The following is a 57671-nucleotide window of genomic DNA, read 5'->3' as shown; positions in this document are numbered from 1 at the left end:
TTATCACAAATTAGATTGCGCTATTATATATAATAATAAGGACTTTTTTATCTTTCTGTTGCAAAGATCATTCTCTGTTTAATCTTATCAATTCTCTTTTTGTGTGATGAATTGAATAAACGAGATAAAGAGCGTGATGAATTAAAGTTGTACAGTGATCATGATTATTATTAAATTGAAGTTATTACACACTTTTGTAAATAAAAATGTTTCTGCTTTTGAAGGAGCATGCCGACATAATCATTCACTTTGCTAGCCCCTAATGTTGCGACAGCCCTTGGCTTTTAAGACGGTTCATAAGAGGCATTTTTTTAGTCTTTTCTTTGATGTTTTGCCCTACGCGGCTCTCTCTGTTTTTGAGGTGCAAGCAAGTGATTTTGATTGATTCAATATACACAGATTTGAAATGAGAGAATCTTACGGTATTCAGGGTTCTTATTCAAGTTGAACAACCGCAAATTATCATTATAAATCAATGTGTTATATCTTTCCAGTTTAAGAGAAGAGAGATCGGTAATAATACTGCTTTGGTCTTTCGTTCTATTGAAATTAGTGGTTTTATTTATCCTGTTATGCTATAATATACTGTCATTTGAGGGGTGGTGAAGGTATCCTGTTTGATACATTAAGTATTTTAAGAAGTACATGGTGAATATTCTTAAGTCTTGCTTATCGCGTCTTTAGTTTAAGTGAATCGCATGTGTGGAAAGCGAGAGAAACCTACTCGGTAGGATACTAGACTGTTTACAGAGCAGATTGTATTAAAAGACTTTGTTCTTTGAGGGTGGCATAAAAATCAAAATAGCCATTATGTTCATTTTTTTCTGATATTTTAAATACGAGCTTCAAAAAAATAATGCTTAAACTAAACAACGAGCATTTTTGTAAAAGTGTTTTTAGAGAGCAAGCAATACACGACTGAATTTACAGAATGTAACCATATTTGATCTTTTACAACAAGATAGCGTGGAAAGGCATAAAAATTACGACTCTTTACTGAGGGCAGTGTACTCCTAGGGTTGGCAATAAACAACAGATGACTTTGATAAGGCTACAAAGCCAATCGGCATTTTTATTGTTTTTTGCGGGTTTATAAAATGCCTTGTTGTATACTTATTCTGTTTATTTTTGCCTTATCGTTAGAAGATTAAAGACATAAAGGAGAAAACGAGTTTTCCTCTTTCCGGTTGTTTTTTATTCGGCTTTAAAGCATCCACTGTAATATCTTTTAAAACATGGTGATTACGCATTTTCACATTTTGTTTCTTTTAGTCTTTAATGGAAGGCATTTTTCATGCAAAATAGGATACCCAGAATGCATTTGTGTTATAAATTCACGCGGCTTGTTTTAATGAAATTCCTCTCAAGATTTGTCGTACCCATTTCATGATAAGGACTATAATGGAGATTAATAGTAACTTTTCTTGGAAAAGTCTATTATGCATTCAATAAATATGACGGTGTACACTATGTACAATAGGGTGGATGAAGTTTAATTTTGGCGTATTGCACTAAAGTGTGCTGCTTGTTGGAGGGGGAGTGCTTTAGCGCCAAAAGGATGTAAGAATGCTTCTGCTTTACTGATGAGTATATCTCGCTTTTTTTGGGTTTCTTTAATGCCGTAAAGATGAACAAAAGTGGCTTTTTGTGCCGTTTCATCTTTCCTAGCCGTTTTTCCTAGGGTTTGCGTGTTGGCGGTGACATCAAGAAGGTCATCGGTTAATTGAAAGGCTAAACCAAGATAGGTACCAAAATCAGTAAGCTTTTCGGTTAATTCTTTAGATGCATTGCCAATGATGGCACCTGCTTGGCAAGCAAAGCTTATCAGGGCTGCTGTTTTCATGTGTTGTAGAGTGATGATGTCAGTACTTTCTTGCGGTCTTTTTTCAGCTTCAAGGTCCAGCATTTGTCCACCTAACATACCGCCAAGTCCTGCCGATTGTGCAAGAGACGTGATCAGCTTGATTCTAATATCTGTAGATAGATTACTAGCTTTATCGGCAATGATTTCAAAGGCAAATGTTAAGAGGGCATTGCCTGCTAGAATTGCTGTTGCTTCATCAAATGCTACATGGACAGTGGGTTTTCCACGCCGGAGTATATCGTTATCCATAGCGGGAAGATCATCATGAATGAGCGAATAACAATGGATACATTCTAAGGCACATGCAACATCAAGAGAATGTTCTACAGGGACGTCAAAAAGTGCAGCACTTTGAATTACAAGAAAAGGACGCAAGCGTTTTCCACCGTTCAGCACACCATAGCGCATGGCTTTGATTAAGTTTTTAGGGCGTGAAATTTCACCATTTTGGATTTGATCACTTAACAGGGTATCAAGCCGTTTTTCAACGGTGTCTCTATGTTTTGCAAGAAGGGTGGTAAATTCGTGCATTCTTGCTTCCTTTGTTTTTACAAAAATGAAATTATGAAGTTTAAAGAGAAAGGTTGTCGCTTTTTCTTGTTTTCATAAATTGGCGTCGTTTTTTATTAAAAATCAACTTCTCTTTTTATCCGTATCTCTACTGTATGCGCAAATCCCTTTTTAAACCAAATAAAAATTGAATGAAGGGCTTATAAAAAAGCTTTCATTGGTGTATAAAATTCTTAAATTTTGCAGTGTTTTTGATATTCATTTGATTATTGTGACACCATTTTTGATAACAGGAAGGTCATTTTTGGTAAGAGGAGGATCATTTTGACATTGCCTCTTCTTTTTTATCAGTGTATAATATCCTCAAATTTTATGGTGTTTTAAATGAAGCATTGTCATTTTTGACATTGCTTTTTCTGTTTTAATGGATTTGGAGTGTCTTTTTATGGCTGTACCTAAACGAAAAACCTCTCCAGCGAAGAGGGGCATGCGCCGTTCGGCTGATGCTCTGAAGGCGCCGACTTATATCGAAGATAAAAATTCTGGTGAATTACGTCGTCCTCATCACATTGATTTGAAAACGGGAATGTATCGTGGGCGTTCCGTTTTAGTGGTTAAAGACTGAGCGTTTTCTTTCTTTTCCAGTGGTGAACTTCTTTTATTGCATCGATCAATGCACGCTTGGGGCGTGCATTTTCGCTTTAAGATGAATGTTGAGGTTCTCTTGCATCGTCTTCTATCGATGTGGAACAGGGAATGTATCGTGGACGTTCTGTTTTAGTGGTTAAAACTTTAGCGTTTTCTTTCTTTTCTAGTGGTGAACTTCTTTTGTTTCATTAATGAATGCATTGGGTAAGATGCGTTTTTCACTTTTTCTTGAGAACATGTGTGGGATAAAGTTGTGCTGTAGAGAAATGATTCTATTGTGGGAGATGATTTTCTTGTTTTCTTGAGAGGCTATAAAGGGCTACTTGTATCAGTGTCTTTTATGATGACTTCGTTAAGAGCTTGGGTATTGATATAAGTTAGCTCAGTAATAGAATCATTTTGTATCGCACTTAATCTTTATTGACTATAGAGAGAATCCTATTAGACCGTAAAATATCATCGTTTAAGGCGGTTGATCTATGTAAGGATTTAAGCATATCGGTGTTTTCCGGTGTTTTTTATGAGAATATTTAAGGCAATGGTTTGTCTATAGGCTTATATTGTGACATGTGATTCTCCTTAAAAAAAAATAGAGATCGACATCACATTGATTTATAAAGATCATTTGTTGTTTTGCGCCTTGAATGGAAGGTCTATCGTAGGATTTTCTCATTTCAAATTTTTCCCTATGTTGAATCAATGATAATCACTTGCTTTTCGGTCACAAGTGGGGCTGGCATGTGGGTGAAAACTCTATAAAAAAGGAAAAATGTTTATAATGAATATTTTCAAATGTAAGAATTGTTGTAACATTGGGGTTAAGTGTATGCTGATGCCAGCGCGCTTTCTTATGAGCAGAAAAGAGAAAACCGTTACAAGACAGAAGGTGTACACATTCAATAATCTTTAGTACTTTTTATGATAAAAGTGCATGAGACTTTTCTATGAATATCACGCTGTATTTTCATGTTTTTGAACTAAGAATTGTCTATATATTTTTCTTATTTTTGTGAATATAAGGGATTTGTTGCGAACAGCTTGTAAAAATAAGTAAACTTAAAACCAGATATGTTATGTGTGGGGGTGAGCAAAGTATTTTATCAAAGCCGGTACGATTCTCCAGTTCATAGCTGGTTTATGAATGATTTTATAGTGTTGCTTACCTAAGTTTATGATTTTTTTTGTTATCTGTTCATCACTAGACAACATATTGATTTATATATATAATTCATTGTTTTTCATATTGAATTAGAACCCCGAATAACGTAAGATTCACTCATTTCAAATCTCTCTATCTAGAATCAATCCAAACCACTCGTTTGCACGTCACAAGTGGGATGAGTGTGTGGATAAAATTTGTATAAGAAAGAACTAAAAATGGTTCTTATGAAGAGTCTTAAGAGCCAAGGGTTGTCACAACATTGGGGGCTAGCAAATATAATGATGGTGCCGGCTTGCTTCTTCACAAACGTAAAGATGGTGGTGCTCAATGGCTTTATCGTTATACCATTCATGGTCGGCGCCGTGAAATGGGCTTGGGTGCCTTGCGAGATGTTTTTTTTAAACAAGCCCGTGAATTGGCAACTGGGTGGTGGGCTGTTTTACGTGAGGGGCGTGATCCCATTAAAGAACGTGAGAAACAAAAGCGTGAGGCAATGCGCAATCTCCATTATTTAAAAGATATCGTGTTGGATGCTTTTGAAAGCCGTAAAGCTGAATTAAAAAATGATGGTGAGGCTTGTGATTGGTTTTCACCCTTACACCTTTATATTCTCCCCAAATTAGGCTGTCTGCCTGTTTCAGAGATTACGCAAACAGAGATACGCAATACCCTTGCCTCTATTTGGCATGCAAAAGCTGGAACAGCTCAGACAGCACTGAAGCGTCTTAATCTTTGTCTTAAACATGCGGTTGCATTGGGTGTGGATGTTGATTTACAAGCAGTGCAAAAGTACGCGCGCTCTTAGGCAAACAACGTCATAAAACCACTCATAGACCAGCAATGGATTGGAGAGATGTTTTTGCCTTTTATCAGTTACTCTGTAAAACATAACATAACTGGCTTTGCGTTTGCTTGTCCTGATAGGCGTTCGTACTAATCCTTTGCGTCATATTCGTGAAGATCAGATTGAAGATGATAACTGGACAATTCCTGCTGAGAATATCCAATCTTTAGCAGTCTGTTTGAAACAGAGATTAAGACTTTTAAGAGTTCTATGAATCATTCTAGATTTTTTGTGTTCGATTGGAGTAAGAATATTGCGTATATCTCCTCTGAAATAAGAAACCTCATTTGGGAAAAATATGAAATTGGAAGGGCAATGCCAACGTTCATTTTTATTGTGATTTTTTAAGTTAGTTTTACAGCTTTCAAAAGTATTTGGAATGCCTTTTACAGAATGGAGATGATGGTTTTAGTTCATGCTTTTTTTATCGCGTTCTTTAATGGGGAATGCTTCTCATGCAAAATAGAGCGCCCAAGACAAAATATCTTATGTTGTACCGTCACGCATTTTTTTTAAGCAATATTTTTCAATATTTGTGGCATCCATTTTATGACGGTGTTTTTGAATGTTACAATGGTTTTGTAGAAGGGAATAAATGGTAAAGTTTCGGTGTAGTGTATAAACGGCACTATGATCTTTACGCTTAAATAAAAAAGCAAGCCCCGCCCTTACACATCTTGCCAGATTCCAATGTTGGTATATCCTTTGGTGCTTGAGACAGTGTCTCGCTCTTTTTGTACAGTTTTTACCCACAGATCAGCTCCGCTTGTGATTGACAAGCAAGTGATTTGATTAATTCAACATGAGAGAAATTTGAAATGAGAAATCTTACCATATTCAAGATTCTAATTTAATATGAATAATGCTAGATTATGATGATTAATCAGTTTGTTATCTATGAAGAAAGAAAATAAGGAGGAGGAATTTGTCGAAAAGTTAGATTGTTTATAGATTGGCGCTGGTTAAGAAACTTTGTCCTTAAGGGTAGAGAGGATGTTAAAAAATAAAACCAGCTTTTCGCTGGTTTTATCGAAATATCATCATTATGATGAAAGAGTGTATTATGCAGCGTAGACAGCTTTACTGTTTTCATCTGTTTCTTCTCTCTCAGTTTTAAACTCGCGTTCCGGCTTGTTGGAGAGATGCATCTCTATGAGATTGATAGCTTCTGTTTCAGAAAGACTATTAATAACCGCAATTTCGCGGGCCATTCTTTCAAGAGCAGCTGTATAAAGTTGGCGCTCAGAGTAAGATTGTTCAGGCTGTAGATTAGAGCGGAAAAGATCACGGACTACTTCGGCGATACAAATAAGATCTCCTGAGTTGATTTTAGCATCATATTCTTGTGCACGACGTGACCACATGGTCCGTTTAACGCGTGCTTTTCCGCGTAAAACTTTTAAGGCACGTTCGACAGAATCACTAGCAGATAATTTACGCATTCCAACGGAAAGGGCTTTTGCAATGGGGACTTTGACATCCATCTTATCTTTCGCGAAATGAATGACAAAAAGTTTTAATTTATGTCCTGCAACTTCTTGATCTTCAATCGCTATAATTTGTCCTACTCCATGCGTAGGGTAGACGATATATTCAGAGGTTGCAAATTCTTTGGTCTTGGAAGACGTTCCATGTTGGGATGCCATATTTTAGTTTACTCCCTTATGATCAACAAATGTATCGGAAAACAGGTTATAAACCTGAGGGTTGAGTTTTCTTTAACCAAGTATATTGTACCAATTAAGTGAGCATAAAAGCCGAGTACTTTTAAATCAAAAAAAAATACACCGCTTTACTATAACAAGCAAAGAAAAATACTTAGAAAGATGATCATGTTAAAATAACATTAACATCAAAATTTAAAAGAATCAATCATTTCGCTTAAGGATTTTTTATTTTTACAAGAGAAGTCTTTCAATCGTTGAAGGAGGAGAGTGTACACTTTATCATTACTCTTCGCCACTTCCTGGATTTTCTGAAAAATACTTTTCTAATTTATTTGGAACGCCATCCATTTCTTTTGCTTGAGGAAGAGGATCTTTTCGGGTGGTTAGATTAGGCCATTTGTTTGCATAATGAAGATTGAGTTCTAACCACTTTTCTAACCCTGGTTCTGTATCAGGTAAAATCGCTTCTGCTGGGCATTCTGGCACGCAAACACCACAATCGATGCATTCATCGGGGTGAATAACAAGCATATTTTCCCCTTCATAAAAACAATCAACTGGGCAGACTTCAACGCAATCCGTATATTTGCAGTGAATGCAGTTGTCGGTTACTACGTGGGTCAAGATCGAACTCCATTTGTTACTTTAATTCTCTTTAGAGGAAAGTGTGTGCGTGTTTTTATGATTGGTGAGTTGATCGCGTAGTACAGCTAGTTTCGCAAAAGGTGAATCAGGATTAAGGCGCTTTTCTTTTTGAAAGGGCTTATGATTTGCATGTTTTCCTTGGGATTTGTGGAACTTATGAGAGCGTTTTGCTTGTGATGGTGCTTTTTGAGGGGAATTTTCATTTTTGTATTCCGCTTTTTTTACAGCGTTCTTCGATTTATTTTGCCATTTATTTCCTAATTTATCACGTTTTTTTTGTGCATGGTGGGGAAATTGATGCTTATAATGCCATAATAAAATAACTTTATCTTCTTCTGTAGAGCGAGGGGATTTGGCAAAATTCCCAATAGGTTCAGCTTCTGGTAAACGATTGGTTTTATGGAGATGTTTTTCAATACCAGAGGATGAAATGTTTGGGTATGAGATATTTTTTTCTTCTCGTGTTGTTTCTAAATCGCTTATTGTTTGCCATTGACTTCCAACGCATTCTGCTGCGGGAACATCTTGCATTGTCTCATTGACAGGGGAAGAGGCTTGGTGTGCAAGGAGATTTTGTTCAAAAACAGTATTGCTTATGCTGTACGATTGATAACCAAGTCCTTTGAGGATTTCTTCCATATCATTTCCATTGGCCCCAAGAATGGACATCATGGCTGGTGTAACAAAAAAACTTTTTCCATCATAGGCGCCATCTGGTTTGGGATCACTTCCTTGTTTCCAATGAAGTGCGGGACGGATGAGATTGGCAAGACGTTCTAAAATATCAATCCGTACAGCACGTTGTCCTAAGATTCGGTAGCCGGCTAATTGATAAAATTGGCGGTTATAGGTAGAGTCAACCATCAAAGAGGTTCGACCAGCAGATAATGCTGAAAAAATTTCACCCAAACCAGTTTGATCTTGTCCCGCATTTTGAAGATTCCACAGGAGAGTAATGGCTTGAACCGGAGCAGGTTTAAGCATTCCGGCAACATAGATATGAAAAGCGCCAAAACGCACGCCTAGACGCCGAAGAACGGCACGTGATTCTTGCGCAAGGTTTTTGACAATGTCTAAGACTTCGCGGCGTGGTAAAATCCCTAAAGAGTTAAAAAGTTGTAAAGCAAGACTGTTTGTTGAATCTGTTAAATTATCAGCATTGCGCAAATCAAACAGGGGTTTTAAAGTCGTTTCAAAATGAAAGGTGACAAAGCGTTCTAATCGTTTCACAACGTTATTGCGGGATTCTTCCGTGAGTTGTTCATCTGCTAAAACAATCAGTTTTGGTTTGAAAAAATCTTCTGTTGCTACAAGTTGTCCTACGGGTTGACCAATCCAGCGCACAATTCCATCAGAACTGAGGGTAAAATCTCCATTTGCACAAGCACAAAAACGTGTCGCGCGTTTGGAAAAAGCAAGAATCAAATTCTCATTCTCTGTTGAAATTTGCTTCTCAGCTATTTGATCGGTACTGTTTTTGTTGGCATAAAAACGAAAACCTTCAAATTTACCCCTTCCGTGTTTTTCAATGAGAATATCATCTTGAAGAATCTCATTCTGTTGAACAATCTTGCTATCCATGATCATTTTCTTTCTCAGTGTGACACTGGTCAAAAGCTTTTTGCGACAATTTCATAATGGTGCTCTTTCTTTAACACGTTTGTTGTGTTTGCTTCAATCACTCTTGTCATTTTTTGCTGTTTCTTTGCGCCTTTAAAACTTGAATGATTCTTTTTTCATTCAGTTTTCATTCAGTTTGGATGCTTTATATTTGCAAATTACACTTATTAGTTGTATTGTAAAGCTAAAAGCATAAATAAATTCTTCGATTTAAAAGGAAACGGAACCGATTATCAAAAAACGGCATTTCTTTTGCATGATCACTTTAATTTTTTTGCTGTTTTGTCATGAAAAGTGAAGAGAAAGTTTTTTCAAATATTTCATAGGCTAAAAGGCATATTGTAAAGGCATTTTGCAGGTGAAATTGTGTCTTATGACAAGAAGTTTTACCATGACAGTAAAAAAAACAATTGCGATTATAAAATTACACGTTAAAGTAGTGGCCACAGAAGTTAACAACTTTTGCGTTCTTTTTAAGCGAAGAACAATGATGTCGTTGCCAAATCAATTTTGATAATTTTAATCGCAAGGGGTTATTATGGGTAATCTTTCAAATGCTGTTTATAAAAGCAGCAAAAATTATAGCGATGCAGACAAAAGCTTAGGACGTAATATGATGCGTTCTGCTATGCAAGCACCTTATCTTGAACGACAAAAAGAGCATGATTTGGCTCTGCGGTGGAAAGACAAACGTGATGATGACGCCATGCATCAAATTGCAGCGGCTCATATGCGTTTAGTGATTGCTATTGCTAATCGCTTTAAACGTTTCAAAATGCCATTGGGGGATTTGGTACAAGAAGGGTATGTGGGACTATTGGAAGCAGCTGCACGTTTTGAACCTGATCGGGAAGTGCGTTTTTCAACATATGCAACGTGGTGGATACGCGCTTCTATTCAAGATTATATTTTGCGAAATTGGTCAATCGTTCGAGGGGGAACGAGTTCTTCGCAAAAAGCACTTTTCTTTAATCTTCGGCGTTTGCGTGCAAAACTGATACAAGATGATAGTGCTTTGTCAAAACAGGATATTTTTCGCACAATCGCTGAAAAACTCGGTGTTTCCGTGCGCGATGTTGAAACGATGGATTTTCGTTTTTCCAGTTCTGATAATTCCTTGAGTGTTTCTGTTTCTGAGAACAGTGATAATCCCATTGCTAAGATGGATGTTTTGGTGGATGATAGTCCTCTTCCTGATGCTTTAATTGAGCAAGTCATTGATGGTCAACGGCGTACACAATGGCTTTACGATGCGTTGCAAATTCTCAACGAACGGGAGTTGGAAATTATTCGCTTTCGTCGCTTAAATGAAGAGGGTGCGACTCTCGAAGTTTTGGGTGAAAAGTTAGGAATCTCGAAAGAGCGCGTGCGTCAAATTGAAGCTAGGGCTTTGCAAAAATTGCGTTCTGCTCTCCTTACGATTCATTCAGAAGATGCTTACGATATATAAGCAGTGAAAGGCTTTTTGGGGGGGAAAGAGAATATATTAAGTGGGGGCATATGAGAATATGATAAAGTCAGTTTTAGGGGATGTCCGGATTTGTTTAGAAATATGCCTCCTTGGGAGCGCTACTACAGAGGAAGATAGGGGGCTGTTAGTTGGAGGAAATATATATCGAACGGAGACCTATAAAGGTATGATGAAGTTGGATTTTAAAGTGTTCCTCTTTATTTTCGAATATGCTTTAAGGGGGAGGGCGTGATACAGACAGAAAAGAATCAAAACTGTAACAGATGAGAAGAAAGGCTTATTCTGTAATAATTTTCACTTTTGTACCTGCCGGTAAAGTTTGCGTTGGTGAGAGGGCGTTGAGGATGCGAAAGAGTTTTTCTTTATATGGTGTGTATTGCATTTTATCTGCAAGATTTGCAACGGTTTCTCCTTGTTTAACACGGACAACACGGATTTTTAAGGGCTGCAATTTTTTTAACTGTGAAGATGAAAGAGAATGAAAGCTTTGTAGCGTTTTTTGGGCAACCTCTGCAAAATTTCGAGAATTATGTGGAGCGGCCGTCAAAAAACGAAAGATGTGGTTGTTGAATGGAATGACAACCACATCAAATTGCCATTGATCATTGGTAGCATGGGCCCTTGCTCCAAGTAAATTTTGGCTTTGGGATTCTTGACGCATAAATTCTTGATTGGGGAGCCCTTGAATTGTGATGGGGCGGATAGATGATTGGTCTAGACCGATAATCCAGCCACTTTTCAAATAATCACTCGCAGATATTTCAGCAGGATGTGGAATAGCGTCAAAACGAATCGCAATTTTATCTGGTCCACTGGCCCAAACAGTATGTGCTGAATGTTCTATTGTAAAATTGTTTGGAACAGAAAAAGCTATGCGCAATTGTGGGTGAATAAATTGGTTGCCTCGTACAAAACCTGTATAAAAGCCTCCTCCAAAAATTATGCCATCAATGCTTTTGAGAAAAGAATCGTGATCAGATATTTTACTATTCCCTTTACTGATTTTACCCGCTTTTTTTATCGCAAGCCGAATGCGTTGAGGGGTAGTTTGGTGAGAGGCTAGAAAATCTAGAGAGGCATTTTGGGAGCCAGAGATATTACGAAAAGCACTATAGGCTTCCATTGTTTGAAGAAAGCGTGGTGAAGCAAAAGGATCATATCCTGATTGTTGGAGCATTTCGAGCGCAATGGAATCAGCTTCCAGCTCTTGATTGCGGGAAAATTGCGCGAGTTGTTGCTTGTTTTGCATAGGGTTATGAAGTTTTTTGCCAATAGAAGAAAGAAGACGTGAAGACATGTGATTTGTCATCTTTAATTGGGCTTCTTTTTGCAGGCGTAAAATGCCATGATTGGCTCTGATATGTGCTATCTCATGGGCTAAAATGGCTGCAACTTCTGAAGAATCATTGGCTAATGCCAGCATACCACGAGTGATGTAGATCGAGCCGTTGGGGAGCGCAAAAGCGTTGATAGTTTCTGAGTTTAAAATTGTTACAGAATAGCTTTGATGAGAACTATGTGATGCAACTGCCAGTTTACGGACAATCTTTGCTAAAAGGTGTTCAAGTTTTGCATCATGATAAGCGCCACCATACATTTGCAAAATACGTGGGTGTTGCAGAGCGCTTAATGTGACATAGATATTGTGGTTGTTGGTACGTTTGATCGTTTTAGAAGAAGTGGAAGAAAACCTATCATTTTGAGAAAAGGGTGTATGACAAGCTGAAAGGAGAAACGTTAAACTTATGAAAGTTGCTTTATACAGGCAAGAGCGAAAAAGAAAATTGCGGTGAAAAATGGGGTGCGTTGGACCATGGTGCACATTATTTCTGCGGAGTAATTTGGCAAATTGCATTTGTATCTTTATATCGTATGTTTCTTTAAGAAAGGCATTAGGGATAAGGATTCGTTTGGCTATATCACGCTTTTTGTTTATAAAAAATGACTCTCACTTATAAAAAGATGCACTGTAAAGAAAATTTTGTGAAAGGCAAAGTATGGCATGACAACATTTACGATATTATTAAATGGGGATGTTCATATCACTGATCGTTTGCTTAATCAAATTCAAAACAGTCGGGTAATTGCTGCTGATGGTGGTATGCGTCATGCGGCAGCGCTTAATGTGACGCCTGAGTTGTGGTTAGGGGACTTTGATTCATCAGATGAGAACTTAATACGTCAATATAGTCATGTTCCGCGTGAAGTTTTTCCCTCTGATAAAGATATGACAGATAGTGCTCTGGCATGTGAAAGAGCGTTGCAAAATGGCGCTAAAAAGCTTATTTTGTGCGGTGCTTTGGGAGGGGAGCGAAGTGATCATAGCCTTTCTCATATGACGCAAGCGTTGATGATGGCTGAAAGGGGTATTTCAGTGTTGTTGACAAGCGGTTTGGAAGAAGGTTGGCCGGTTTTGTCAAAACCTTGTTCGTATGATTTGCCTAAGGGATGTTTGTTTAGTATTATCGGTTTTTCTGATTTAAAAGGTTTAACTCTTAAAGGGGTAAAATGGCCAGTTTGTGACAAAAATGTGTCATTTGGCTCTTCTTTAACACTTTCTAACCGTATTTGTGGAACCTTTTCTTGCCATTTAGGTTCTGGAAAAGCTATATTGTTAGCGTCTGTGCCTATTCCATAAAGCTCTTCCAATATATTTTGAATAAGGCAGGGGGAGGACTAGTGATTATAAGTGCCGACATAAACGATATATTATGTATTGATCTTGAGAAGGAAAGGTTTTGATATGTTAAAATCAATTTTTAAAGTGGCAGTTGTTTCAGCCATTGGTTTCAGTTCAGTTGCTTGTACCACAAACGATGAACGCGTTGCACGTTACGGCGTAGGAGGAGCAGCAATCGGTGCTTTGGCTGGAACTGCTATTGCTGGAAGTACGCCTGGAGCAGCACTTACCGGTGCAGCATTTGGTGCTTTGGCTGGAACAGTAACAGGTGCAGCTGCAAATCAAAGAAAACAACAAAGACAGGCATCACAATTGTGCACGTATCGCGGTCGTAGAGGGCATGTTTACCAAGCACCTTGTGGACAGAGAGTTCCTGTACGGCAATTGTGTGCTTACCGTGATGCAAGAGGGGTGATGTATAAAGCACCTTGTCCGCACCGCGTTCGTTAATGGCGGTGCCGCTTCTGCGGCTTGACCGCATTTTCTTAAATTTTGGAAAAACGCCTTTGCTCAATCAAGCTTCTTTATCGGTTGAGCAAGGGGCGCGTATTGCGCTGGTCGGCCGTAATGGTTGTGGAAAATCAACTCTGTTAAAAATTGCCGCGGGAATATTAGAGCCTCATGGTGGCGAAATTTTTCGCCACCCGCGAGTGACGCTCCGTTATGTTTCACAAAATCCGGATTGTTCAGGATTTGAAGATATTAACGCTTATATGGAAGCGGGGCTGGACGATATATCTGATGTCCAGTGGATCAATACGCTTCGCACAAATTTAGGGTTTTCGGGGGCGGAAAAATTGGAAACGCTTTCGGGAGGCGAAAAGCGGCGTGTTTCATTGTTACAGGCCATTGCTGCAAAACCCGATATTTTGTTCTTAGATGAACCAACCAATCATCTTGATTTACCAACCATTGAATGGCTGGAAGCTGTTTTATCTTCTTTGCGTTCAGCGATTGTGGTGATTTCCCATGATCGGCGATTTTTAGAAAATGTTACGCGGTCAACGGTATGGCTTGATCGTGGCACAACCAAAAGACTGGAAAAGCGTTTTTCAGAATTTGAAAGTTGGCGTGATAAGGCGTTGCAAGAAGAAGCCATTGAGCAGCATAAATTGGGGCGCCAAATTGCTCGTGAAGAGCAATGGTTACGTTATGGCGTAAGTGCACGGCGTAAGCGTAACGTACGGCGTTTAGGCGAATTAAACAACTTAAGACAGCGTCATCAAACCTATAAAGGGCAGCCTGGAAATGCACTTTTGACAGCAGCGAAAAGTCATGAGTCTGGGCAATTGGTGCTTGAAGCAAAGAAAATTTCAAAATCCTATGGTGATCGCATTATCGTGAAAGATTTCTCTTTGCGCATTCAGCGTGGTGATCGAATCGGGTTGGTAGGACCCAATGGTATCGGAAAGACAACGCTCCTTTCTGTATTAATTGGGCAAGAAGCCGTGGATGGTGGAACGGTGAGGCATGGCTATAACCTCTCTATGGCATTGCTTGATCAGCAACGTATTTTAAATGAAGAAGAAACTTTAGCGCATTATTTAACGGGAGGAAGAGGTGATACTCTTGTGATCAATGGGCTGGAGCGGCATGTCGTTTCTTATATGAAAGACTTTTTATTTTTACCGGAACAAGCTCGCACTCCCCTTAAAGAATTTTCAGGGGGAGAAAGAGCACGCCTCATGCTTGCACGACTTCTTTCTCGTCCTGCAAACTTTTTGATTCTTGATGAACCGACCAATGATTTGGATATGGAAACTTTGGATTTGTTGCAAGAATTTATTGCTGATTTTGCGGGGACAGTATTGTTGGTCAGCCATGACAGAGACTTTTTAGATCGTACTGTAACGCATATGTTGGCACCTCAAGGTGATGGTCATTGGGTTTTGTATGCGGGCGGCTATAGTGATATGATGGCGCAAAACCAGCATGCTCTTCGCTTACAACGCAAAAGAACAGAATTATCGCAGCGTAAAGCACCTTCAAAATCTCATGCGGGAGAGCTTTCAAAACAGGATACATCAATAGATCATAGCTTGATAGGGCGAGAGAAAAAAACACGAAGTAAATTGTCTTATAAGCAGGTTTATGCATTGGAAAAATTGCCTGAAGAAATTGCTGTTTTACAGGACGAAATCAAAAAAATTGAGCAAGAGCTCTCTGATCCAACCCTTTATTGCCGCGATAAAGAACGTTTTGAGCGTTTATCAACAGCGTTGGAAAAAAAGAGAAATACTTGCACACAAAAGCAAGAAGAATGGCTAGAACTTGAAATTTTACGCGAAGAAATGGAAGCGTGTTCACGATAATATCTAAAAAACTTTAAAAGATTTGTATTGCATCATCGCTTTTCTTTGATTTGTTACAAGAGTTTGTGGCTGATTTAGCGGGAACAGTGCTGTTGACGAGTTATGGCAGAGACTTTTTAGATTGCACTGTAACATATAGCATTTCAAGGTGATGGTCATTGGGATTTCTATACGGGGGAGCAGTGATATGATAGCGCAAAACAAGCATGCTCTTCGTTTACAAGGCAAAGAAACAAAACTACCTTTGCCGTGAGTTTTTTCAAAATTTCGTATATGGAAGTACGCCAGTTCCATTGCATACTTTGCCAGTCCCCAATGTTGCTACAGCCCCCTTGGAACTTGAGAGCATTCATAAGAAACATTCCCTTATCTTTACCTTATATCCTAAATACACCAACCTTGCTTATGACGGAAAAGCAAATGATCTTCATTGATTCTAACGTGAGAAGTGTTGTGATGAGGAAAGCTTACTGTATTCGACGTTATGATTTAAGTTTAAAAATGATGATTTGTTAGGATAAATCAACGTGTTATTGTAACATTTCTAGGAGGAGAAAATGATAGCAATTAAAACAAAGCGAACAATTTCTACATTGATCGGTTTAGAAGATGCAGCTGAACTGTCTTCTTATTCCCTCCGTAATGCGAATCATCTGCGTCCTTTTGAACCTGTTAGATCTGATGGTTACCACAGCCTAACAGCTTGGGAAACACGAGCTAATGCATTTGCTTATGAAAGTGCACAAGGACAAGCATACCGATATGCCGTACGATTAAAAAATGAAAACACAGTCATTGGTGTTGTGAATTTTACAAATGTGGTTCGGGGTGTTTTTCAAGCTTGTCATCTTGGTTTTTCTCTTGATGAAAAACAACAAGGTAAAGGTCTTATGTTTGAGAGTTTATCGGCTCTAATACGGCATATCTTTCATGTTTATCATCTGCATAGAGTGATGGCAAATTATAGACCTGAGAACATAAAAAGCGAACGTTTATTAAAACGCCTTCATTTTGAAAAAGAAGGCTATGCCAAAGACTATTTGATGATTTCTGGAAAATGGAGAGATCACATTCTAACCTCTCGAATCAATGATCTGTATGAGTCGGTTAATAGATTCGAATAAAGTTTTATTAAAAGTTCTATCAAGGGGCTTTTTATCAAATGTGTAAATATGCCGAATTTCTGCCTATCCTAAAAGATAAAGATCCTTAACCAGCTCTTCTTTTGTAAACAGCTCAGACTCTCATTTAGCGGATTTCAACTGCTGACCGCTTTCATATGTTTCTTTTTGTAGATAATGAATTGATTTATCATCATAATTCATTTTGTTCAATTTGAAGGAAGAGAGTCCTCAATATCGGAAGACTTTCTCATTTCAAATTTATTGATGTTTAATCATAAAAACACCTCTCTTGCACATCACAAACTGGGTTGGCATAGGTTGGCATACAAGTGAGGGTTTATGTGGATAAAAATGATTGAAGAACAAGAATAAAAATTCTCTGTATAAATCCTTTTAAATGTGAGGGCTGTTGCAATATTGTGTATTCTGTGATCGATAGTCTCGTTACAAGTTACACAAACGGCTTATTGTTTGGGTGAAATTTTTATACATTCATTTGTTTTTTGCCATTTTTTTGTATTTTCTTTTCTTAAAAAAATTTCCAATGTTATCAATGGTTTTAATTCATACCAAGCGCATTTTTATAAAGTTCAATGATTGCTTCTTCTTCCATTCTTTCATGCTCTTCTTTTTTACGCAGCCGTATAATGCTTCGAACAGCTTTACTATCAAAACCAGAGCCTTTAAGTTCAGTGTAAACGTCTTTAATATCATCAGAAATGGTTTTTTTCTCTTCTTCTAGTCGTTCAATACGTTCGATAAAAGAGCGTAATTGGTTTACGGATATAGCGTGTGTTTGATCGGTTACTGTATCGTTCATTGTATTTTTCTCCAAGTTATATATTTTAAGTTGTTTTTCGACGACGAATTTATGTTAAAAAAGCTTGAAAACAATAAAGTAAATCAAGCTACACAGCTTTTTTACAAATTGACTTTAAATATTTTGTAAAATTTTTAAGATATATGCATTGATAAAAGGGCTATAAAAAGAAAAATATAAAAATATACGTTTTAGACTTGAAAAGCTTTTGAAAAAGAAGTGTGTAATTTGTTTTGAGAATTTGACATTATAGAGGAAGTTTTGTGATTTTAAAAAAACGATATTGGGTGCTTCAGAAAGGATTTAAGGTTTTTTTCTTGAGCATTTTTCTCTTGTTTCCCCTTGTTGTTTTTGCAAAAGCTGACTTTAGGGTTTGTAATACAACCCAACAGTCTGTAGGGGTTGCTCTTGGATATCGTACATTTTCAGGATGGGTGAGCGAAGGTTGGTGGACGGTACCCGTGACGGAGTGTAAAACCTTAATTGAGGGGCCTCTTGCTTCACGGTTTTATTATTTTTATGCGGAAGGGGCACAAAAAAAGGGGAACTGGGCAGGCTCTGTAACCATGTGTGTGCAAGATAGCCAATTTACCATTCAAGGCGTTCATGATTGTTTCCCTCGAGGATATCAAAAGGCTGAATTTAAAGAAATCGATACCGGAAATCAAACCAGTTGGATGATCCAGTTGACGGATGAGTCTTTGTTAAACAATTCAGTTATACCTTCTCTTTCAGGAAATTCTCCACCGTGAAACGTGCACGTAAAGTGAAAATTATTGCGACTCTTGGTCCTTCTTCTTTTTCTCGTTTGATGATTGAGAAGCTTTTTAGGGCAGGAGCAGACGTTTTTCGTCTTAATATGAGCCATACTGATCGTGATATGATGGGTGATTTGGTCAAGTCTATACGAGAAGTTGAAAAAACAGTTCGACGCCCCATTGGTATTTTGGTGGATCTTCAGGGGCCAAAACTGCGTGTGGGGCGTTTTGCTAAGGGTCAAGAAGATTTGCGTGTTGGACAAAACTTTACATTAGATAATCGCGATGTTCTTGGTGATGCACAGCGTGTTTTTTTCCCTCATGAGGATGTATTTTCGGCGATTAAACCAGGGGACCGGTTGTTGATTGATGATGGAAGGGTGGAACTGCGTGCGCAAGTTTGTGATGGTCATTCTGTACAGTGTCGCGTGGTTGCTGGAACCCGTATTTCTGATCGAAAGGGTGTCAGTTTTCCCGATACAATTTTGCCTTTTGATTCAATGACGTCAAAAGATAAGGAGGATCTTCAGGCTCTTTTACAGCAGCCTGTTGATTGGGTTGCTCTTTCTTTTATTCAACGTCCAGAAGATATTATGGCGGTGCGTCAGTTGACGAAAAGCAAGGTGTCTTTGATGGCTAAAATCGAAAAGCCTCAAGCCTTGGAGCATATAGAGAAAATTATTGAGGTATCCGATGGTATTATGATTGCACGGGGTGATCTTGGAGTGGAAATGCCTTTGGAAAAGGTCCCTGCACTTCAGATGGAGCTCATAAAAGCTTGTCGTTTAGCAGGAAAGCCTGTTGTGGTGGCAACACAGATGCTTGAATCAATGATTACATCTCCTGTTCCGACACGCGCAGAAGTGTCGGATGTTGCTACAGCAGTTTATGCAGGAACAGATGCGGTGATGTTGTCTGCTGAATCTGCTTCTGGTCGCTATCCTGAAGAAGCTGTGCTTATGATGGACCGAATCGCGCGACAAATCGAACAAGATCATACTTATGCCGCTCAGGTTGGAGCACAACATCCAGCACCAGAATCAACAGGAACGGATGCGATTTCTCTTGCTGCACGTCAGATTGCTGAAACACTTGCGCTATCCGCTATTATTGCTTATACGGCTTCAGGAACCACCGGGGTGCGTGCCTCTCGTGAACGCCCTAATAGACCCATTATTGCTTTATCGCCCATTGTGGAAACAGCACGGCGTTTGGCTTTAGTTTGGGGGCTTCATTGTGTGGTCACGCAAGATGCACGGAGTTTAGAGGATATGGTTGATCGTGCAGCAGCCATTGCATTTCAGGAAGGTTTTTGCAAAGGGGGAGATCGCTTCCTTGTGACAGCTGGGGTTCCCCTTGGAACGCCCGGTGCGACAAATCTCTTGCGTATTGCCTCTGTCTCCCAAGATGGAACGAAAGGGATTTGAGCCGTTTACGCATGGTGTTTTTTCATGCGCCTTTGAACAGGCTTTAAAAACAACGGGTGTGCGCCTCTTGTGAATGCCTCCATAGACCCATTATTCTTTTATCTCCTATCGTAAGATAGAAAGGTATTGCGTTAGGTCGTCCAGTTTGGGGATGGGAGCAGATGCGGTGATGTTGTCTGTTGATTTTGTTTTAGTTCTGAGGAAGCTGCTTTTACGGTAGGCATTTAATGGGAGCTCCTCCTTTTATTTCATTGAGGCATATTGGGGATTGCTTTATTGATGTTTATACGAGCGAGATGTTTATTGATAATGAGAATTTATTCTTTTTCTTTTTGGATAAGAGCCTTGAAATTGTTCTCATTTTAAACTTTTGCCAACAGAATTGAATAAAGTTAAAATTATGTGCCTAAAAAATCGTACTGGTATGTTATGAGAAAAAGTGATGGGTGAATGTGTTTTTAAAATATGCTTTGTCGAAGCATTTGCAAAATATTGATTTATAATGATAATTTATCGTTATTAAACTTGAATTAGAACCCCGAATTCCGTAAAATTCTCTTCAATTTATTTATGTTTTGTTAATCATAACTCTTTGTTTGCACGTCACAAGCGGGTGGGGCATGTGGGTAAAAAGTGTACAAAAATGCCTCTTATGAATCGTTTTACGAGCCAAGGGGGCTATCGCAATATTGAGGGCTGACTATAATGATGATGCCGATTTGCTCTTTCTTTTATTAAGCTTGGAGATTTTGAGGGGTGGGGAGAGAGGTATGGATGAATTGTTTGTTTGTTATAAGGATAAAGATGTCGGTAGAGAATGTTTTCAAGAGCTATTATTGTTGTTTATAATGTTTGAGCTTGTATGAGATTAACATACTCTTCGAGTTTGACTTTTTTCCTGCTCTAAAGGATGAAAATACTTAATTCACGCTGGTTTATAAATGATACGGTTCTTTTCGGTGGGTTTCATCGGATGGACATTTCAGGTGCAAAGACTCCATGGTGCTTGTATTATCAAGTGGCGGTGTTTTACGGTATAATAGATAAGGTTATTTTTTAATATATATTGAATATGCTTGATATTATCTAGGGGAAAGAATTTTTTGGCATGCATTCATAGGGAACATGAATATAGCTCTTTTTTTCGAAGGGTGCTTTATTTGTTTGTTGCTGTTGTCATTTATATGATTTTTTTACAAGGATGTTGGTTTTGTTATCTTATTGCGCTGTTAAAAGACATCTTATTTGAAATGTGGTGATATAAGACAGCCTCCTTGATATAGGAAGCGTTTGTGCGGAGGTCAAATATTCAGGGTAGGACTTTCTTGTTGAGGTTTAAGTTAATCTCATAAGTCGTGAGTAGCTGGAATCCTTCCTATAAAAAAACAGACTGTTTACAGACTGGTGTGGGGTTAAGAATTTTTATCCTGTGAGATGTGGCGGACAAGTCAAGTCTCTGGTTTATTACGCGCTGATGTACTTTTTAGAAATCTTCCTGTTCTTGTTCTTGAATGTTTGTGCAGTTTTGATCATCTTTGAGCAATTGGTTGGTGAGATTTTCAATGCGTTGTGTGGTGTCACGCATAATTTTCCCCATGGTGCGGTCTCTTTCGTTGTGGAGTCGTAAAAGAGTATTGTAGTCTTCTTGTAATTTTTTATTTTCTCGTTTTATTTCTTCCATTTCATCAATAATCATTATGCCAGCCATAACCGATAAACGATGGTCGCCAATTTCACCAAAATTGTTCTTTAAATGTGTGATATATTGATCCAATTGAGCAGCAAGCGCAATAAGACGACGTTCTTGTCCTTTGTCACAAGCCATGCGATAAACTTTACCATCAATGGTAACGGAAACAGTTTCCATACATTCAAACCTTTATCTATCAATGACAACACGAATTGTTTCCATTGCTTTAATAAGACGTTTGGAAACTTCTTTGTTTACGGACTCTAAGCGTTCAATTTGGGCTTCAGCTTTGTCAAGCGCTTGGGCAAGATGGCTGCGGTCAGCATTCATTCGTTGGATTTCTTCTTCCCATTCGTTATTTTTATTAATAACGGCATTGCGGTTTATTATGGTAATCTCTAAAGTTCTAAGTGCCTTTTCTAGGTGCTCTAAAGCATCTTGTAGAACTGTAGTCTCTTGGTTCATTGCCTTTATCCTTTGGGTAATTGTATCCTTTATCAATGTGTTATGCAAAAACGAATCACTTTCACTCTTGTGTTGTGTGCATTTTATTTTTAAGTATGTAGGATATTTTAGCAAGCAAAGCAGGGGATAGATATAAATTAAAAGCTGGATTTTTTGCGCGTATTGGCATAAATGACATGGATATACAGAACGCGTGAGGGGAATGTTATTAATATTATTGAAGTGGTGGCAAAAAGTCTCACGCTAATGGTTAGAAAATAGTATTTCTTGAGAATTTTAATAGAATACGGAAAAAGCAACAGAATAACGTATTTAACGAAATGGTCGATTATTCATGACAAACACCCACCAACAGAATCAGATGGCCAATGCTATCCGTTTTCTTGCTATTGATGCGATTGAAAAAGCAAATTCTGGTCATCCGGGCTTGCCAATGGGAGCAGCCGATATTGCTACGGTTCTTTACACAAAATTTCTTGCTCACGACCCCAAAAAACCTCGCTGGCCTAACCGTGATCGTTTTGTGTTATCAGCAGGACATGGGTCTATGTTGCTTTATGCTCTCTTGTATCTTTCTGGTTATGAAGATATTGGCATTGAAGATCTCAAAAATTTTCGCCAATTAGGAGCAAAGCTTGCCGGGCATCCAGAATATGGGCATGTGGCAGGAATCGAAACAACGACTGGTCCTCTTGGACAAGGGTTGGCTAATGCCGTGGGGATGGCTCTTGGAGAGCGTTTGCAAAATGCCCGTTTTGGTGATCTTATCAACCATTACACTTATGCGTTGGTGGGTGATGGATGCCTTATGGAAGGGATATCTCAAGAAGCACTTTCCCTTGCTGGTCATTTGAAACTCAATAAGCTTATTGTGTTGTGGGACGATAATAATATTTCTATCGATGGAGAGATTTCCCTTGCTGACAGTACAGATCAGATTGCGCGTTTTAAGGCATCTGGTTGGGAGACACATAAAGTCAATGGGCATGATCAAGCAGCAATTGCGCGGGCTATTGAGGCGGCACAAAATTCCGATAAACCAACTTTGATCGCTTGTAAAACAACAATTGGCTTTGGAGCACCCAATAAAGCGGGTACCAATAAAGTTCATGGAGCTCCTTTGGGCGCACGAGAAATCACTGAAACCCGTATCGCGTTAGGGTGGGATGCTGAGCCTTTCGTTATTCCAGCCGATATTCTTGATAATTGGCGCTTGGCTAGTCTCAATGCTGCTAAAAAACGCCAAAAATGGGAAGAAAAATTTGCTGATCTTCCTGTTTCAGAGCGTGTGGAGTTCGAAAGATTGATGCGGGGCGATCTCGTGGGCGGATTTGATGGTGCTATTGATACTTATAAACAAAAACTCGTTGAAGAGCGCCCTGTTGTTGCTACGCGTAAAGCTTCGGAAATGGCTCTTGAAGTGATTAATGAAGTCGTTACTGAAACTATTGGTGGTTCGGCTGATTTAACCGGATCTAATAATACAAAAAGCAGCCAGATGAAAAGTATCTCTGCTGAAGATTTTTCAGGGCGCTATCTGCATTATGGAATTCGCGAACATGTAATGGGAGCTGTGATGAATGGTCTTGCCCTTTATGGCGGCTTTATTCCTTATGGGGGAACCTTTTTATGCTTTTCTGACTATATGCGTCCTGCTATGCGTTTGTCTTCTCTCATGGGGTTGCGGGTGATTTATGTCATGACTCATGATTCTATTGGTCTTGGTGAGGATGGTCCGACCCATCAACCCGTGGAGCATTTGGCTTGCCTGCGTGCAATGCCTAATCATTTTGTGTTCCGTCCTGCCGATGCTATGGAGACAGTCGAGTGTTGGCAATTGGCTTTGAAAGCACGCGGGACACCTTCTACCTTAGCTTTGAGTCGACAAAATCTACCGCTTTTGCGTCAGGAGTATGAAGAAGAAAATCTCTGTATGCTTGGTGCTTATGAATTCCTAACAGCTAGCGATGATGCACAAGTGACGCTGTTTTCTTCTGGTTCAGAATTGCAAATTGCAGTGGAGGCACATGCGGTGTTAGAAGAAAAAGGCATCCCAACGCGTGTGGTTTCTGTGCCTTGTTTTGAACTTTTTTCTCAACAATCTCTCTCCTATCAGCGTGCTCTCATTGGAGATGCACCGATTAAAGTTGCCATTGAAGCTGCCGTCGCCCAAGGATGGGACCGTTTTATTGGCTGTGATGGTGTGTTTATTGGTATGAAGGGCTTTGGGGCAAGTGGAACAATTGATGCCCTTTATGCGCATTTTGGTATTACTTGGGAAAATGTCGTTGCCACCGTTGAAAAAGAGCTGGAAAAGATCAAAGAAGAAAAGACAAAGTGACAGCTTGTGTTGTCATGAATGGGGTGGTTTTAGGGCATCATATTTTGTGCATTATTGTGGATAAGTGAGTGATCAAGATATTGACAATGTGGGAATTAATGATTTGGGATTGGTAAAATACCCATTTATTGTGTTTTAAATGTTGTGCTTAAAAAATTTATGAGGAAACATGTGAAATGACAGTTCGTGTTGCAATTAATGGGTTTGGTCGTATTGGTCGCAATATTTTACGTGCACTTGTGGAAAGTGGACGACAAGATATTGAAGTGGTTGCAATTAATGATTTGGGATCGGTGGAAACAAATGCCCATTTATTACGCTATGATTCAGTTCATGGGCGTTTTCCTGATATCGTTAAGGTGATAGGGGATGCTATTGATGTGGGAGGTGGTTTAATAAAGGTATGCGCAGAGCGTGATCCTGCTCAATTGCCTTGGAAAGATTTGGATATCGATATTGCTTTGGAATGTACGGGTATTTTTACTGCGCGTGATAAAGCAAGTGCTCATTTAGATGCGGGGGCAAAGCGTGTTCTTATTTCTGCGCCTTCTGAAGGAGCAGATCTTACGGTCGTCTATGGGGTTAATCATCAATCTTTAAGCAGCGAGCATCGCGTTGTTTCAAATGCTTCTTGTACAACCAATTGTTTGGCGCCTGTTGCACAAGTTTTACATAACACGGTGGGCATTGAAAAGGGCTTCATGACAACAATCCATTCTTATACGGGTGATCAACCTGTGTTGGATACAATGCATCGGGACCTTTATCGTGCACGTGCGGCAGCTCTTTCTATGATTCCTACCTCAACAGGAGCGGCAAAAGCTGTGGGATTGGTCTTGCCAGAATTAAAGGGATTGCTTGATGGTGTATCGATTCGTGTTCCGACCCCTAATGTTTCTGTGGTTGATTTGACATTTATCGCTAAGCGTTCCACAACAATCGAAGAAATTAATACAGCTATTGCTATTGCTGCACAAGGTCCTTTGAAGGGCATTTTGGATTATACAGAAGAGAAACTTGTGAGTTGTGATTTTAATCATAATCCTCATTCAGCTATTTTCCACAATGATCAAACAAAAGTGATTGATGGTAAGCTCTGTCGCGTTTTGGTTTGGTATGATAATGAATGGGGCTTTTCTAACCGTATGAGTGATACGGCAGTGGCTTTTGCTAAGACAATATAAGAGGACCTCAGGGTCCTCATTTTTATAGGGAAAAGTCTCATTTTTGTGCAATTTTGAGAAAAACAGATAGAGGCTGTTGTTCTCATGCGCTAGAGAGAAGAGGCTATTGAAATATTGATGATGTGTTTTGTTTTAATACTGGGTCAATACGTGCTTTTAAAACCTGCATGAAAGAGTAAACTTTGAAAAAGTAAGATATGAACGAGACACCTTTTGAGAAAACGTTAGGAAACAGGAGATGTAAATTCTTTTGCTTAGAAGTAAAAGGAAGCTTTAATAGAGATCAAGTTGAGCCAATGCATTTGTTTGCCACAATGGGATATGAAGATTAAGAGCAATGAGTGGCTTTTGTACATTTGATGATGAAAGCTTTGGCTTTTCAAACAGAGGGTGAGAGATGGGCTGTCGTGGGTCTCTTGTAAAAGCAAAGAGGGGATAAGTGGAAAGAAAAGTGGGCAGGGTTGTTGGATGCGTTTTTATTTGAAACAATGGAAAGTGAAGAGGAAGCAGTGATGGGGTTTCGTACACTTGATGATGTTGATGTCACTGGAAAACGTGTTCTTGTGCGGGTGGATTTTAATGTGCCAATGGCGCAGGGTAAGGTCTGTGATACGACACGCTTAGAGCGGCATAAAGAGACACTCGTTGAGCTGCAAAAGTGTGGTGCTAAACTTATTCTGCTTTCTCATTGTGGTCGCCCCAAAGGAAAGGTAGAGCCAGAGTTTTCACTCCGTCCTGTTGTGCAAGTGCTGGAAAAGATCATTAATCAGCCGGTTGCTTTTGCTCCTGACTGTATCGGTTCGACGGTGCAGGTTGCAGTTGAGTCATTACAAAATGGTGGTGTTTTACTGCTTGAAAATGTTCGTTTTTATGCTGGTGAAGAAAAGAATGATTGTTCTTTTGCAGAAGCTTTGGCTCATAATGGAGATCTCTATGTTAATGATGCTTTTTCAGTTTCTCATCGTGCCCATGCTTCGGTGGAGGGAATAACGCATTTGTTGCCTTCTTATGCAGGGCGCTCTTTGCAAGGTGAGATGCAGGCGTTAGAAAAAGGACTTGGCAATCCAACACACCCTGTGGTTGCCATTGTGGGAGGAGCGAAAGTTTCCAGCAAGCTTTTTGTGCTCAATCATTTGGTGGAAAAGGTTGATCATCTCGTGATTGGTGGGGGCATGGCTAACAGTTTTTTAGCAGCGCAAGGTGTGTCTGTTGGTAAGTCACTGTGTGAACATGCATTGATGGAAACGATAAAAAAAATCATTAAAAAAGCGCAAGAGTGTCACTGTACCCTTCTGCTTCCTCAGGATGCTGTCGTTGGATTTCGCTTTGAAAAAGATGCACCGCATCGTCTTTATGACATTGAAGATATTCCACAAGATGGCATGATATTGGATATTGGGACGCGCTCTATTGCGCATATCAATGCTGCGATAGATGAAGCTGCTACTCTTGTGTGGAATGGACCCCTTGGTGTTTTTGAGATGTCTCCCTTTGATAAGGGAACCATTGCCGTTGCACGCCATGCAGCAGAACGTAGTTTGACGGGAAAGTTGGTTTCAATTGCGGGAGGGGGCGATACGGTTTTTGCCCTTAATCATGCCGGTGTTGCCAATGATTTTACTTATCTTTCGACTGCTGGAGGAGCTTTTTTGGAATGGATGGAAGGAAAGACCCTTCCTGGTATTCTTGCCCTTATGCAGGCTTAAAGGGCTTCTTTGAAGGGGAAGGTTAAAGAAAAACTATACGGTCGTGTAGAGTGTTTTGATAGTGTTGCGCATTTTTAGAAATTAAGACAAAATAAAGAGGAATTTTTTATGAATGAACGGCTTGAAGATATTGCACTTGCTTTGGTGCATGCGGGTAAAGGTATTTTGGCGGCAGATGAAAGTACGGCGACCATTGGAAAGCGTTTTGAAAGCATTGGTGTTGAATCCAATGAAGATAAGCGCCGTGCTTATCGTGAAATGCTTTTTAGTACAAAAGAAGCGATGGAAAACGCCATCTCTGGGGTTATTTTATTTGATGAAACCATTCGGCAAAAAGCATCTACTGGGAAAATGTTGACGGATCTTATTCGGGATTCAGGCGCTTTGCCAGGGATTAAAGTTGATACCGGTGCAAAACCCTTGGCTGCTTTTCCCCAAGAGACAATTACCGAAGGGTTGGATGGTCTTCGTGAGCGGCTAAAAGACTATTATGCTTTGGGAGCACGTTTTGCTAAATGGCGTGCGGTAATTGCTATTGATGAACACACTTTGCCAACAAGAGGCGCCATAAGACAAAATGCACAAGCTCTTGCACGCTATGCTGCCTTATGTCAGGAGTTCAATATTGTGCCCATTGTTGAGCCGGAAGTGTTGATGGATGGACCATCGTGTGGGCATTCAATTACACGCTGCTTTGAGGTGACACGCACTGTTTTGCAGGCTGTCTTTAAAGAATTGTTTGAAGCTCGTGTTCTTTTGGAGGGGATGATTTTAAAGCCCAATATGGTGATTGATGGAAAGGATGCTCGCAAGGCTTCTGTTGAAGAAGTTGCTGAAAAGACCATCCAAGTGCTTAAACAGACTGTTCCTGCCGCTGTTCCCGGAATTGCTTTTCTTTCTGGAGGGCAGTCTGATCAGGAAGCAACGGCGCATTTATCTGCCATGAATTCTTTGGGCGTATTGCCTTGGAAATTGACCTTTTCCTATGGACGAGCATTGCAAGCAGCTGCCTTAAAAGCATGGGCAGGAAAAGATGAAAATATTGCTGTTGCACAGAAGGCATTTCGTCATCGCGCTCGGATGAACCATCTTGCGGCTTTGGGACAATGGACAAAAGAACAAGAAAAAGCGTGCGCTTGAAGGACAAGCTCTGTTTTTAAATGCGGAGAGATTTTTCATGTTTCTGCGTGATTTTTTGCGCCCTCATCATGATAAGAATGGCGGGGGCATTTTAGGCTTGAAAGCTTTCTCAGAGAGTTTTTTCCTTGGACCTTTTAAAAGTCTTTAATGGGTGCTATCGAGAGATAAGATTGCGGGAGAGGTGCAATTTCGAGAAGGGGAGATAATGCTAGGAAATTTGTGAATGCACAGCACTTTAGTATGGTGTCGTTCATGGGTGGGCACTTACTTCTTGAGTGAAAATCATAAAGCTCATACTGTATTGAAGAGTTTGATATTGTGATATTTTCTCTTTTTCATGTTATCATTACTTGTCATCAGCAGAATTTATTTGATTGCAGTTTCAAAGGTGGATTAAGCGGGTAGATTAGAAAGTTGCGATTTCTGAGCGGATTGGAATACAGCTTATGAAGCTTTTCTGCGTCAGGATAGCTTCCTCTTCAATGGGGGTAGTTTTCTATTGGCGAACGAATTGAATAACTCTTGCGAAAGAAAATAGATTTGCACCTCAATAAAACACCTATTTTTCGTTAAAATGGATAAATTTTTCTTGTATTTTTTGATGATATAATTGAAAGTAACTAACTTCATAGCATCTTGGCTTAAAACGGGGGGAGTTGTGGACGGTATATCTTCTAAGAATACAAGCATCAAAAGAAAAAATCGATACGCAGAACAGAGCTTTTCTGCAATTATGATGCGAAAATTGTGCAATATGGTGCGTGGGGTATTCGAAGGGATCTTTACAGTATTTACTTTCATAATTTTTATTATCTTGCTCAACATACGTGGGCCGGTTCATACCGCATTAAAAGTCTTTGGGTCGGTGAGTGGAATAGGGTGCTTTTTATTTTTTTTCGGATATCTTATAGAACGCCGCGAAGCAGCAGATGAAGCCGCTATATCGTACGCATTATTCTTAACAATTCTTGAAGGCGTTTCTTCTATTTGCTTCCTGTCTGCTGCGTGGGGTTACGACGCTCTCTTATTCCGTTTAGCACCTCCTGGGTATATTCTTATTCTTCCTGAATAAATAGAGTGCACTTTGTTTGCATACAAATCAAAATGAGAGGCTGTCTGCCTCTCAAATTCTTAATAATCGCTCTCCAAAATAATGACATCAGACCCGCTTTTAATGAAGGGACTAACAAGCCTTGGGTCCTTAAGCCTCAAGGCAACCCTTTACAAGTTGCGCCTAACTGCATCCTTGACCTTAAGATACCCAAACGGCTTATTTTGTTTTTAACATGTATGATATAAGGGGAAAGCTTCTCATCATGCCTAAATGGTAACTTATCGTGTGTTAAATGGAAAAATGAGAAAAAGCATCTTTATGCAATATAATCCAATTATAATTTTTTGATTTAAGCATAAAAGACTTAAAGTCTTCTACAAGACTGATACGATAAAAAGGGGAAAATCGCCTATATTGAGCAACTAAGTCGTATTTTAGGTGCTCTTGATATAGCTATATCACCAAATGGTTTTGAAGACTTATCCTTTTAGCTCTATTCACTAAAAGGTTATTTTGAGGGGGCTTGGCTAATGAATGTAAAGGAAAATTAGCATGTAATATTTCGCTTTTCTGGTATAGATGCTGAATGAGTTAATTATCTAGAGGATCACTGAAGAGGGAGCGCTAAAAAATGATGAAAATCCTCCGTACTTCGGTGAATTCGTGGTTGAAGATATAATCGTAAAACTTGGCTTATCTGTTCCTGAAACAGCTGAATGGTTTGAAATGGTTAGGGTGTCAGTTCTGCATACGCTTAGCTCGCTATACAAAAAAATTATGATTTAGTGCAAGCTTTAAAACATAAAGACCCTAAAGATATATCCTCTTTGTACATGTTCTTATCATCGTTAAAATGCCTTCTTAAAGCACGACAGGGGGTGCTATAAAATTGAGAGCTGTAAAATATATGGGGCTTGGAGGGGGTGAGAAGATGGTGTTTAATCGAAGTACTCTATCCTTATTTTTATGGGCTATGACTGAAAGAGAGAGCTGGAGAGACGATTTGTGAGTAAAGAGAACGTCGTTTTGAGGTTGCGTGTCTGCAAGAGCAGAACAGTGGTCGTGGTGATATTTACAAACAATAAATTTGATAAAATTTTACGATTTTGCCAAAAGCCAGTTTATTATAAACGCTGTTTCTCATGTGCTCTCACACAAAAGTTATAAGAAGCCCAAAAGTGCTAAAAAAATCTTTGCTCTTTTTCAATAAGACGGATCTGTAAACAATATTCAAAAAGTGTTCGTGTTTTTGAAAGAGAATAAAAGGATACTCTTGCAATAGAGAAGTGTATTTGTGAATTACAATTTGTCATGATTTTCGGTAAACACTATTGTTTAGAGCGGTGAGAGAGGGCAAATTTTTAATATTCAGTTTTTTTAAAGAGTGTGGTCAGTCTTTAGGATAGAGCTTGTGTCCCTAGAACCCTATCAAGTGTGAGCCGCATAAGGGTCTCAAGCAAGCGAGCACCTATTATACTTTTTGCCAGCGTATACTCTTTTGTCAGCGCCCCAATGTTTTGACAGCCCTTAGAACGTAAGGGGCAAGAGAGGTATTTTATTCCTTTCTTGTACCGTTTCACTTCACACGCCAACTCTGCTTGTGATGAGCAAGCAAGAGATTTTGTTTGACTTACTATGAGGGTTTGACATGAGAAAATCCTATGGTATTTATGATCTTTCATGAAAAACAATGAATTATCCTTATAAATCACCGTTATGGCGCTGTTATGAAGAGAACTCCTTGCTCATCTTAATAGTCCATAGAGATTAACTTGGTATCATTTTACATTCTGTACACAGAAGTGTCTTTATAAAAATGCTCTATCTTGCGCAGAAAAAAGAAAAACATCTCAATGCTTGCCTTTCTTTTTTCCATGAGAGATTTAAATTGATAAGCCTGTCTGAAAAAAGTGCTGTTTATGCCTTTAAAGATACGGCTCTTGTATCATGATCACTTACTCAGGTGAAAATTGGAGTTTTGCGAGGTAAGCGTAAACGCCATTTTTTGCCACAAGTTCAGCATGCGTTCCTTCTTCAACAAGGGCGCCTTTATCCATCACAAGAATACGATCTGCTTTTAAAATTGTTGCTAAACGATGTGCAATGACCAAGGTTGTACGATTTTGCATCAATCCTTCTAAAGCGTCTTGCACCAACTTTTCACTGTTTGCATCCAAAGCCGATGTTGCTTCATCAAGCAGCAAGAGGGGTGCATTTCTTAAAATTGCCCGCGCAATACCAATGCGTTGTTTTTGTCCCCCAGAAAGCATGGTACCGCGTTCTCCTACTTGCGTATTCAAGCCATCTGGTAAAGCTTGAATAAATTCAAGTGCATTAGCCGCTTTAGCGGCAACAAGGATTTCCTCTTCATGGGTATTTTCAGTTCCAAAAATAATATTATCACGCAATGTTCCATCAAAAATGGCGACATCTTGTGGAACATAGGAAATTGCACTGCGTAAATCTTGTAAAGAAAGGCGATTAATTTCCATGCCATCCAACCGAATTGTTCCACTTATTGGATCATAAAAACGAAGGATCAAAGAAAAAATGCTGCTTTTTCCTGCTCCGGAAGCTCCAACAAAAGCAACCGTTTCGCCTGCTTTTACAGAAAAGGAAAGTGAGCGTAAAACTTTCTCTTGTGGTCTAGAAGGATAGGTAAAATCAACCTGATCAAAAACAAGTTCACCTCGAACAGGTTGCTCTAATGATAAAGCATTTTTAGGAGCTACAATAGTAGGTTGTTCTTGTAACAATTCGGCAAGCCGTTCAGCAGCGCCTGCTGCTTGGATTAATTCTGCTCCCAGTTCCGATAATTGCGCAAAAGTAGAAGCTCCAAAAACCGCATAAAGGACAAATTGCCCTAAGGTTCCCCCTGTCATTGTTCCATTCAAAACATCACGCGATCCAATCCATAAAACAGCAACCACACTGCTAAAAACCAAAAAAATTGCAAACCCCGTAAAAAAGGAGCGCAGGATCACAGAAGCACGTGCTGTTTGAAAAGCACGTTCTATCAATTGTGAAAAACGTATTGTAACGAGTTTTTCTGCAGTAAAAGCTTGCACAGTGCGAATAGCACTGACCTGTTCTGTAGCAACAGCATTGGCATCTGCGAGACGATCTTGCGCCGCACGCGTACGAGAGCGAACTTTACGTCCAAAGACTACCAAGGGAATGGCCACAACAGGAATAGCAGCTAAAACCAACAAAGACAATTTAGCATTGGTGATCACCATCATTACGACGGCTCCGATCACGATAATCAGCTGACGCAAGGCGGTAGAGGCGGTAGAGCCCACAGCTAATTTTATTTGTGTGGTATCTGTTAGAAGCCTTGAAACAATCTCTCCTGAATGTGATCGATCAAAAAAAGCAGGAGAAAGTTTCATAATATGGACAAACACATCACGCCGTAAATCGGCAACAATCCGTTCTCCTAAGGTGATAACACAGTAATAACGGGCTGCTGAAGCAAATGCGAGAAACAAGGCTAAGATAAACAAAATTCCAAAGTAAAAATTAATATGTCCATGGCTTGAAGTAGAAAACCCATGATCAAACATTTGGCGGATAGCCACAGGCAAAGCTAATGTGACAAGAGCAGCAACAGATAATGCTAGAAAAGCAAAGATAAACAACCAACGATAGCGCAAAAGATAAGGAAAAAAAATTGCAAGCGAAGAGAATGAAGATTTCTTAGGGGAAGACTTTGTCGATTTTTCTGAACGATAACGTAATGTCATAAAATTTTGCTCACTGTATTGGATTTGTAACACTTGATACAATGATGTATCTTGAACACTTGTTTTTTGATGCGTGCTCAGTTATAGGAATAAATACTTTAATCAATGTATCAAAAAGACAAAGGAAGTGCACTTAAAAAAACAAGCAAGTGCTATTTCATTCTATAAACGCAAAAGGTTTGACGCATGAAAGCGAATATTCACCCCAATTATCATAAAATTACCGTTGTTATGACGGATGGAACCCAATATATGACGCGCTCTACTTGGGGAAAAGAAGGCGATACTCTTAATCTAGATATTGATCCAAGAACGCATCCGGCATGGACAGGTGGCTCCCAAACACTCGTAGATCGCGGTGGTCGTCTTTCTAAATTCAAAAATCGCTTTGGTAATATTGGCATGTAAAAGCCTCCTTTTTATGGGGTACAAAGGTTTTAAACAAATCGATTGCAAATGGATGGATTTTTTATCCTATCAAAGAGTGCACTTTAAATATTAATTCAAAAACGCATCCGACATAAACAGATGGGTCTTAAACACTTATAAATCATTGTGGTTGCGTTTTTAAATTCAAAAATCATTTTGAATATATGCATAAATCCTTTCTTCCCTAGAGTATAAAGACTTGAAATAAAATAATTGTAAACTTTTCTTCTTTTTTTGGAACTGAACATACCCATGGAGAGGAAATTTTGGCCGCTTCTAAAGCTGCCAATGCATTTGAATTTATTCAAGCTTTACCAGATGGCTTGAATACGCAAGTAGAAGAACGTGGTACCATGCTTTCTGGGGGGCAAAAACAACGCATTGGTATTGCACTGGCGATTTTAAGAAATGCAGCCCTCTTGTTGCAAGCCGGCACCATCATTATATTTGCCAACTCGTGGATGTTGCTACAGCCCTTGGCACTTGAGATAATTTATTATAGGCATTTTAAGTTCTTTCTTAATAGTTTTTTATGCACGCGGGCTCTCCCCACTTGTAAAGTGCAAAAGGCATGGTTTTGATTGGTTCACCATGAAACATGGTTTGAAATGAGAGAATCCTACGGTATTCGGGATTCTCATTCAACATATAAAACAATGAATTATTATTATAAATCAAAATGTTGCTACTTGATGAAATAACATTTGCTTTAGATGCAAACAGTGAAAAGTTGGTGCAAGATATCTTAGAAGGATTGATACAAAATCCTAAATCCTGGTCATTGCACATCGTTTGGCAACAATTTTAAAAGCTGATCGTATTCTCGTGATGGATAAAGGCGCTTTTGTGGAAGAAGGAACACACAATTCATTATAAAAAATAATGTTTATGCGCATTTGGCTAAACTGCAATTCTCATCTGAGTAAGTAATCTTGATACAAGAGCAGTATCTTTAAGGGCGTAAACAGCACTCTTTTCAGACAGGCTTATTAATTTGAAACTCTCATGGAAAAAAGAAAGGCAAGCATTGAGATGCTTTTCTTTTTTAACGGGCTGTTCTTTTTTCTGCGCAAGATGAAGCATTTTTATAAAAATACTTCATCTGTGTACAAAATATAAAACGATATCCAGTTAAATCGCTATGGACTATTAAGATGAGCAAGGAGTTCTCTTCATAACAGCACTGTCACGTTGATTTATAAGGATAATTCATTGTTTTGCACGTTGGATGAGAGCTTCTAAAATTATAAATTTTCTTATTTCAAACCTATGTATGATGAACCAATAAAATCATGTCTCTTACATATATCAAGCGGGGAAGTCTGTATGGTGTAAAACACTTGAGAAAGAACAATGCTTCTTATGAATCCTCTCAAGTTTTAAGGGCTGTAGCAATATTAGAGGGTGGCAAAATGTGTGATGGTGCCGGCTTATGGAAAAAGAGCCGATAAATGGGCTGAGAGATGTTTTTTATCGATTTTACAAAACAGAGCTAAGAGGGCACGCAGCTATGTTTTGCTGTGTTAAGATTTTTAGTATTTTTTCCCATATTTCATAGATCATGCATTGTGAGGTTTTAAAAGGCTTTTCTTTAAAGCGTATAAAACACAATAGCAGTATAATAAAATACAAATCGTTTGCATTTATCAATACAACTATCTATATTTTGTATACTAATTTTGTTAAAACATAATATGTGGTATCCCGTGAATCGCATATACACATAATGACACAATACCGAGAAGTCGATGGGAAGGTTACACAAACAAAAAGAGGGAAATAATGGATGAAGAAATAAAAGAGGTAATTGATAATCCGATAAAGGAAGAAACTAATAACTCCCGAATGATAGTCACCATCAAGTTCATTTTTAAATGGGCGGTGAAGATTGTAGGATTCATCTTTATGCTTGTATACACCTTGAAGCAGCTGTGGTTTTTTGGGGATTTTCAAAGGAGGCTTTTTTAATTGTAGCAATGGTAATAGTGCTTTGTGGGGTGGCTGTAATGCTGGCATTTGTAAATTATCGTAACAAGCAATTAACTGAACAATTTGAACAGAAAGTTCGAGGGTGCGAGATATATGAAAAGATTATTGCAGAAGGGGAACAAAGGCTTTTTGAAAAAACGCAAAAAATATCAAAGGAGTGGGTTGAGCAATGGGATGAGGGAGTAAGGCAATGGGAAAGGGATATACTAGAGATAAAAAATCCTAGAGCAGGCATGAAAGCTCATGGGAACAGACCTTCATTGGTAAAGAATATTTGTGCGCAAGGGGAGAGAGAATTGTCTTTATTGTATAAGGAGGCACTCGAAACAGAACTGACTGATGAGCAGATTGAAAAAATATATAATCTTTTGAATACAACACTTTTTGAGCAATATTATGTAAAAGCAGGAAAATTCATGGAAGAGAATGGAATTTCTCTGAAAGGATTTGTTAATACTCATACAAATAAAGAATATTATAAACCTACAATGTTATTGCTTCATTGGTTGTTGTACGTTCTTGATGATGTGATTATAGCTGAATGCAAACAGCAAAAAGAAAAACTATCTAAAAAGAAGAATGAAAAGCAAAAATTTGCAGATACTTTGTGGGACAACATATCTATAATTCCAGACATAAAGAGATAGAGAAAATGTTAGAGCACAGGAATTTTTTGTCTGATCAATGTGCACCGTTACTATGTTGTAAAAAGGATGTGCTGTTGTTATTGTGTGATATTTCCGATGGTTATAAAAAGGTGAGAGAGACTTTTATTTACTATAAGAAGCTCATTAAAACAGTAAAAAAGGGCTATATGGCTTTTGATAAGGGGTGCTCTTATACCATAGTTAAAGATACAATCAATACGTGTAAAGATAATGATGCAAGTATGGGACCAGATTCTTCCATTGTTGAAGGGACTCTAACGTTTAAAAAGGCTTACGCATCAGGTGCTAGAAGATGGTTGAAATCATCAAATGAGAAATGTGATAACCGGTTGATTTTTGGGGAGCAGCTCGTTGGAATAGGAGATTCACAAAAAAATTAAAGATTATCTTTGATGAGGAGAAGGTAAATGCCCTAGAAGAGGTAGTTAAAGATAATCAAGAACAGTTAAAGAGGGAAATGCAGGCGGCGATTTTTGAGAAAAAGGATTTTTGTTACTACAAATTTCGTGCGAATTTCATCGGCATTTTGGATAACGATTAAATGAAGGGGGAGGGTGGAGTGCAGTGGATTTGCTGAAATTTCTGTTGCTATGCAGTGGTAAAAACTCTTGAGAGGCATAGTGACAGTTCTTATGGGAGAGGAGAGGGCAGGCTTTGGGAGCCAATCTTTTTGCGTTGTGTAAGGGTGATTTCTTAAGAAGAGTAGGGGAGGTTTTTGCAGCAGGTGTATTTGTTGTTTTTGAGAGCGTTTTGTTTTTATGGTTCTTTTTGTTTTCTGGTTTGTTTGCAGAGGAATTGAGGAAACAACAGTGTCAATAATATTGGCTAGACTGTAATTGTATTTTTAGGTTTTTTTGGGGGCTTGATCGTTGGTGATGGTTTTGTGAACCTTTGTATACGGGGTGTTCTGTTGCAAATTTTTAGATTGTTTTTCCAAAAGCTCTCGGCTCGACTAACGGATAAGCTAAATCAAGAGTGGCAGCGCTAAGATAAGCGAAGTTTTATAAGCTCTCTCATCACAATTTTCTGAATTTTTTCATCATATTGTGTAATTTGATGAGATAGGTTGCGTGATGAGGAGTATTCAGAGGGACTCGTATTGTCTTTTAAAAAGATGTCCTTTTGAGAGCTTACTATGAGGTCTAAATGCCTTTTTTGAGAACTCTTTCTAATTTTAGGCGAATGTGTTCATTGCCGGCAATGATATTTTTTTTGCGAAATATATTGTTGCCGCCTTCTTTATCGGTGACAAAACCACCGGCTTCACGAACCATCAGTATTCCAGCAGCCATATCCCAAATTTGCAGGTTATCTTCCCAAAAGCCATCGGTTCTTCCAGCAGCCACATAAGCTAAATCAAGAGCAGCAGCACCAAAACGGCGAAGTCCGGCAACCTCTGCCATCACATTACGTAATTCAATAAGGTAGGTTCCATGATTTGGGCGACCAAAATGAGGCATTCCTGTGGCAATGACACAATCTTCTAGTCTGCGTCGAGCAGAAACGCGACAGCGGCGGTCATTGAAAAAAGCACCACACCCGCGTTCTGCGGTGAAGAGTTCATCATTCACGGGATTGTAAATGACACCACCAACGATTTTTCCTTGGCTTTCTAAGGCAATGGAAACAGCAAAAAAAGGAATGCCATGGAGAAAATTTGTGGTGCCATCTAAAGGGTCAACAATAAAACGGTGTTGTGAATCTTCTCCAATGATTTCTTCTGACTCTTCCATCAGAAAACCAAATTTGGGGCGCGCTTTGCTTAATTCATTGAAAATAATTTTTTCCGCTTTGCGATCTGCTTGGCTGACATAATCTGCTGGTCCTTTCAAAGACACTTGCAAATTTTGCACTTCACCGTAATCACGTACCAACGAGCGTCCTGCTTTCATTGCAGCTTGCACCATGACATTCATGACTGCAGAATGGGCCATTTTTTATTCCTTTATTTATCTTTTTCATTTGCGCGACGCAAATAAATCAACTCATTGGTGTCTACAATGATACGTTCACCAGCATTCATAAAGGGGGGAACAAGAATACGAATCCCGTTTTCAAGAATGGCGGGTTTATAAGAGGAGGTAACCGTTTGTCCTTTGATGGCAGGATCGGCTTCCGCAATTGTGACAGCAACTTGATCAGGAAGTGAGATGCCAATAGGCTTTTCTTGATAAAGTTCAACTGTGACAGTCATCCCATCTTGGAGAAAAGCAGCACGTTCACCAACAAAATCCTTTTGAAGTTCTAGTTGTTCATAAGATTCTGAATCCATAAAGACCAAAGCATCCCCTTGTTGATAAAGAAATGTGAAATCTTTTTGTTCAAGGCGCACGCGTTCAACGGTCTCAGCAGCGCGAAATCGCTCATTAAGTTTTGTACCATCAATCAAATTTTTCATTTCAACTTGGTTAAATGCACCACCTTTTCCTGGTTTTACAGCGTTGCATTTAACAGCAACCCATAAGCTTCCTTGATGTTCGATCACATTACCAGGGCGAATTTCATTGCCATTAATTTTCATCGTTTCTATCCAATTCTATTCTTGCAAAAAGAACTCTCTTGTTGTCTTTATGGCGCTTTTCTTTGCTGCCTTTAACAGTCAAGCTCTTTTGTTATTTTCGGGCTAAAATCCCTTTGATTAACCTTGCTGCTCTCTCATGGTCCTGTGTGCTCTTTATGGGCTTTCTCCTGCTTTTTGCAAAGAGAAAAGCTTAAGTAAAAAAGGACCTTTATGTATTTTTGCTTTTCAGTTCTTTGCAAGACCATAAAAAGCGCTCAGACGCAAGCTTTTTAAAAATTTGCACAAAAATTTTTTAGAATTTTTGGGGAAATTTATCCCGTTGTGTCGTAAAATATCATCATTGATGGCAATAATATAATTGATGGCAATGATATAAGTTCCCTAAAACCATGAGGTGTTTTTAATTAAGAATATGTGATGAATATGTGAATACGGAGTTTATTATAGTGTCTCATGGGATAGAGCGTGGTGTGTTGTCACAGGGTGTTCGTTTGTATTCTCATCAGAGATGAGCTGTAAAATGGCTCTTTGTTTTATCGAGGTTAGGACTCTAAATTTTTTGAGCAGCAGGTATTTTTCTGTACTTGATGCGATTTCATCATGAGAGTACGGGGGCTGTTGTTTTGTTAAGATATCAGCATAGAAAAAGGAAAGTAGAACATTTGAGATAGCGGCAATTTATTTTAAACGCCCTATGCTGACACGATTTAAGCCGTTTTCATATTTCTGGATTTGTTGGAAAGTGGCACCTAAATGTTGACCTAATGTTTTTTGAGACATTTTAAGCATTTTTCGTCTCAAACGAACTTTTTTGCCAATGAATTTGCCATTGAAAATGTCGTTATAAGGATTTTTACCAATACCCTAGAAAATGCTACACAGGATATAGAAAGCTATTCAGCCGCTTCAATCACAGATAAGCCAAGTTTTGCATTTATATCTTCGCGTAATAATTTGCTAGGGTATGGGGCATTTTCATTATTTTTAGTATTTTTCTTTCTTTAAATCTTAAAGCTATAACTTACACTATTTTGTATTGTTACAATCTATAATAAAATTTATCCACTCTGGCTAAAAATGAGGTTTTTTATTGAGGTGTAAATCTCTTTGGCTTTCACAAGAGCTTTTAAGTCTTTACGTGTAAAATATAGAGAATGTTTACATTAAATAGCGGGTTCATCTGGGATGAGTATTTATATAAGAACGCGGCTCTCCATTCACGTTATACTGAAAAAGAGACACTATAGTGCTACTATTTAATCTTATTCTATAACTCAAAATCACACCCATATTTTGTTGCTTTTGAGGTTGATCTGTATAGATCACATTATATCCATTCCGTCGCAACAGATTGATAAATAAAGGAGTAAAGTTGTCTGCTGTATTATTTTTCTTTATAAGAAGTGTGGTTGTAGCGGGTGGTAAAAACCCTTTGTTACCGCTAATAAATTTGTTAGCGACTAATTGTGCCTGACGCTTTGTAAGACTTTGATCAACATAATTTGATGAATAATTGCCTACAGATGCGCAACCAGCTACCAACACAACCGGTGACAGCAATAAATATTTTAACATCTTTAATTCCCCTTACTTATTGTTGCTCTTTATTTGCGAAGCTCCTCTTCCAGAAATAAGAGCAACTTTACTTATAGCACATTAACAACATATCGGTATCTAATCAATCGGTTAATTAATCGATGAATAATGGTTTCAGCTGTAAAGGCTGCTTGAAGTGCTTCTGGTGGCGTATATTTTAATAAACAGCTGCTTTTAGTGATTATGATAAAAAAGCAATTTTTTGCGTTTGCATGTTAAGATCATATCCTCGATCACTATTATAAAATGATGCGTTAGGTGCTGTTCCAGATCGACCAAAAAAATTTTCAAGCATTGCTTTTTAAGGGCTATCTTTTTTTAAATACGTATGAATGTTTATTCTGTTTTTTTAAATACTATCGTTTGAGGTGTGGTGTTTGTAAGGCATCAAATTTTGTACATGTGATGTTTTTATGAGAGTGTGTGGTGAATATTTGAGGGAGAGCTTGTCCGGATAATTTTGTGAAATGAACCACATAAAATGGGAAGCTAAAAGAGTTCTGTTCTGAGAAGACGGATTGTTTCCCAACTGGATAGGGAAGGGGCTTCTATCCTTTGAGGGGTGGGAGGCAAGTCAAGAACAGAGAGTGTAGTGCTCTATGTCATGATGTTAAAAGCTTTCATTTTGATCAGAGAGTAATTGTAAAATGGCTCTTTGTTTTATCGAGGTTAGAACTCTAATTGTTTTATCGAGGTTAGAACTATAAATCTTTTTAAAAGTAGGTATTCCTCTGTACTTGATGCGATTTCATCATGAGAGTACGGGGGCTGTTGTTTTGTTAAGATATCCGCATAGAAAAAGACAAGTGGAACATTTAAGATATCGGCAATTTCTTTTAAACGCCCTGCGCTGACACGATTTAAGCCGTTTTCATATTTCTGGATTTGTTGGAAAGTAACACCTAAATGTTGACCTAATGTTTTTTGAGACATTTTTAGCATTTTTCGTCTCAAACGAATCTTTTTGCCAATGAAAATGTCATTATCAAGATTTTTGGCTCGCATTTTAAAGCCCCCGCCGGTTGCGAGCGCCCTCGCGTTGGTATTCCGGGAGCTTGAAAATACTGAGTTCTAGTCAGCCTTTTTGCTTTTAGTGCTTAAAGCACCTGGACATAGCAAAAACTCCCGGAATTCCGGGATACCCACAAAGTGGGTTCATCTTTACGCTAGAACTTAGGGTTTTCAAGGCCCCTTTTGGTCGTTGCGTATGCGACCAAAACATCTTTTAATTCATAAAGTAATTTCAGGAAATTTACAATAAAAATTAAAATAGCGTCTCTTAACGTGTCGTTTCTTAAAATGGAGGGGTGGCATGTTTTGCATTTAAGCAATAAAGTGTTCACAAGGGGGCTTTGAATAGCGTACGCTATCGCGTGATGTTAGCTTGCATTCTCATCAGAGATCAGCTGTAAAAAGGCTTTCTGTTTTATCGAGGTTAGAACTCTAAATCTTTTGAGCAGCAGGTATTCTTCTGTACTTGATGCGATTTCATCATGAGGGTATGGGGGTTGTTGTTTTGCTGAGGTGTCCGCATAGAAAAAGACAAGTGGAACATTTAAGATATCGGCAATTTCTTTTAAACGCCCTGCGCTGACACGATTTAAGCCGGTTTCATATTTCTGGATTTGTTGGAAAGTAACACCTAAATGTTGACCTAATGTTTTTTGAGACATTTTTAGCATTTTTCGTCTCAAACGAATTTTTTTGCCAATGAAAATGTCGTTATCAAGATTTTTGGCTCGCATTTTAAAGCCCCCGCCGGTTGCGAGCGCCCTCGCGTTGGTATTCCGGGAGTTAAAAACACTGAGTCCGAATCAGCCTTTTTGCTTTTAGTGCTTAAAGCACCTGGACAGAGCAAAATCTCCCGGAATTTCTATAAATTTTATCTTTTTGAAGCAGAGAGGAGTATTTTAAAAAACAGGAAGGAGCTTTATTGCTTCTTTGTGCGCTTTTTCTAGTTGTGCCTTATCCATGCCTTGGAGCATTATTTCAAGATCAGGAGCTTGCATTTTTGCCTCCTTTGCAAGCATATACCATGCCGCTGCCATTATTGTATCGCCTTTTGTTCCTGTGCCATCTCGATAAAGCCTTGCAAGGGAAATCTGTGCTGGTGCAATCATGTTGACGGCATTTCTGTGAAGTAAATGAAAAGCACGCTGAAAATCTGTTTCTCCTCCACGCCCTTGTACAAGCCATTGTGCTAAATGAAGTTGAGCTTTTAAGTGGTTGTTTTGAGCTGCTACTTCCATGAGCTTGCGGGCATTGTGATCATCTTTTGGTCGTTTTAATGTGCCTAAGGAAAGAATTTTTGCAGCAGAAAAAGCCGCTTCAGCATCCCCAAGAGCAGCACCTTTTAAGTACCATTTTAAGGCTTGCTCTATTGCTTCATTTTCACGACTTTGGGAAGAAACACCAGGGAGAGCTTGTTTTTCCTGTGAGGCTTTATAAAGAAGCAGTTGTCCATAATAAAAATAGGCTTCCTTGACGCCTGCTTTGACAGCTTTTTGAATGAATTGCGCACCAAGTTCTTGATTTTGTTTTATAAAGTGACCATCAAACAACATAAGTCCATAGCGTAGTTGTGCTTGGGGTTCCCCCTGTTTTGCGGCGCGTTCAAACCATAAAGCAGCACGCGCACCGTCAATAGGAACAGCACATCCTTCCATATAAATTCGGGCAAGAAGAGTTTGTGCAAAAGGATCATTTTTTTCAGCACGTCGGAGTGCTTCACGAAAAGCTTTTAAATAATAACCTTGGATGTAATAGTCATAGGCTTGGTCATAGTCTCCAGCTTTTAAGGGCTGAAAAGGTTCTTGAGTGTTTGAAGCTTCTTGAATCGTATTGAAAGAGCTTTCAGAATTTGAGATTTCTTCAGTGTTTCCCGCTGAACTTACAGCAGAACTTGCAAGCCCAATCACGCCTAAGATAAGCAGCTTCACACTTCTCTTGATCATGGTGTTTTCTCCTCATTACCGATCAGAATTTTCACATTTTTTTTTCATCATTACAAGCCGTATAAGAATTTCATTTCTATATTACTTTTTATCTCTCAGTTTTTCGTCTTGGTTCAAGGTAGGGTTGGGTAAGTTAAAAAAGTAGCATAAATGTCGACGAGAGACAGACTGTTTAAAACAGTTCTGTTAAAAGTAATAATGATGAAGGGTTATCGTATGTAAAGATGCTTATCTTCTATTATATCAAGGGCTTCTCCTCTTAAAATGAAAAAATGCTTACAATGGAGGTTGCTTTTTAAAATACGTATGAATGCTTATGAATAGCGCACGCTATCCGTGTGATGTTAGCTTGCATTCTCATCAGAGATTAGCTGTAAAAAGGCTTTCTTTTTTACCGTTGTGAGAGTTCTAAATCTTTTGAGCAGCAGGTATTCCTCTGTGCTTGATGCGATTTCATCATGGTGGTATGGGGACTGCTGTTTTGTAATGATATCCGCATAAAAAAAGGAAAGTGGAACATTCAAGATATCAGAAATTTCTTTTAATCGCCCTGCGCTGACACGATTTAAGCCGTTTTCATATTTCTGGATTTGTTGGAAAGTAACACCTAAATGTTGACCCAATGTTTTTTGAGACATTTTTAGCATTTTTCGTCTCAAACGAATTTTTTTGCCAATAAAAAGATCAATATTAAGATTTTGAGATTGCATTTTTCCCCGCCGGTTGCGAGCGCCCTCGCATGAGTATTCCGGGAGTTAAAAGCACTGAACTCAAATCAGCATTTTGCTTTTAGTGCTGAGAAGCACTTGGACATAGCAAAATCTCCCGGAATTCCGGGATACCCACAGGAGTGGGTAAATTCATGTTTGAGTTTTTCAGGCTTTTAATCCCTATTGGTCGTTGCGTATGCGACCAAAACATCTTTTAATTCATAAAGTAATTTCAAAAAATTTACAATAAAAATTAAAATAGTGTCTCTTAACGTGTCGTTTTTTAAAATGGAGGGGTGGTATGTTTTGCATTCAAGCAATAAAGTGTTACAAAGGGGACTTTGAATAGTGCACGCTATCGCGTTATATTAGCTTGCATTCTCTTCAGAGATCAGTTGTAAAAAGGCTTTCTTTTTTACCGTTGTGAGAGTTCTAAATCTTTTGAGCAGCAGATATTCCTCTGTGCTTGATGCGATTTCATCATGGTGGTATGCGGGCTGTTGTTTTGTAATGATATCGGCATAAAAAAAGGCAATGGGAACATTCAAAATATCAGAAATTTCCATTAAACGCCCTGCGCTGACACGATTTAAGCCGTTTTCATATTTCTGGATTGTTGGAAAGTGACACCTAAGTGCTGACCTAATGTTTTTTGAGACATCTTCAACATTTTTCGTCTCAAACGAATTTTTTTGCCAATGAAAATGTCGTTATCAAGATCTTTGGTTTGCATTTTAAAGCCCCCCCGCCGGTCGCGAGCGCCCTCGCATGAGTATTCCGGGAGCTTGAAAGTACTGAAATCTAATCAGCTTTTTTTGCTTTTAGTGCTTAAAGCACCTGGACATAGCAAAAACTCCCGGAATTCCGGGATACCCACAAAGTGGGGTAAATTCATGTTTAGATTTTCGGGCTTTCAAGACCCTCTTGGTCGTTGCGTATGCGACCAAAACATCTTTTAATTCATAAAGTAATTTCAGGAAATTTACAATAAAAATAGTTTTTTACTTACAAAATTTGTTTTTTAATGAGAGGCTATCTGCCTCTTAAACCTCTCTGGAATGATTACCAAAATCATGACAACAGCCCCCGTGTTTTTTGAGAGGGTTAAAAAGCCTTAAGTTTTAAGATCAAAAGAACTTTGGACGCTTAAAAGTTAAACATTTTCAATTCGCTAGTATTGACAACATAGCCAAGAGTAATTATCTTCAATATTCAGGAATAGAAAGGACATATGTTATAAAGATCACCCTTTCTCTGCTAATTTCAGAGTTCGAAACCGTTGAACAGGAAAGCAGTTACACTGCATGGCTGCGCGATAAGGTAGCGAGCAGTCTTGCAAATCCATATCCTCCTATTCCGCATGATGAGGTTATGGCTGAAATGGAAGTTATAATCAGTCAGCTTGAAGCTGAACAGGAAAAGTGATGCTTCCGGTTGTTTGGTTGTCTTCGGCGCGCGACGATTTGCGTCAGATTTTAACTTATATTGCTCGCGAAAATCCATCTGCTGCGCGCCGAATGAAAAGGTTTTTGGAAGCATCCGTACTGCCATTGGCTGAACATCTATATTTATACAGACAGAGTGAGAAGGTATTAGGATTACGAGAAATTGTAGCGCATCCAAATTACCTTATATTGTATCAAGTAGCTGCAAATCAAATCGAAATTGTAGCTGTAGTACATGCCCGACGTGAATTTCCTATTTTTCTTTAATCTAATGAGAGGCTGCCTCTTAAACTTTGCAAGTCCATCAAAATTATGACAACATCCCCGCGTTTATCAAAGAGACTAAAATGATTTCTTCCATGGTAATGAATTTCGGTCTCTTCATTAAAATTTGCACAATCGCTTGCTGTTTGAAGAAGGGTGGGGGGTGGATCGTTTCTTTGAGCCTATAGGATGTGTGTGTCTGTGGAATGTGGTGGGGTGTCTTGTGGTTTTGGGCGTGCGCTTTAAAAAATAAACATAAGCATTATTCAAATTTAACGTGATGCTGTAGCAAATTTTTTTGCATCTAAATTGTAGCCGGCTTCACATAGTCGATCAAAAAGATCCGGAAGTGTTTCTTTTACGTGTTTTTTAAAAGGAATGTATTTAAGCCCACCAAAATCTGAAGGGAGTTCAAGGTCTTGTTTTTTTAGAATAGCGACATTTTTGCGAGAAAGTGCAGCGGTTAACATGCCCATTTCAAAAATAACGTTTTGTCGTGCACGAAATTGTTCTTTTTTTTCCTTGTCAGATCTAGCATAGCCTATATCATCGGGAGTAAATAGCACAATACCAAATCCTATAGAATCGTTACAAGCTTCTTTTTCCAAAATTTCAATGAGGGTTAAACCATTACCACCAGTATTTTTTAAGATGTATGGTTCGAGACCAAGCCTGCGAAGAATAAGTTCAAGTTGCTCTAGAGCAATATGGTCATGGCCATGAACGATAAAGATTTTTTTATTTGAAGGATTGGAAGCAGTTTTTGAGGAAGGAATCGTTGATGTTTCTTCTAGATGCTTTGCTAAATCTTCTGTTAGCTTTTGTTTTATGTTTGCGCTGCCTTGAACTTGAAGTTTTCCTGTGCTTTTAAACCAATTAGTAGTGCCTCCTTCGGAGGTTTTGATCTGATATCCTTCAGGGGATGGATGTGATAGAGGTTTAGTTTCTTTGATTTGATATCCAGCTTTGCGAATTATGTTTTTAAGATCTTCAAGTGTTCCGCTATATTGCATTTTTATGTCCCCTGCATATTTGTATCGTCAGCTATTGGTATTCAGTACCAATATTGAAAATGACCATTTTCCCCAATCATAATGCTTTGTCTTTATAAGACATCGAACGAGAAAGTTTTTATGATCCTTTTTTCTATATATTATATGAAAACAAGACGATAGGTTTTTCATCAATTTGATTGAATTATTAAGCAATTTTATTGAGTTTCGAGGTATCCTCTTTATCTGTTATTGTGTGTTCTATATAAGTAATATAGTGGTGAGTGTTTGGATTTTTATTAACGTTTTATTTATAAATTCTCCTCCTATATTACAAGGGGGTTTTCTCACATTTTTCTTGCATTGTTTTAAGCAGTATTAAGGGGTTGTCGTTCCCCAAAATGACTTCTTCTACAGCAATGAATTCACATCCAGTCTTTAAGACTTCATCAAAGGTTGAAAAATCGCTTCCTGCTTGGATAATGGCGGGGGTTTGCATAATTTCTGCCCACCATGTTGCTAACTGTAGATTGCGGGGGTGCGCATGGGGTTTTTTATCAGCCCCGAGTTTTCCAAAGAACAGGTAATCAACACCTGTTTCCGCTGCAAGCATAGCACTATGGCGATTGCGTAAATTGCCAAAGCCTATGATTTTTTGTTCCTTTTGCTGATTTTTGAAGCTTTCAAGAGCGTTAAGATCATCTTCTATGTGCAATCCATCAGCCTTTATGCGCCCAGCAATGCGGCTTTCATCAGCGATGAGAAGGGCTGCGTCATGATGTTGAATATCTTCTGCGTAAGTTTGCGCTTGTTGTTGTAAAAAAGAGCCATCATCTTTCAACTTTTCAGAATCATAGAGGATGACGCATGCAAAAGACTTTGTTTGTAAAATTTGCTGCAAAAATGTGTGTGGGGTGTTGCGCCGAACATCAAGTGTTAAAATCAACTGAGGGAAAAGAGGTGGATCAATTGGTTTATTTTTTTGTTGTGTCATGTCAAATCCCTGTTTCTTAGAAAAAATAACGCTTAAAAATTAAAGTTTCATTCTATTATGCTTATTTGCAATGAAAGTGACCACCATTTTCACGTAATTTAAAGGATTTGTGGGTGTGTAGAAGCCTGTTTATGAGAAATGAGAGTGTTTTTAAGCATAATATGTTGCCTTTTTGTTGTGATACACGTATGGACGCTTTTCGTTCTTTTGCCTTTAAAAAACTTTTGCTTTAAAAAAATAAACGCTTAAAATGAAACTTGACTCTTAAAAATTAAAATTTCATCTTGTTCATGCTTGTTGGCAATAAGGGTAAGCACCATTTTTATTGGGACTTCAAGGGGTTTGTGACGTGTGGGAGTCCACTGATGAAATACCAAGGTATTCTTGAGCATAATACTCAACCTTCTCATCGTGATACACGTATTGATGTTTTTCGTTCTTTAGCCTTATTGACAATTTTCATCAACCATATTCCTAGAACGATCTATGAGTCTTTTACTCATAGAAATTTCGGTTTTTCTGATTGTGCAGAAGTATTTGTTTTGCTTTCAGGGATTGCTCTTGGGTTAAGCTTTCATGCGCGGTTACAGCAAAAATCCTTTGCTTTTATTATCCGAAAACTTTGGTACAGAGCTCTGCAGCTCTATGGTGCATACCTTTTTACGACTTTTGTCACGTTAAGCCTTTTTTTTGCTGCCTTTTTATTATGGCGAACAGAAAAACTTTTATCAATGAACAATGTAGGACTCTTTTTTAAAGAGCCTGGTATCGCATTTTTGAGTACCTTAAGCTTTGGGCATCAATTGGGATATAATAATATTCTTCCTCTTTATATCGTTTTGATGTTTTTTGCGCCTTTTATCCTTTATTTGAGTTGTAAGCAGACAAAATGGCTGCTTTTGGGCTCCTTTACACTGTATCTTATCTGCGGATTTTATAAAATTGCTCCTCCTTCTTATCCTTTAGAGGGAAAGTGGTTTTTAAACCCTTTGTCTTGGCAATTCTTATTCGTCATAGGATTGACCAGTACTTTAGCGCTTAAACAAGGAAAAAAAATCGCTTTTCAGTCTTTTTGGATTGTTTGTGCGGCAGCGTATCTCTTGTTGGCGCTGTTATGGGTTCGCTTAAACTGGTGGGGCATTTTGGGGTGGCTTGGCTGGTCTTCCCCGTTGGTGAACTTTAATAAAACCTTTTTAAGCTTGCCACGTTTACTCCATGTTCTTGCATTAGCCTTTCTCATTCTTTCTTTGCCACGCATCAATAAATGGTTTTATGTTTCTCAGAAACATCCTTTAGCAATTTTAGGAAAACATAGTTTACCGGTCTTTGTAACGGGAACCATTTTTGCGATGTTTGGACAAATTATAAAAACAGTGATGACAGAAACGGTTTTTTCCGATACCTTCTTAATAATAACGGGTATTGCTTTGCAATTTGGAGTCGCTTATTATTGTGAAAAACGGCAATCTTGGCAGTGGTCCTTTTCAAGGAAAATGATCCGTTTATAAAAAACATTCCTATAGTGTTTGTTGGGCACGTTAACCTTAGTATAAAAAGTGCGTTGCGCAAAAAAATTAAAAGAGGTAGCAGTTTTAAAAAAAAAGCGTTCTATACAGCAACAAAAGAAACTTTTTAATACTCTGTTCGTTGAGGGGTATGATTTTGTGCTGATACTTGGAGTATAAAAGCGTGAGTGTACATAAACGTCCATATGATGAACCTATTATCATGATTGAGCATAATGCTTTTGAAAATGCTTTTAATCGTCTCTACGAAGAAACAATGGCGCTGATTGAAAAAACCGCAGCGTATATTGACTCAGAAGGGAAATTAGTGGCACGCTCTCTTTCGGCAGAGGTTTCTGCAGTCTATGCGAAAGAGGCTATGTATTTAAGTACACGACTTATGCAAATCGCTTCTCAACTCCTTCTTCTTCGCGCAGAGCGTGAAGGGGAAATGTCATCAGAACAAATAAAAAAAGAAATTGTAAAAGTGTCACTTCATACACCGACATTGGAACTTGAAACCCCTCATTGGCAAGAACTGCCAGAAATTTTTCGCCAATTTGTTTCTCATTCATTGCGTTTAGAAGCGCGGATACAGTATATGCGTGCTGGGTGGGAAACTGCAGCCTCTTGTGCCTTAGAAGATGATAACCCTGTAGGAAAACAAATCGAATTGCTCAAAACAGCCTTTGGGCGTTCTTAGAGGTACTCCCCTTGTTTTGCGCGAAGGGGAAATATCATCAGAACAAATAAAAAAAGAAATTGTAAAAGTGTCACTTCATACACCGACATTGGAACTTGAACCCCCTCATTGGCATGAATTGCCAGAAATTTTTCGTCAATTTGTTCTCATTCATTACGTTTAGAAGCGTGCATTTTGTTTCATTTAGAGATGCTGCTGTAGTTTAAGCGCTTTGGTCAATAAGCGGCGGCTATATTTTGAACGATGATAATCCAGTGGGAAAATAAATCGAATTACTGAAAACAGCTTTTGGGCGTTCTGAGAAGAATAGCGCCTTGCTTCTTTCTTGCGATATTTAGAGCAGTATATCCATTTTTTACAACCAAAATTTCACAACTAAAACCAATCTAGAGTGCTTTTTTCTGCCTAATTTCTATTTGAGCGTAGGAAATATCTTGAGTTTATAGCTGAGAGAGGGATAGGTATTGATTTTGAATTATGGCATGGAATAGGGTATGGTTGGTCTTTGTGGGAAATCGACTTTGGTTGATTGCAGCTAGAACACTTTCTGTTGATCTATCGTGTGATTTTGTTTTGGCTCTGATAATGATTAGACGCTAGATAGAGCAGGGGCTTGTACATCAATTTATTTATGCTCTATAATTTATGCCTATAAAGTTGCTGTAAAATGTGTGTTAATGAGGATAATACACATTGTTGCAGTTTTGGGGCTTCTTTTGTTTTGAATGGAAGTTATTTCCCTCGCGTAAAATAAAATATCCAAAATCAAAGTGCCATATAAAGTGCTATATAATGAATGCCTCAGGGATTCTCTGTGTCCCATGCATAATGTCCCTCTCCATGCATATGTTTCCCTTCCATGCAATGTCATTGTGGTGTGATGAGTATATTCAAAAACACCTCTCAGTTCTTGTTTACATCCATTGAGCTCCCTCATTTTTACGCTTGCAAAATATTTGCCAGTCCTCAATGTTGTGACAGCCCTTGGCACTTGAGACAATTCATTAGAGGCATTTTTAGTCCTTTCTTGTACAGTTTCACTCTATACGGCAATCCCACGTTTCATATGTAAGCGAATGGTTTTGATTGATTCAATATAAACAGATTTGTAATGAGAAAATCTTAGGATATTCGGGATTCTTATGCAACATACAAAATAATTAATTATCATTATAAATCAATGTGTTGATTTATAATGGTAGCGTCATGCTATAATGTAAAAAGTTTTCGCAAAGTGTGTACCATCCATTGCATAGCCTCTTTACACTTAATGAATGTACAATCCAGCACTCTCTATTTGCTCGCTTGCGATGTTTAACCGTTATGGCATTAGATATGATATAGAAAGGGAATTTTTATGCTTTAGAGGGTGTTTGCTTGTAATGTGTGAATGGTTTTGATTGATTTCAGTTATGCTTCATAAAGTGTGTTCCATAAAGATGCTGTTCGTTGTGTGTTATAATTGTATAAATTTGGGGGGATGATTATCTTTTTACTGGTTTTGTCTTGGGTTGTTGTTTTCTTTGTGGTCTTGTCTTTATTCACATCTTTATTCACAGGGGGGAAAAGTGTATAGACTGTAGTTTATGGCAGAGATGATTCGTATTATAGGCATTGATCCCGGATTACGGCGTACAGGGTGGGGCGTTATCGATGTTGTGGGTAATCGTCTTCAGTTTATTGCAGCAGGGACGGTTTCTTCTGATGTACAGTGTGAGCTGGCTTCCAGGCTATGTCAGATCCACAAAGGTCTTTCAGAGGTTGTGCATCAATTTATGCCCCATGAAGCTGCTGTAGAACATGTGTTTGTCAACAAAGATGCTACAGCAACTTTAAAACTTGGGCAAGCGCGTGCAATTGCATTGCTGGTTCCTGCGCAAGCAACTCTTCCTGTTTTTGAATATGCGCCCAACAAAGTGAAAAAATCGGTTATTGGTGTTGGACATGGGGCTAAAGAACAAATCCATATGATGGTCAAAGTTCTCCTCCCACGGGCTGAATTTGATAGCAGTGATGCAGCTGATGCTCTTGCTCTTGCTCTTTGTCATAGTATGCATCGTAAGAGTGTTGACCGATCTTATCAGGCAAGGATGGCGATATGATTGGGGTGAAAGCATGATTGGCAAATTAAAGGGCACCCTTGAACATATCTTTGATGATCATATCCTTCTTGATGTTCACGGTGTGGGGTATGTTGTTTTTGTGTCAAATCGTCTGCGTCCTTCTTTACCCTCGGTTGGGGAGGCGTTAAGCCTTTTTATTGAAACGCATGTTCGGGAAGATGCAATCCGCCTTTTTGGTTTTGCTACAAGAGCTGAACAGGAGTGGTTTTGTCTTCTACAAAATGTTCCTGGAGTAGGGGCAAAGGTTGCTTTGGCAATCTTGGGTACTTTATCGCCAGATGAACTTGCACAGGCTATTGCTTTAAACGATGTTGCGATGATTAGTCGAGCGCCAGGCGTTGGTAAAAAAGTCAGTGAAAGAATTGTGGGTGAACTGAAAAGTAAAACACTCCCCTTTGAACAAGCTGTCAAGACTGTTTCGGTTCCTCAGCGTGAGATGACCAATCAACCTGCGCATGATGCGCTTTCCGCGTTGATGAAGCTAGGGTTTGAACGGGAACATGCATCCCGTGCTCTTGCTCTTGCGATGAATGCTCTTGAGGGGGAAACTGTTTCTTCTGCCCTGCTGATCCGCCATAGTCTCAAATTGCTTTCTTCTCCTACTTAAAATCAAGGTAACAATGCATAAAGATGAAGATAAACGCCTTCTGGGTTCCGCCCCCCTTCCTAACGATCCAGATCGTTCCTTGAGGCCACAAGTTCTCGATGACTTTATTGGTCAAGAAGCGGCGCGGGCTAATTTAAAAATATTTATTGAAGCAGCAAAAACGCGGCAAGAAGCGCTGGATCACGTTTTGTTTGTAGGGCCACCGGGGTTGGGAAAAACAACGCTTTCACAGATTATGGCAAAAGAATTAGGCGTTAATTTTCGCTCTACTTCAGGGCCGGTCATCGCTAAAGCAGGGGATTTAGCCGCTCTCTTGACCAATCTTGAAGAACGTGATGTCTTGTTTATTGATGAAATTCATCGCTTAAATCCGGCGATTGAGGAAATTCTTTATCCAGCCATGGAAGATTATCAACTTGATTTGATCATTGGGGAGGGGCCGGCCGCACGCTCGGTGAAAATTGATCTGGCTAAATTTACTTTGGTAGCGGCAACCACACGTTTGGGGCTTTTGACCACGCCGCTGAGAGACCGTTTTGGCATCCCAATTCGTCTCAATTTTTATACTATAGAAGAATTGGAATATATTGTGCAGCGTAATGCACGACTTTTTGCCGTCAAGATCAGTGATGATGGTGCTCATGAAATTGCACGCCGAGCACGGGGGACCCCTCGTATTGCCGGACGGCTTTTACGGCGTGTTTGTGATTTTGCTTTGGTTAAACAAGCAAAACAAATTGACCAAAAAATCGCCGATGAAGCGCTTTCGCGCCTTGAGGTTGATCATCTTGGTCTTGATCCGCTTGATCGTCGCTACTTGCTCCTGATTGCGGAAACTTTTTTAGGGGGACCGGTGGGGATTGAAACAATTGCTGCTGCTTTATCAGAACCACGCGATGCCATTGAAGATATTGTTGAACCGTATTTGCTCCAACAAGGGTTTATTCATAGAACCGCTCGTGGACGCATTCTAACTGAAAAGGCTTGGAGCCATTTAGGGCTTTCTGCTCCAGCCTCTACAACGTCTATACAAAGGCGTTCTCAACTTTCTGAGGCTCAAGAGAATTCATCATTTCAGACATCTTTATGGGATGGGGAAGATGATTAAGACATTCTCTTTATTAAAAGAAACTATGTGAATATTTTATAGCAAGGTCATAAAATACAAGAGACGTGCCTTCTTTTAGCATATTCTGGCTAAAAAGGTTTGGCACTATTAAAAATTTTTTGCTTTTCACAACTTCAACACAAAAATGTGTTCAATCTTTTGATTGATAGATAATTTGCTATATTAGATGATTTTATGGGATATGAAGTCGATGACAGAAATAACACCTTTTAAGAGCAATCATACAAACGCTTTTCATAATTTTCAGGTCCGCGTTTATGTTGCGGATACAGATTTTTCCGGTGTAGTTTATCATGCGCGTTATCTTGAGTTTTTTGAACGAGGACGTTCAGAGTTTTTACGGGATACCGGTTTTAATAATAAGATGTTAGCAGCAGGGGGTGAGGGGGAAAAACTGTTTTTTGTTGTTCGTCATATGGAAATTAATTTTTCAAGACCCGCTAAAATTGATCATCTTTTAGTCGTTAAAACACGTGTTACTCATATCCAAGGGGCCCGCTTTTTTATGGAGCAATCTATTTTGCATGAGATGACCACGTTGGTAACAGCCAAAGTTGAAATTGCTCTGATTAATGAGGAGGCAAAACCGCGACGTTTACCCAAAGAACTTTTTGCAAAAATGCTTGGTTAAAAGTGTTCTTCATTGAATTAGCAGTTTCAGGAAAGATCAGCAGATATAAAGTAATCTACAATCTAAGATTATACATATTTATCATAGCCTAAATGTTTTCCAATAAGGTTACACGATACAGCAAAAGAAAGCACCTCTGCTACAATAACTACAATAAATTGAAGATGATATCCCACAAAATTAAACATACCTCATCCATGTTATGATTCAAAATCAATGTCGCCTCATCCATTTTCTGCTATAAACTCAAGATATTTTCTTTCTTTTGAAGAAAGGTTTGTTGGCATCAGAAAGCAGCGAAAAAGTACAAAATATAAAAAAATAAAAATGGATTAAGATTTATTTTTATAAAAATGCACATACTCAGCACAATATTGCAATAAAGTGATAATAAGCTATTAGGTCGAAAATTGTCTCAAAACACCTAAAGGGTGTTTTTAAGCAATTTGATTTGTTTTTTTACTGGATTATCATTTGGCATCACAAAAGCGCGTGTTTCATCCATTTCTATCCATCATGCATGACTTTATGTGCTATAATGCGCGATTTATGTGCGCTTCTAAACGTAGTGAATGAGTGAGAGATCAATGTATGCAAAGCAGAAATGCATTCTTGCATTTAAAGTTTCAAAAGCATATTATTCTATATAATATATTGACTTAGAAAGATAAATTATCACTTCTTACGGGCACAAACCCTAATAGAGGAATAGAATAAAATACTTTCATTTCAAATCTGTTCATGTTGAAACAATTAAAATCATTTGCTTACACATCATAAGAGAGCAATATAAATTATTGAAAAAAATTGTAAAAATGTTCCTTATGGATCATTCTCAATGCAATAACGATCAAATATCGCAAGTGAGCAAAGAGAGCGAAGAAGCCGGTTTTCATAAAGTAAAGATGTGAAAAGGCTTTTTTCATATCACAGAAGCTTGTACGTTACACCATGATGCCAGAGAGATGATAGGGATTGAAAGGGGTAAATTCACAACACAATGAGATTACATGAGACTTACACTAGATTATATAGGACTTATAATAGGGGTGTATGGGTGAGGCACATTGTTGTGAGGCATTTTATGGTGGTTTATTGTCGTTTTTTGTGCCCGATGGTGTACCCCGTATTCAATTCGATGGAAAATGAGAGAAATAATAGCCTGAGGCAAAGCGTCATCTTTTATGATGATAACATATTTATTTACAATGATAATTCATTGCGTTGTCACTTTCAGATAATTCTGAAACTTGTAAAACTTTTTCTTTTCAAGCTCTATTGCCGCGAATTAATCAAAAACATTTTCTTACATGTCACAAGCGGAGTTGGTGAGTGGATACAAAAACACTTAAGAAAGGAATAAAATACCTCTTACGAATCTTTTCAAGTGCTAAGACTTATTGCAGCATTTTAAGCTAGAAACGCGTATGATGATTTAGCGTTCTTTTTATAAACGTAAAGATGGTGGTGCATAATAGATTTAATATTATGCATTTTTATATCTTTTATTTTTATAGTATTTATGGATAAGTCCTTATCGTTATATTTTTCATAAATGCTGTTGTGAAATGAGGGGGGCGTGCATTGAGGGATGTCTCTCGTCATCACTTTTTAAGGAAATTTAAGAAACAAGTCTTGTTTTAGCGCATGGATTTATGTGAAACTAGAGTCTTTACTTAAATTTAGAAACTATAAAATAATCTGTTTTATAAAATTAAAAAAAATGCATCTTTCATTTAGAGGGACAAAAATTATGCCGCATGTAGAACTAACGAATCCAGAAACAATTGGAATGTTGCATTTGTTTATGCAAGCGAGTTGGATCGTGAAAGGTGTTATGATTGGGTTGCTGCTCGCTTCTATCTGGAGTTGGGCAATTATTTTTGATAAAATTTTTACGTATCGGAGAATACGGCGTGAAATAAAGCAGTTTGAACGCACATTTTGGTCTGGCAAAGCGCTAGAAGATCTTTATGCATCATGCAAAAGTCAACGTACCAATAGTATATCCGCAGTTTTTATAGCAGCAATGGTTGAATGGAAAAAATCTCTTGAAAAAGGGACCCATACATCGAAAAGTTTGCAGAGCAGAATTGATAAGGCTATGGATTTGACGCTGGGACGTGAAAGTGAAAAAATAGAATCAAAATTAAGTTTTCTTGCGACACTGGGATCTGCGGGACCTTTTATCGGACTTTTTGGAACAGTTATTGGTATTATGGAGTCTTTTCTTTCTATTTCAGCTTCTCAAAATACATCACTTGCCATTGTCGCGCCAGGGATTGCAGAAGCGCTTTTGGCAACCGCTATTGGTTTGTTTGCAGCAATTCCAGCTGTTATTGCTTATAACAAGTTGACTCATGAAAGTGCGCGCATCATTGCACAAATAGAAAATTTTGCCGATGAATTTTCAACAATTGTATCGCGGCGTATTGATGAAACACGCACAGCACCTTCCTCTTTATAAAAAGGATCTTATCCCATGGGCGTTTCTGTTGCTTCTTCTTCTTCTCGCAAAAATACACGTAGGCGGCATCATTCACGAAGCCAACTGATGAGTGAGATCAATGTCACTCCTTTTGTGGATGTCATGCTGGTCTTGTTGATTATTTTTATGGTCTCTGCTCCCCTTTTAGTGAACGGTGTTCCTCTAGATTTGCCTCGTAGTCAAGCGGGTCCCGTACGAGCTCAAAAAACACCCCTTACGGTTTCACTTGACGCGCAAGGGCGCTTTGCCATTAATCAAGATTATTATGAAACGTCACAGGCACTGATTGCACACCTGAAAACTCTTCTGGAAGCAGATGCTACACAAAAAGATCAACGGGTTTTTGTGCGGGTTGCCAAAACTGTTGAATATCAACAAGTATTAAAACTGCTGGCGGATATTCAAAAAGCGGGGTTTTCTCAAGTTGCGTTAGCAAGTTTAGCACAATAAATAATAAGTAATAAAATTGTGCATAACCGGTTGTTTTTAAGATGTTTTTAAAAGAGCATAGAGTGATTAAAAATGAAAAAATGTAAGGCATAAGTAAGGCATAAAGAATGAACAAAGACTCTTATCATAGTATGAAACGAGGCTTGGCTTTATCCCTTGTGGTCCATGTCATTTTTCTCAGTTGGGGAGCTATTCAGTTTACAAGCTCTGTCTCTTTACCACAACCATTGGAAGCAATTCCCATCACTCTTGCTCCTTTAGTGGGCGAGTTTTCTTCTCAACAAGGAGCCGTGAAGGCTCCTATCCGTGCAATCCCTGCCATAAAACCAACTATGCAACCACAAGAGAAAGAAGATGCACGCCATATTGGAGAGGGACAAATAGATAGTCTGGCACCGTTTCAACCAAAGGAAAAGCTGCGTCCCGTTGAAACAGCATCGCCACCATCAAGCGAGAACACATCAGAAACATTTGCACCCGAACTTACAAAACCAGAATTATTAGAAGCAAAAACAGAGGATGCACCCAAGGTTGCGCCTGAGATGCCTTTGGAGGCACCGGAGGATGCACCCAAGGTTGCACCTGAGATGCCTTT

General features: G+C 38.7%; 44 protein-coding genes and 7 pseudogenes. 31 read left to right on the top strand and 20 right to left on the bottom strand.

The features are described from left to right. Positions 1–1492: 1492 nt before the first annotated feature. Positions 1493–2395, bottom strand: coding sequence for a polyprenyl synthetase family protein (locus ACFIL7_RS01035; RefSeq protein WP_375634407.1), 903 nt, complete (start codon positions 2393–2395; stop codon positions 1493–1495). Between the two features lie 424 nt (positions 2396–2819). On the opposite strand from ACFIL7_RS01035, the gene rpmF reads away from it, so the two are divergent. After that, positions 2820–2999 (top strand): 50S ribosomal protein L32, encoded by a 180-nt coding sequence (gene rpmF, locus ACFIL7_RS01030; RefSeq protein WP_005774555.1) that lies wholly within the window; start codon positions 2820–2822, stop codon positions 2997–2999. A 1444-nt stretch (positions 3000–4443) separates the two neighbouring features. Beyond that, positions 4444–5191, top strand: a pseudogene (locus ACFIL7_RS01025) (tyrosine-type recombinase/integrase); the annotation flags it as partial. Between the two features lie 898 nt (positions 5192–6089). On the opposite strand, the gene ACFIL7_RS01020 reads toward ACFIL7_RS01025, so the two are convergent. The 3 genes from ACFIL7_RS01020 to ACFIL7_RS01010 all read right to left on the bottom strand — a co-directional run bounded on the left by ACFIL7_RS01020 (position 6090) and on the right by ACFIL7_RS01010 (position 8921). After that, the gene (locus ACFIL7_RS01020) at positions 6090–6674 is read right to left on the bottom strand and encodes a CarD family transcriptional regulator (protein ID WP_273790499.1); all 585 of its coding nucleotides are present in this window, start codon (positions 6672–6674) and stop codon (positions 6090–6092) included. A 303-nt stretch (positions 6675–6977) separates the two neighbouring features. After that, positions 6978–7319, bottom strand: a complete 342-nt coding sequence (gene fdxA / locus ACFIL7_RS01015; protein ID WP_375617846.1) for a ferredoxin FdxA — start codon at positions 7317–7319, stop codon at positions 6978–6980. 21 nt (positions 7320–7340) lie between these two features. Further along, entirely contained in the window at positions 7341–8921 is a 1581-nt protein-coding gene (locus ACFIL7_RS01010) for a hypothetical protein (RefSeq protein ID WP_375633450.1), read from the bottom strand. Between the two features lie 577 nt (positions 8922–9498). On the opposite strand from ACFIL7_RS01010, the gene ACFIL7_RS01005 reads away from it, so the two are divergent. Beyond that, complete coding sequence (locus ACFIL7_RS01005) at positions 9499–10410, top strand: RNA polymerase factor sigma-32 (protein ID WP_375613183.1); 912 nt, start codon at positions 9499–9501, stop codon at positions 10408–10410. Positions 10411–10708: 298 nt separating this feature from the next. On the opposite strand, the gene ACFIL7_RS01000 is transcribed toward ACFIL7_RS01005, so the two are convergent. Further along, positions 10709–12286, bottom strand: coding sequence for a M48 family metalloprotease (locus tag ACFIL7_RS01000; protein ID WP_375683247.1), 1578 nt, complete (start codon positions 12284–12286; stop codon positions 10709–10711). 147 nt (positions 12287–12433) lie between these two features. Here ACFIL7_RS01000 and ACFIL7_RS00995 point away from each other — a divergent pair, with 147 nt between their 5' ends. The 4 genes from ACFIL7_RS00995 to rimJ all read left to right on the top strand — a co-directional run bounded on the left by ACFIL7_RS00995 (position 12434) and on the right by rimJ (position 16547). Continuing rightward, entirely contained in the window at positions 12434–13069 is a 636-nt protein-coding gene (locus ACFIL7_RS00995) for a thiamine diphosphokinase (protein WP_375617849.1), read from the top strand. A 105-nt stretch (positions 13070–13174) separates the two neighbouring features. Continuing rightward, on the top strand, positions 13175–13561 hold the full coding sequence (locus tag ACFIL7_RS00990; RefSeq protein WP_375633448.1) for a hypothetical protein: 387 nt from the start codon (positions 13175–13177) through the stop codon (positions 13559–13561). Beyond that, entirely contained in the window at positions 13561–15423 is a 1863-nt protein-coding gene (locus tag ACFIL7_RS00985; RefSeq protein WP_375680767.1) for an ABC-F family ATP-binding cassette domain-containing protein, read from the top strand. Before ACFIL7_RS00990 ends, ACFIL7_RS00985 begins: the two co-directional genes overlap by 1 nt. A gap of 557 nt (positions 15424–15980) precedes the next feature. Next, the gene (gene rimJ / locus ACFIL7_RS00980) at positions 15981–16547 is read left to right on the top strand and encodes a ribosomal protein S5-alanine N-acetyltransferase (protein WP_375633447.1); all 567 of its coding nucleotides are present in this window, start codon (positions 15981–15983) and stop codon (positions 16545–16547) included. Positions 16548–17106: 559 nt separating this feature from the next. Here the strand turns inward: rimJ and ACFIL7_RS00975 are convergent. Beyond that, positions 17107–17367, bottom strand: coding sequence for a DUF2312 domain-containing protein (locus ACFIL7_RS00975; protein ID WP_005774567.1), 261 nt, complete (start codon positions 17365–17367; stop codon positions 17107–17109). A 263-nt stretch (positions 17368–17630) separates the two neighbouring features. Between ACFIL7_RS00975 and ACFIL7_RS00970 the strand changes: the two genes are divergently transcribed. Then, positions 17631–18119 (top strand): DUF1036 domain-containing protein, encoded by a 489-nt coding sequence (locus ACFIL7_RS00970; protein WP_375683246.1) that lies wholly within the window; start codon positions 17631–17633, stop codon positions 18117–18119. Beyond that, entirely contained in the window at positions 18116–19552 is a 1437-nt protein-coding gene (gene pyk / locus ACFIL7_RS00965; RefSeq protein ID WP_375633445.1) for a pyruvate kinase, read from the top strand. Before ACFIL7_RS00970 ends, pyk begins: the two co-directional genes overlap by 4 nt. Before the next feature lie 1483 nt (positions 19553–21035). On the opposite strand, the gene ACFIL7_RS00960 is transcribed toward pyk, so the two are convergent. Further along, the gene (locus ACFIL7_RS00960) at positions 21036–21419 is read right to left on the bottom strand and encodes a cell division protein ZapA (RefSeq protein WP_375636496.1); all 384 of its coding nucleotides are present in this window, start codon (positions 21417–21419) and stop codon (positions 21036–21038) included. Positions 21420–21431: 12 nt separating this feature from the next. Further along, positions 21432–21707, bottom strand: coding sequence for a DUF4164 domain-containing protein (locus ACFIL7_RS00955; RefSeq protein WP_375617852.1), 276 nt, complete (start codon positions 21705–21707; stop codon positions 21432–21434). A 334-nt stretch (positions 21708–22041) separates the two neighbouring features. On the opposite strand from ACFIL7_RS00955, the gene tkt reads away from it, so the two are divergent. From tkt to ACFIL7_RS00930, 5 genes are all read left to right on the top strand, one after another. Further along, a complete protein-coding gene (gene tkt / locus ACFIL7_RS00950; RefSeq protein WP_375642902.1) occupies positions 22042–24048 on the top strand; it encodes a transketolase in 2007 nt (668 codons plus the stop codon). 176 nt (positions 24049–24224) lie between these two features. Next, positions 24225–25232: a type I glyceraldehyde-3-phosphate dehydrogenase gene (gene gap, locus ACFIL7_RS00945; RefSeq protein WP_375633443.1), complete on the top strand. Its 1008-nt coding sequence runs from the start codon at positions 24225–24227 to the stop codon at positions 25230–25232. A gap of 512 nt (positions 25233–25744) precedes the next feature. Then, a complete protein-coding gene (locus ACFIL7_RS00940; RefSeq protein ID WP_375633490.1) occupies positions 25745–26938 on the top strand; it encodes a phosphoglycerate kinase in 1194 nt (397 codons plus the stop codon). 108 nt (positions 26939–27046) lie between these two features. Then, on the top strand, positions 27047–28078 hold the full coding sequence (locus ACFIL7_RS00935) for a class I fructose-bisphosphate aldolase (RefSeq protein WP_375634413.1): 1032 nt from the start codon (positions 27047–27049) through the stop codon (positions 28076–28078). A 733-nt stretch (positions 28079–28811) separates the two neighbouring features. After that, positions 28812–29150 (top strand): hypothetical protein, encoded by a 339-nt coding sequence (locus ACFIL7_RS00930; RefSeq protein ID WP_375636490.1) that lies wholly within the window; start codon positions 28812–28814, stop codon positions 29148–29150. A 1937-nt stretch (positions 29151–31087) separates the two neighbouring features. On the opposite strand, the gene ACFIL7_RS00925 is transcribed toward ACFIL7_RS00930, so the two are convergent. Next, a complete protein-coding gene (locus ACFIL7_RS00925) occupies positions 31088–32878 on the bottom strand; it encodes an ABC transporter transmembrane domain-containing protein (protein ID WP_375633440.1) in 1791 nt (596 codons plus the stop codon). Positions 32879–33064: 186 nt separating this feature from the next. On the opposite strand from ACFIL7_RS00925, the gene rpmE reads away from it, so the two are divergent. The 5 genes and pseudogenes from rpmE to ACFIL7_RS00900 all read left to right on the top strand — a co-directional run bounded on the left by rpmE (position 33065) and on the right by ACFIL7_RS00900 (position 36344). Beyond that, positions 33065–33286 (top strand): 50S ribosomal protein L31, encoded by a 222-nt coding sequence (gene rpmE, locus ACFIL7_RS00920; protein WP_375633439.1) that lies wholly within the window; start codon positions 33065–33067, stop codon positions 33284–33286. 287 nt (positions 33287–33573) lie between these two features. Further along, on the top strand, positions 33574–33888 hold the full coding sequence (locus ACFIL7_RS00915) for an ATP-binding cassette domain-containing protein (RefSeq protein WP_375633438.1): 315 nt from the start codon (positions 33574–33576) through the stop codon (positions 33886–33888). Between the two features lie 98 nt (positions 33889–33986). Further along, a pseudogene (locus ACFIL7_RS00910) lies at positions 33987–34233 on the top strand (ABC transporter); the annotation flags it as partial. Positions 34234–35181: 948 nt separating this feature from the next. Next, the gene (locus ACFIL7_RS00905) at positions 35182–35943 is read left to right on the top strand and encodes a hypothetical protein (protein ID WP_375633437.1); all 762 of its coding nucleotides are present in this window, start codon (positions 35182–35184) and stop codon (positions 35941–35943) included. Positions 35944–35969: 26 nt separating this feature from the next. Continuing rightward, a complete protein-coding gene (locus ACFIL7_RS00900) occupies positions 35970–36344 on the top strand; it encodes a hypothetical protein (RefSeq protein ID WP_375633436.1) in 375 nt (124 codons plus the stop codon). 762 nt (positions 36345–37106) lie between these two features. Here ACFIL7_RS00900 and ACFIL7_RS00895 read toward each other — a convergent pair. The 9 genes and pseudogenes from ACFIL7_RS00895 to ACFIL7_RS00855 form a co-directional block, all read right to left on the bottom strand. Further along, complete coding sequence (locus tag ACFIL7_RS00895) at positions 37107–37898, bottom strand: inositol monophosphatase family protein (RefSeq protein WP_375636486.1); 792 nt, start codon at positions 37896–37898, stop codon at positions 37107–37109. Between the two features lie 11 nt (positions 37899–37909). After that, positions 37910–38485 (bottom strand): elongation factor P, encoded by a 576-nt coding sequence (gene efp, locus ACFIL7_RS00890; protein ID WP_015856958.1) that lies wholly within the window; start codon positions 38483–38485, stop codon positions 37910–37912. Between the two features lie 441 nt (positions 38486–38926). Continuing rightward, a pseudogene (locus tag ACFIL7_RS00885) lies at positions 38927–39346 on the bottom strand (helix-turn-helix domain-containing protein). 315 nt (positions 39347–39661) lie between these two features. Next, positions 39662–40060 carry a hypothetical protein gene (locus ACFIL7_RS00880; protein WP_375634416.1) on the bottom strand — a complete coding sequence of 133 codons (399 nt, stop codon included), beginning with the start codon at positions 40058–40060 and terminating at the stop codon, positions 39662–39664. 631 nt (positions 40061–40691) lie between these two features. Then, positions 40692–41086 (bottom strand): annotated as a pseudogene (locus ACFIL7_RS00875) (helix-turn-helix domain-containing protein). Between the two features lie 374 nt (positions 41087–41460). After that, on the bottom strand, positions 41461–41826 hold the full coding sequence (locus ACFIL7_RS00870; protein WP_375633432.1) for a helix-turn-helix domain-containing protein: 366 nt from the start codon (positions 41824–41826) through the stop codon (positions 41461–41463). Between the two features lie 165 nt (positions 41827–41991). Beyond that, positions 41992–43035: a tetratricopeptide repeat protein gene (locus tag ACFIL7_RS00865; protein ID WP_375674824.1), complete on the bottom strand. Its 1044-nt coding sequence runs from the start codon at positions 43033–43035 to the stop codon at positions 41992–41994. A 344-nt stretch (positions 43036–43379) separates the two neighbouring features. Next, positions 43380–43745 (bottom strand): helix-turn-helix domain-containing protein, encoded by a 366-nt coding sequence (locus ACFIL7_RS00860; protein WP_375683245.1) that lies wholly within the window; start codon positions 43743–43745, stop codon positions 43380–43382. 368 nt (positions 43746–44113) lie between these two features. Then, positions 44114–44478: pseudogene (locus ACFIL7_RS00855) on the bottom strand (helix-turn-helix domain-containing protein). Between the two features lie 443 nt (positions 44479–44921). On the opposite strand from ACFIL7_RS00855, the gene ACFIL7_RS00850 reads away from it, so the two are divergent. Together ACFIL7_RS00850 and ACFIL7_RS00845 are read left to right on the top strand one after the other, a co-directional pair. Further along, positions 44922–45170: an antitoxin gene (locus tag ACFIL7_RS00850; protein ID WP_375683255.1), complete on the top strand. Its 249-nt coding sequence runs from the start codon at positions 44922–44924 to the stop codon at positions 45168–45170. Continuing rightward, complete coding sequence (locus ACFIL7_RS00845; RefSeq protein ID WP_375634420.1) at positions 45170–45457, top strand: type II toxin-antitoxin system RelE/ParE family toxin; 288 nt, start codon at positions 45170–45172, stop codon at positions 45455–45457. The genes ACFIL7_RS00850 and ACFIL7_RS00845 overlap by 1 nt, the downstream gene beginning before the upstream one ends. 269 nt (positions 45458–45726) lie before the next feature. On the opposite strand, the gene ACFIL7_RS00840 is transcribed toward ACFIL7_RS00845, so the two are convergent. Both ACFIL7_RS00840 and ACFIL7_RS00835 read right to left on the bottom strand, forming a co-directional pair. After that, on the bottom strand, positions 45727–46467 hold the full coding sequence (locus ACFIL7_RS00840) for a TIR domain-containing protein (protein ID WP_375636475.1): 741 nt from the start codon (positions 46465–46467) through the stop codon (positions 45727–45729). 310 nt (positions 46468–46777) lie between these two features. After that, positions 46778–47440 carry a thiamine phosphate synthase gene (locus ACFIL7_RS00835; RefSeq protein WP_375683244.1) on the bottom strand — a complete coding sequence of 221 codons (663 nt, stop codon included), beginning with the start codon at positions 47438–47440 and terminating at the stop codon, positions 46778–46780. Between the two features lie 365 nt (positions 47441–47805). On the opposite strand from ACFIL7_RS00835, the gene ACFIL7_RS00830 reads away from it, so the two are divergent. From ACFIL7_RS00830 to ACFIL7_RS00785, 10 genes and pseudogenes are all read left to right on the top strand, one after another. Further along, the gene (locus ACFIL7_RS00830; protein ID WP_375683243.1) at positions 47806–48948 is read left to right on the top strand and encodes an OpgC family protein; all 1143 of its coding nucleotides are present in this window, start codon (positions 47806–47808) and stop codon (positions 48946–48948) included. Between the two features lie 181 nt (positions 48949–49129). Then, positions 49130–49648: a DUF1465 family protein gene (locus ACFIL7_RS00825; RefSeq protein WP_375683242.1), complete on the top strand. Its 519-nt coding sequence runs from the start codon at positions 49130–49132 to the stop codon at positions 49646–49648. A gap of 19 nt (positions 49649–49667) precedes the next feature. Then, positions 49668–49914, top strand: a pseudogene (locus tag ACFIL7_RS00820) (DUF1465 domain-containing protein); the annotation flags it as partial. A gap of 1320 nt (positions 49915–51234) precedes the next feature. Continuing rightward, positions 51235–51750 (top strand): crossover junction endodeoxyribonuclease RuvC, encoded by a 516-nt coding sequence (gene ruvC / locus ACFIL7_RS00815; RefSeq protein ID WP_375683241.1) that lies wholly within the window; start codon positions 51235–51237, stop codon positions 51748–51750. A 13-nt stretch (positions 51751–51763) separates the two neighbouring features. Beyond that, positions 51764–52378, top strand: coding sequence for a Holliday junction branch migration protein RuvA (ruvA, locus tag ACFIL7_RS00810; protein ID WP_375617871.1), 615 nt, complete (start codon positions 51764–51766; stop codon positions 52376–52378). A 13-nt stretch (positions 52379–52391) separates the two neighbouring features. Then, positions 52392–53486: a Holliday junction branch migration DNA helicase RuvB gene (ruvB, locus tag ACFIL7_RS00805; RefSeq protein ID WP_375633422.1), complete on the top strand. Its 1095-nt coding sequence runs from the start codon at positions 52392–52394 to the stop codon at positions 53484–53486. 211 nt (positions 53487–53697) lie between these two features. Continuing rightward, positions 53698–54138, top strand: coding sequence for a tol-pal system-associated acyl-CoA thioesterase (gene ybgC, locus ACFIL7_RS00800; protein ID WP_375611759.1), 441 nt, complete (start codon positions 53698–53700; stop codon positions 54136–54138). 1753 nt (positions 54139–55891) lie between these two features. Further along, the gene (tolQ, locus tag ACFIL7_RS00795; protein WP_375617873.1) at positions 55892–56605 is read left to right on the top strand and encodes a protein TolQ; all 714 of its coding nucleotides are present in this window, start codon (positions 55892–55894) and stop codon (positions 56603–56605) included. A gap of 15 nt (positions 56606–56620) precedes the next feature. After that, positions 56621–57076, top strand: a complete 456-nt coding sequence (tolR, locus tag ACFIL7_RS00790; protein ID WP_273790463.1) for a protein TolR — start codon at positions 56621–56623, stop codon at positions 57074–57076. A gap of 107 nt (positions 57077–57183) precedes the next feature. Next, positions 57184–57671, top strand: a pseudogene (locus tag ACFIL7_RS00785) (cell envelope biogenesis protein TolA); the annotation flags it as partial.

The organism is Bartonella sp. AP3QHHD, from assembly GCF_042195765.1.
Taxonomy (GTDB): Bacteria; Pseudomonadota; Alphaproteobacteria; order Rhizobiales; family Rhizobiaceae; genus Bartonella.
The sequence above is the reverse complement of the archived record's forward strand: the minus strand, read 5'-3'. Positions and strand labels throughout refer to the sequence as shown.

Excerpts from the sequence above, each read along its gene's own strand:
- ACFIL7_RS01035 (WP_375634407.1), bottom strand. The coding sequence starts at position 2,395 with ATGCACGAATTTACCACCCTTCTTGCAAAACATAGAGACACCGTTGAA.
- rpmF (WP_005774555.1), top strand. The coding sequence starts at position 2,820 with ATGGCTGTACCTAAACGAAAAACCTCTCCAGCGAAGAGGGGCATGCGC.
- ACFIL7_RS01020 (WP_273790499.1), bottom strand. The coding sequence starts at position 6,674 with ATGGCATCCCAACATGGAACGTCTTCCAAGACCAAAGAATTTGCAACC.
- ACFIL7_RS01010 (WP_375633450.1), bottom strand. The coding sequence starts at position 8,921 with ATGGATAGCAAGATTGTTCAACAGAATGAGATTCTTCAAGATGATATT.
- ACFIL7_RS01005 (WP_375613183.1), top strand. The coding sequence starts at position 9,499 with ATGGGTAATCTTTCAAATGCTGTTTATAAAAGCAGCAAAAATTATAGC.
- ACFIL7_RS01000 (WP_375683247.1), bottom strand. The coding sequence starts at position 12,286 with ATGCAATTTGCCAAATTACTCCGCAGAAATAATGTGCACCATGGTCCA.
- ACFIL7_RS00995 (WP_375617849.1), top strand. The coding sequence starts at position 12,434 with ATGACAACATTTACGATATTATTAAATGGGGATGTTCATATCACTGAT.
- ACFIL7_RS00990 (WP_375633448.1), top strand. The coding sequence starts at position 13,175 with ATGTTAAAATCAATTTTTAAAGTGGCAGTTGTTTCAGCCATTGGTTTC.
- ACFIL7_RS00985 (WP_375680767.1), top strand. The coding sequence starts at position 13,561 with ATGGCGGTGCCGCTTCTGCGGCTTGACCGCATTTTCTTAAATTTTGGA.
- rimJ (WP_375633447.1), top strand. The coding sequence starts at position 15,981 with ATGATAGCAATTAAAACAAAGCGAACAATTTCTACATTGATCGGTTTA.
- ACFIL7_RS00975 (WP_005774567.1), bottom strand. The coding sequence starts at position 17,367 with ATGAACGATACAGTAACCGATCAAACACACGCTATATCCGTAAACCAA.
- ACFIL7_RS00960 (WP_375636496.1), bottom strand. The coding sequence starts at position 21,419 with ATGGAAACTGTTTCCGTTACCATTGATGGTAAAGTTTATCGCATGGCT.
- ACFIL7_RS00955 (WP_375617852.1), bottom strand. The coding sequence starts at position 21,707 with ATGAACCAAGAGACTACAGTTCTACAAGATGCTTTAGAGCACCTAGAA.
- tkt (WP_375642902.1), top strand. The coding sequence starts at position 22,042 with ATGACAAACACCCACCAACAGAATCAGATGGCCAATGCTATCCGTTTT.
- gap (WP_375633443.1), top strand. The coding sequence starts at position 24,225 with ATGACAGTTCGTGTTGCAATTAATGGGTTTGGTCGTATTGGTCGCAAT.
- ACFIL7_RS00940 (WP_375633490.1), top strand. The coding sequence starts at position 25,745 with ATGGGGTTTCGTACACTTGATGATGTTGATGTCACTGGAAAACGTGTT.
- ACFIL7_RS00935 (WP_375634413.1), top strand. The coding sequence starts at position 27,047 with ATGAATGAACGGCTTGAAGATATTGCACTTGCTTTGGTGCATGCGGGT.
- ACFIL7_RS00930 (WP_375636490.1), top strand. The coding sequence starts at position 28,812 with ATGATGCGAAAATTGTGCAATATGGTGCGTGGGGTATTCGAAGGGATC.
- ACFIL7_RS00925 (WP_375633440.1), bottom strand. The coding sequence starts at position 32,878 with ATGACATTACGTTATCGTTCAGAAAAATCGACAAAGTCTTCCCCTAAG.
- rpmE (WP_375633439.1), top strand. The coding sequence starts at position 33,065 with ATGAAAGCGAATATTCACCCCAATTATCATAAAATTACCGTTGTTATG.
- ACFIL7_RS00905 (WP_375633437.1), top strand. The coding sequence starts at position 35,182 with ATGGGCGGTGAAGATTGTAGGATTCATCTTTATGCTTGTATACACCTT.
- ACFIL7_RS00895 (WP_375636486.1), bottom strand. The coding sequence starts at position 37,898 with ATGGCCCATTCTGCAGTCATGAATGTCATGGTGCAAGCTGCAATGAAA.
- efp (WP_015856958.1), bottom strand. The coding sequence starts at position 38,485 with ATGAAAATTAATGGCAATGAAATTCGCCCTGGTAATGTGATCGAACAT.
- ACFIL7_RS00880 (WP_375634416.1), bottom strand. The coding sequence starts at position 40,060 with ATGTTAAAATATTTATTGCTGTCACCGGTTGTGTTGGTAGCTGGTTGC.
- ACFIL7_RS00870 (WP_375633432.1), bottom strand. The coding sequence starts at position 41,826 with ATGCGAGCCAAAAATCTTGATAACGACATTTTCATTGGCAAAAAAATT.
- ACFIL7_RS00865 (WP_375674824.1), bottom strand. The coding sequence starts at position 43,035 with ATGATCAAGAGAAGTGTGAAGCTGCTTATCTTAGGCGTGATTGGGCTT.
- ACFIL7_RS00860 (WP_375683245.1), bottom strand. The coding sequence starts at position 43,745 with ATGCAATCTCAAAATCTTAATATTGATCTTTTTATTGGCAAAAAAATT.
- ACFIL7_RS00845 (WP_375634420.1), top strand. The coding sequence starts at position 45,170 with ATGCTTCCGGTTGTTTGGTTGTCTTCGGCGCGCGACGATTTGCGTCAG.
- ACFIL7_RS00840 (WP_375636475.1), bottom strand. The coding sequence starts at position 46,467 with ATGCAATATAGCGGAACACTTGAAGATCTTAAAAACATAATTCGCAAA.
- ACFIL7_RS00835 (WP_375683244.1), bottom strand. The coding sequence starts at position 47,440 with ATGACACAACAAAAAAATAAACCAATTGATCCACCTCTTTTCCCTCAG.
- ACFIL7_RS00830 (WP_375683243.1), top strand. The coding sequence starts at position 47,806 with ATGAAATACCAAGGTATTCTTGAGCATAATACTCAACCTTCTCATCGT.
- ruvC (WP_375683241.1), top strand. The coding sequence starts at position 51,235 with ATGGCAGAGATGATTCGTATTATAGGCATTGATCCCGGATTACGGCGT.
- ruvA (WP_375617871.1), top strand. The coding sequence starts at position 51,764 with ATGATTGGCAAATTAAAGGGCACCCTTGAACATATCTTTGATGATCAT.
- ruvB (WP_375633422.1), top strand. The coding sequence starts at position 52,392 with ATGCATAAAGATGAAGATAAACGCCTTCTGGGTTCCGCCCCCCTTCCT.
- ybgC (WP_375611759.1), top strand. The coding sequence starts at position 53,698 with ATGACAGAAATAACACCTTTTAAGAGCAATCATACAAACGCTTTTCAT.
- tolQ (WP_375617873.1), top strand. The coding sequence starts at position 55,892 with ATGCCGCATGTAGAACTAACGAATCCAGAAACAATTGGAATGTTGCAT.
- tolR (WP_273790463.1), top strand. The coding sequence starts at position 56,621 with ATGGGCGTTTCTGTTGCTTCTTCTTCTTCTCGCAAAAATACACGTAGG.